Source organism: Cupriavidus numazuensis (assembly GCF_905397435.1).
In the GTDB taxonomy this organism is placed as follows: Bacteria; Pseudomonadota; Gammaproteobacteria; order Burkholderiales; family Burkholderiaceae; genus Cupriavidus; species Cupriavidus numazuensis.
Window position 1 is genome coordinate 1 of sequence record NZ_CAJPVI010000064.1, and the last position, 46,275, is coordinate 46,275.

Below are 46,275 nucleotides of genomic sequence, written 5' to 3' on the forward strand. Positions count from 1 at the left end.
GGCGAACCCGGTGCCAAGACAATCTGGCGCGGACTCGATCGTGTACTCTCCGCTGCTGAAACGCTGCGCGCGCTACGGGATGGGCTCGGCTGACTTATGTATAAAGGTATGTGTTGTGCCAGGTCACCGAGGGAGCAAGCGTTTCGGAATTTTTCGAGGATGGCGTCTATATCTGCTTTAATTCCTGAAAGCCGATTTTCCAGCTGGCGGTTATCGTGAACAGGTCCCTCCCGCTCAAGAAGTTCGCTTTTTACCGCATTCAGTAGCCGTTGAGATTGCTCCAACTCTGATTTTGTCGAGGCAAGTTTCCTTTCGGCTTCCGCCTGCTCAAGTGCAATTCTCGGATCTTTAGACGGTACCTCCACTTCCTTGATGATTGGCCGAACGCTCATCTCGCTCAATTTCCGTTCGAGATCGGCCTTTTCGGTATTCATCCGTTGGATGGCGAACTGGAGGCTGTTTACAGTATTGCTTTGTGAATCCAAAGCTAGTTGTGCCGCTGCGAGAGCACTTCGATGCTCCGCCTCCTTCTGGTCGGCTGCGCTGTTTCGCTCACGCAGATATCTGATATCCCGTTCCAGCTCTGTTCGTTTGGCGGTGCCCGCTGCAAGCTGCTCTTTGGCAGTTTCGAGTTGGGCCAGAAGTGTGTTGACCTCCTCGGTCGTTGCGCGATAGCGCTCAATGAAAGGAATGATCTCCTCGCGAGTGAAGGGCTCTTGCCGCCTTCTCGCGTCGACTATCAACTGCACCTCCTGGTCCGATATATCGGAACGCTTTAAGATCGTCAGTTCACCAAGATTCAAAAACTCCACAGCCTCGCTACTATTAACGAAGCGCTGGTAGACCTGCAGGTACTGGACAACGGTATGTTTGCTAATCTGAAGCGTTCGAGCGGCGAACTCGTTCAGGAGCATTGAAGATTGCGCCTTTGCCTTGGCCTCGTTCTCAAGGCGTTTGTTAAGGGAAATATAGATGGTCTGGTGAATATCGGCGAGGTATGAGCCGATGATCATGTATTCGGTTCGAATTCGTTCGCGTGATTGAGCGATCTGCTCCGCGGCATGCACAATACGGCCGATTGCTGCCGAGTCAATTTCTGACGATAGTAAAAGGCGCGTCAGTTGCAGGATCGATAGAGTCGCGTTTGGTTCGCTGGTAGCAGGTAGTCTATTCTTTTCGTCTTTTTTCATTATGCTTATTTTTACTTAAGAAGGCGATGTGGCATTGCCTACAGGATCGCAGGGAAGCGGTTCTGAGGGGGCAACGTTACTCCACTGGGATGCAGTACCAATTAAAGTGTGCTGAAAAGATTAGCCTAAAACCGGCGTCACGCGGCGGGCGAAAGCTCGCCAATTTCGGCACTCTTTCAAGGAAATATCTGAAAGGCGCATCTGAATCCCACTCTTTCAACGGTAACGCCCAAGTCGAATTTAGGGTAAACCCTCCGATGCGGGGGGTTCTTGTATGTACAGGCGTGTACAGCACGTGCACCCGCATGCTCAAGTGGGTCAATATCGTGATATTGAGTTGCCCGCGGAAAGCTCGGCATTGGAGTGTGTGTTTCAACGAAAAAGGCGCTCGGTTGCGTGCGCATCGCGGATCGTGTAGATTTGGGTTGCGTTCCCACGCATCGAATCGCGGTAAGGGCATTCAGCCCAAACTGTCGCGCACTGCGGCAATCACCGACCGCCCATCTCCTCGTTTTTCCGAAGATTCATAGCGTGCTTCCGCCATGCATTCGGCATGCCGCAAGCGCGTTGTATGCGCTCACCGCAGAGGATTCCTTGCTCTTCGAGCATCGAATAAGCGCCTGGCATCCGCCGGGACATCCCCTTTCACCGTTTTCTCAAGAGAAAGCCATGGAATCCTTTGCTACCAACCTCATCAAGCGTCCGTTCAAGCTGTTTATGTTCTGCATGGTGCTTTACACGGCCTCGCAGTCGCTCATCGTCGGTGCTTTTGTGACCGTCGTAGGCCTGTCTTTCCTGTACCACCGCTTCATCGGGAACAAGGCAATTCCCGCAGCACCGAAGGTTTCGATGCCGGACCAAAGGTCCCAGTCGATGCCCGAAGTGCCGCGGGAGCCTGAGCGTCCGCAGTACGAGCGTTCAGCAGTCGTCACGCAATTCCCTCGCACTGGAACGCACGATCGTTCCTAAGCCGTTGCCGCCCCTCTGGGCGGCCCCTTCCACCTGTTGCGGGTGCTCGTCGCCCGCCGCCAGGTGGGTGTTCGGGCATTCGCCCGGAGACCCACATGGATGCAACTCCATCTGGATGGCAGCTGGACTTCTTCGGTGAAGCGTCTGCCATCGTCGTAACCCCCGCAAAGGTCGACCCGTTGCCCGATCCTTCGCTCTGGAGCGAGGATGTTCGGGAAAAGATGGTCGACGCCCTCATCAGTCTGGCGTGCGACAGCCGTCGCGGCGACAACATGCCCGAGTCGTTGATCGACTGTGCGGAAATGCTGCGTGCGCGTATGCGTAGCCGCTCCCTGGACCTGGAGGAATACTCCATGACCCTTGGTTGGATCTTCGGCTACTGGGACGGCGCACTGCCGTACTCCTACGTCTGTGCTGTCAGCGGTGTGAACCCCGAAACGCTGCAGGACGTCATCCTTAACCATACCCGCCTGCGCGACGACCTCAATGAGGTCCGCCGGATGTGCTGCGGCTCACTGCTCTAATCTGATGAATTGGCTCATCAACACCATTCAGCGCGCGGCAAGCGTGCTTTTCGCACCGAGCGTGTCGCAACGCGCACCGAAGGCGACAGTTGTCGGCGCCGACCCAGCAAAGGAACGGCAAGTCGTCATCGCTGGCATTCCCCATCTCTTCCGCGATGAGGACGATCACGTCGCACACTTCATCGCCGCATTCGATCATCGTGTCGTGGCGACGCCGTACGGCGACAAGCTGCTTCCCGAAGTGGTGCCTCGCTGGCGACCAAATGGCGTGCATGACGGCGCAACAGTGCAGGAGGTTGCGGCAAGGGCGATCCTCGACGCGGCTGTCCCACAAACCTCACGGGTTGCAAAAGCACTGGCTGCAAGCGACGTTTCTGTTGCATCGGTGGGGCGAAAGCCGAGGGCGGTGCCCACGACTTCGCTGCCCCAGCCGGCCTCTGAAGAGCCGGTGTCGCCTTCGAAACGGGCAAGGGCAGAGCGCTCATCGTATGACGTTGGCACGCTGACCTACTGGGGCGAGCTGGAATTCCCGAGGCGCGTCGCGCCAGGCTCCCGAGAGCCCGAGACCTACAAGTCGTTTGCCTTGAAGCTAGATACGCCGCAAGGCGAGAAGACGCTGCAAGGGGAGGGACTCAAGGATGCCATTGCGGAAGCGCGCTGCAAGCTCGGCGACCGGATCGCGGTAAAGCGCCTGCACAAGATCAAAGTCGCTGCCTTCGACCAGATTTCGGGGCAACCCATCATGGACCGCAAGACCGGTGAGCAGAAATATTGGGACAAGTGGGTCTGGAAGATCAATCTCATTCATTAACAGGAATCATCATGGCATCCATCAACAAAGTCATTCTCGTGGGCAACCTCGGGGCTGATCCGGAAACCCGTTATATGCCCAGCGGCGACGCTGTGACCAACATCCGTATCGCAACCACTGACCGCTACAAGGATAAGCAGAGCGGTGAGACCAAGGAGGCCACCGAGTGGCACCGCATCTCGATGTTCGGAAAGCTTGCCGAGATTGCTGGCCAGTATTTGAAGAAGGGCTCGTCGGTCTACATCGAAGGAAAGATCCGCACCCGGAAGTGGCAGGACCAGAGCGGCCAGGATAAGTACAGCACCGAAATCGTTGCCGACCAGATGCAGATGCTGGGCGGCCGATCGTCCGGTGGCGAAGCCGATGATGGTGGCGGTTACGGCCGCTCCGGTGGCGAGCATGGTCAGAGCGACAACCGTCGCCCTCAGGGTTCGGGGCAACGTGCCCAACGTCAGGCGCCGCCGCGTCAGCAGCAGGCGCCTTCGAACGGCTTTGAGGACATGGACGATGACATCCCGTTCTAGGACCTACTATGTTGGTTAGATTGACCGCGTAGCGCAAATTCTTCACTTCACCTCGCTGCGGCCGCCGGATTCTCCGGTGCCGCAGCGCCTCTCTTCTGGCCGTTCGGCCGCACCACCATTCAACGTCCGCAGCGCCATGCTGAAAAGACCTTCTGGCCGAGGGCCGGGATGTCTTTTGAGCAAGCGTTCCTCCGCCTGTCTCAGGCATCGACCCCCACTCCAACCTGGAGACATCCCATGACTAAACTGAGTGATATCGTGAAGAACTGGACGCCCGCTCAATGGGACGCTCTTGTTGCGCAGTTCCTGCCGGCGGACTTCCTGACGGACGCTTTCTGGAGAGGCCGTCCTGGTCCGTGCCCGATCTGTGGCGACGGTCACGACCGGTTTACCTATGACAACAAGCGCGGCCGCGGTGACTGGGTGTGCCGCAAGTGCAATGCCGGCAGTCCCAAGGCTGGCGACGGCATTGAACTCGTTTGCCGCTCGACCGGCATGTCTTACGTCGAGTTGCTGAACTGCCTGACGGGCAAGTCAAGCATGCCGACAGCCCTTCATGCAGCAGTACCGATCCGACAGCCGGGAACGAAGCCGTTGGACACTTCGGCAAAGATGCGCCGTATTGAGAAGCAGTGGGCCGCCGCGTCGAGCTTGTCGCACGGCGATGCCGCGACGCAGTATCTCGCGGCGCGTGTGCCGGGCCTGTGTGCACCGCGCCCGGTAGCCTTACGCTTGGCCTCGCAGGACTATTGGCATGAGGGTGAGCTGATTGGCCGTTATCCGACGATCGTTGCGCAGTTCACGCTGCCCGATGGTCGGATGGCCACGGTTCATCGTACATCCTTGGACCCGCAGCAGCCGGCCAAAGCATGCATTGTGTCGTCAGACGGCGAGGTATTGCCGCCCAAGCGCAATGACGTGTCGGCATTGCCATTGGATGGTGGGGCCGTGCGCCTCATGCCGCCGCGGGACGGCGAATTGGGTGTTGCCGAGGGGCTGGAGAATGGCTTTGCCGCCTACATGCTGTTCGGCGTACCCACCTGGCCTTGCTTGAACCGCGTTCTGTTGAGCAAGTTCGTGGTGCCGCCAGGTCTGGGAATCCACACCGTGCACATCTTTGCGGACTTCGACCAGATCGATCCCAGGACCGGTGTGTCCCCAGGGATGGCCGACGCACTCAAGTTGGCAAAGCGTCTTCGTGCCGAAGGCTTCAAGACGGTGATGCACCGTCCAAAGATCCGCGGTACGGATTTTTGCGACGAGTGGCGGACGGTGTACGAGCTCCGCCAGATGTCTCGACAGGCGGTCGCCGCCTGATTTACCGGCCACCTACCTGGTGGCTTTCTTTCTTCAACCTCTGCCCTGTGGGTCCTCCCCACAGGGCGGATTCCCGCGTGGCAGTCTCTTCCAGGAGAATTTGCAATGCCGCATAAGGGATTCACCGCGATCGTCAACAAACTGCACATTCACGCCATGCGGACTGCCGCGACGCGCGACGTGCAGGCGGGACAGTCCGAAGCCCAGTTCTTCCACGTCTACCGACGGGAGCAATCTGGCGAGCTGGTCTTGCTTGAGCGGACGGGGTCGTTCGATTCGGCCTTCGACTACTGCATTACGACACCAACTCTGCACTGAGTGTCCATCCCATTAACGACAAAGCCCGGCATTGCGCCGGGCTTTTTTCGTTTGTGCGTCGCAAACTTCAACGCTTGCGTGGACGACGACGTAGGCCTTGCAGGAGAACCAGACCAGCTTCCCATACGCACCAGCCGATCAGCACGGCGAAGACGAACACGTTAATGTCGTGGGTGTTCTTGAGGTAGCCGAAGAATTCCATTGCGATGTTTCCTTAACGGTTGGTGGTTGAGACTAAGAATGCCACAGGGAACTGGTGAGTCAAGCTTCGATCACGATGCAAAGAAGCGTGACATTGCCGAATTAATTGCATCGACATCCAGTGAGAAATCCGCTTGGGGCGGCCCGACTCGATCGGTCCGCGCCGCATCATTCTCCACGGGGAGCGATAGCTGCAACGGCGCCTCGTCGGTCGGCTGCGCCGGTGCCATGGGCAACGCGCTACCGCGGTCGCGTAATGCCACCTGCGCGTCGCCAAGGTTGCCGAACGCTGAAAGCGCGGCAATCGAGGGCGGTGGCAATATGAGACGGCCGCCGCTGGATGTCACCGCCTCCGCCCCGATCTCCGCGAGCCGACGGAAGATCTCGGCTCGCAATCGGGGATCTACGATCCCCGAAAGCTGACCGTACAGTCGCGGTGTGGTCACTGGATTCAGGACCACCTTGATTGCGAATTTGTCCATCGGTCAGGTTAAGCGCGGGCCTGCCGGGCGCTGCCAATGTCGAAGAATCCAGTAACGTTGGCAAAGCAGGGCGAATCCATGGAGAAGATCCTCGAGCGCGGGAACGCCGCACGGATCGCGCCGGCATAGAGCGCGCTCCCGCCGCCGGTCAGGACGATGGCCGCAATGTCTTCACTCCGGCCGACGCGAGTCTGCATTTCTTTCACCGCCGTCTGGCACTGCGCCTTGGCGACTTCCAGATATGGCCGAAGGTCGATGAACTTTTCGTAGAACCGCATCGGCTTGCCTTCGCGCAGAGACTTGTCGATACGCTCAATGCCTGTGACCGGTTCACCTTCGTCGGCCGCTAGCAAGGTCGCAACCTGCTGATAGATTCGTGAGGACCCTCCGGGCACACCGCCGCTGCGGGTGTCGTCCATCATGAATCCACGCGCCACCACCCAGTCAGTCGTGAAGTAGCCCACGTCGACGATCAGGCAGGTATCGTCGGTGTCAAGCTCCTTTCCGGACTGGCGCATGAACGTGACCAGGGAGCCTAATGGCTGCGGCAGGGAGACAACGCGCTTGATGTTCACCGGACCATGGCCAAAGTCATGACTGCCGGCGAAGCGTTCCTGCAGGACACCCGCGTACTTTTGCAGGGTATGAACCGGTAAGCCGAGAATCAACTGTCCGACTTCCTTGGCCTGTGCGTAGTGCAAGGCGCCAAAGAGCAACGCGGCGTACTCGGACGTCGTGACATAGTCTTCCGATAGCGTGCGGCCGGTATTGCCATAAGCCGACGTGATGGAAACACCGGGTCCTACCTCATAGTTCGCGCCGTCGATCGTCACATTCACGACGTCGCGTGTCTTGAAGTAACCCGCGCCGTGACTGGTGAGGCTGGAGGCGGACCCTGTAGGAGCCAGCGACGGAAACATCCGAGTGACCACGTCAGCGCCGAGGGGAAACGCGAACTTGGTATTGCCATAGCCAACGTCGACAGCGATGGTGGTGGAACTCATTCTCAAACTCCTTGTAGGTTTAGGCTAAAAATATGTCGGTCACACAAATGTGTGACTTCGCTGATGGACTGCTGACAGCATGGTGTTAGCAGGTGTCAGCAGTGGTCCCGAAAGAAGCGCTGGTGTTAGATGTGTGTTAGCAGCGTGGCACGCTGCTAACAGCTTGCTAACACTTCGGGTCCGAGCACCTTCGAATCTACCGGGAAAACTGCGAAGTCAAGTCGCCAAAAGCTCGCGTGTTTGGGGGCGTTACCGTTGCCAATTCGGGTGGCCCTGGTTTATTCTTCGAGGACTTTCAGCGTCCCCGACGCATCGACACCGCCGCCATTGCGCGGCAAATCTAGAGCCCACGGCGCAGTCAAACAACGACGCTGCTGGGCCTGCTGTCCAAGCCGCACAATGTCGCGGCATTTTTTTCAATCGGCTCAAGTAGATACTGGCCCACACTGAGGACCCCGGACACCGCGATACCAATTGGCTTTGCGGGTGGTTTTGGAGACTTGGTCGCACTGAGGACATGTGTAAGCCGGACACCGGACACATGATTTGTCCTCGCACACATCAATTGCCCAGCTGCGACGAGCGGGGTATGCGAACGCTGGACCCGATACACCGCGGTGCAGATGTCGCTACCTGAAGGGCAGGACGTAGATTGGCTCGGCCCAATCGGACGGTCCAGATTCATTCCGAACGGCGTGCGCGGCCGTAACAAGAACAGCGCAACAAGAGTTACGCGGGCGGCGTATTGAGGTGCGTGCACCGAAGCTACGTTCATGCTGGGAAGCGGTTCCCCCAGCAACCGGGTAGCCGGGCAGGGATCGGCGTGTTTAGCGCTGGGCCTTGTCGGGACGGTCACGCACGTTACTTCCACGTGCCGGCCGACCAGCCAATGGAATCGCTTACGGATCCGGAAGGGCAACACCATGGCCGATGGTTAAACGGCAATTCAGAGCAGCATGGACTTCGCAGGCGTAACGGGGGACGCTGCTTGGGGCGTGTTCTCAGGGCAATATCAGAGGGGTGAAATCGAGATGCGGCAAGCGGCGGTATTCGACATACGTGGCCTGTTGGCCAGGTATGCGCTTCCTACGCGGATGAAGGCGGAACTGGAAGCTGTGTTGATTGACAACTTGAAGCGGATTCTCAGTCAGACCAGGGTGAGTCTGAAGAGCGCGTCGATTAAGACGCAGGAGCGCCGGATGTACACGGTGTGCCGGTCGCTGACGGAGATTAGGCAGCAAGGCTTCATGATTGAGAGCCCCTATGCACTTCGGCACAAGCATGTTGAGGCACTGGTCAAGCGTTGGGTAGCAGAGGGCCAGAGTGGCGGAACAATCGAGAACAAGCTCAGTCACTTGAAGGCGTTCTGCCAGTGGCTGGGCAAGCATGACCTCATCCGATCTCTGGGCGACTACGTCGACAGGGAAGCGCATGGACTGGTGCGGTCGTATGTGACGACGAAGGACAAGTCCTGGGAAGGGAACGGCGTTGACCCTGTGGCTGTGATTGCGGAGATTGCAAAGACGGATGCTCGGGTGGCGGTGCAGTTGAAGCTGCAGGCGGCGTTTGGATTGCGGATCGAGGAGAGCTTCTCGCTAAAGATTGCCACGGCGCTGAAGAATCTGGACACCCTACGGGTAGTCGATGGGACAAAGGGCGGTCGGGCGCGAGAAGTCCCCATCCGGCTCCAGTTGAGCGTTCTTGAAGAGGCGGCGAAACTCATCGACCCGGTCAGCGGATCTACGACGCCGGCGTCGTATTCGATCAAACGGTGGCGTGGCCACTACAACGCGGTCTTGCGCAAGCATGGCATCTTCAAAAAGGGGCTGGGTGTGACGAGCCACGGATTGCGTCATGGATGGGCGCAGCGGATGTATGAAGAGATCGCAGGCGTGCCTGCTCCGGTAAAAGGGGGAGCAGCCCCCGACCTGGAAGCACACCGCCAGGCAATTCAAGCTGTTGTTCTCGGAGCGGGGCATAGCAGGGCATCGAAATCAGGCGCTTACCTCAGCACATTCACTGCTATGGCTGCTGAGGAGAGGCCCGAGGTGACTTGCGAGCAGGCGGAGGCTGCGCTACGGCGGCACGATGGCAATAAGACCAAGGCGGCCGAGGAGCTGGGGATTACCCGCCAAAGCCTGTATCGACGGATTAATCGCAGTGTCTAAATGTGGCGGAGATCCTGTTGGGATGTGCTCGGTCGGAATTGCTTGCCACGCTCGATGGGAGGTATATCCCCGGAAAGCTGGCCAAAAAGGTCTAGCTTTTCACGGAAATGATTGCTGCTGCGTCTGAGAAAATGCGCGTGCCGGCTTCATAGCCGGTTCGCCCGCACCGAGGCGCGGGCACCGTACCAGCCGTTCTCAGCTGGTTTCACGATTAATGAGTTGATAAAAGATGACGAAAGGTGAACTGATCGACGCGATTGCGTCTGGTGTGGACGGTCTGACCAAGACCAAGGCAGAGCAGGCACTGAACGTGATGCTGTCGGCGATCACGGACGCCGTTGCCAGGGGTGAGACGCTGAGCCTGAATGGCTTCGGCACGTTCAGCAAGGGTGAGCGCGGCGAGCGCACGGCCCGTAACCCGCGCACCGGTGAGGAAATCAAGGTGGAAGCGGCCAAGACGGTGAAGTTCAAGGCTGGCCAGAAGTTCAAGGATGCCGTCAACCATTGAGCCAGCCTGCAGTTAGGTTGTATCGGCGCCGACGCGCCCCGCCTCCGGCCGGTAGCCGGCTATCGAGAAAAATGGAAGTGAAGAAGATTGCTCCGCCCGCTGGCGCCAAGGAACGCCAGGAACGCATCGCCGAATTACGCCGGGAGGAGTCCGACCTCAATGCAGCGCTCGCGAAGCTGTCGTCGGGCTCGACTGCCGTAGGACTTGCCATGCGCGATGCCAGATCGCGGGAACTCGCCGCGGTTGTGGCCAAGCTGTCCGCATTCGGCGAAACGCCGATGGCGGCGGTGCGATAGTGTTTGCGTGCAGAGTCTGAATACGAAGCTATGCCACACACTTTCGACCAAAGTCGCCTGTACGCGGATGATGTCGTAGCGCTGCAGTCGCTGGCGAAGCGTCGCTGGGTGAGCGGCGAGAAGATCCTCTGGACGAACCATGGCGCATGGCGGGCTGCGAGCCATGCGGCAGTCCCGGCGCGCGAAGCGGCGAAACGGCTTGTCGCGATGGGATTGGCCGAAGAAACCGTCTGCTGCCGTGCATGCAGCCGCACGGCGATCCAGCTTACCGACCGTGGCGCAGGCGTGGCTCAGCGCCTATCGTGCGAATGCAGCGGCGAGTGCGAGGATCGCTTGCGTGTGTCGGACAAGCGGGGCGCTAGATTCAACGCCTGAGACAGTTCCGATCGCCTCGCCCGAGGCCAGCCGCGCGAAGGCGACGCGGCGCGCGACCTTCTCACCGGGATGGGGCGTCGGGGCTGGCAGGTCGAGGGCGGTGCCCCGCAGCGCCTTGGGCAGCGCCGGGAAAGCGTCCACGCCGGTGAAGTGCGCCAGTTCGTCAATGCTGATCACGCTGTATGCCGGCGTTTCGTCGTTGCGAACGACGTAGGCAGCCGCCCCGGCGCCTGGGACGTAAATAGCCTTCCACACGAAGTCAGGGACACGAATTCGGCTGCGCAGCTCACCGACGTCCCGGAAGGCCGGTCCCGTCACCACATAGGCGGTGCCCACCTTGCGGACGAGGCGCCGCGTCGAGGTCTCGATATGGCTCCAGGTCCTGCGGTTCGAAACCGAATTCTGCGGGATCACGTTGGCGAGGCTGAAGCTCTCGGCCTGGGAGTCCTTGTCGCCAAAGTCTCCACTGGGCGCAAGATGGCCACGATCGTAGCCGGTGCCGTGGCCATAGTCCGCAAGCCGCGCGCGGTCAGCGACCGGCAGGCGCCCTTCTTCATAGAAATCGCTGTCGCGCGGGAGCTGGCGAGCCGCATCCACGGTTTCCCGTGTGAGTCGCTCGGCGGACCAGAGCGCGGTGCGAGTCTGGCTGGAGTACAAGACTGCGTAGGCGCGGTAGCAGAGAAGCTGAGTGCGGCCGGCTGGCTTGGTGAGGACCGGTTGGCCTTGGGCAAGCGTGTAGTCGCAGGCTGCGGCAAGTTCTTTGGCTGACGCGGCAACGGGCGCGAGCGCGATGAGGGCGGCGACGAGAGAGGTGCGGAGCATGGTCGTTCCTGGAGATAAGCACCGTTCTAGCTTGCCAGGCCCCCTGCAAAGTCAAGCGTGGCCGCTGTCCGGCAGATCGTCCACCGCACGGGCCACGAACTCCTCCAGGATCGAGAACGGCCAGGCCCGTTCTTCGTTGGCTTCTTCTGCCACCTCGGCCGACAACGCCGGTACGTGTTCAAAGCGCACCATGGGCGCACCGTCTATATAGATGACCTTCGCACGCCTGACCAGCTTGCGGTATCGCGCGGCATCTTCGAGCACGGGCCCCGGTTCTGGCACTTGGGCGAGAAGGTCGCCGGGCTGAGCCAGGGCGGCGGCCATGGCCGCGAATCGGGGGCCATTCTCCGTCCAGCTGCCGGTGGTCGAGGCGAGCAGGTTGAGGAAGTACGGGATATCGGATGACGTCAGCTCGCGCCGTGCGAGCATCGAGATCGTATGGTGGTCGGCTGGCCGGTGCTCGACACGGGTGTTCCAGATCGCGCTGAGCTGCTGAAACGCGGCGTCGCGGTCGTGGGATGCGAGGTCAACGGGCGGTGTAGAGAGGCCGCATTCCTCGCACACGACAACGGCCTGGATACGGCCGCAAATGAAGAGGGGCGCGCCGTCGCAATGGGCGCAGTCGAGCAAACCGCTTGGCATGAGGGGCTCCGATTGGAAACCCCGAATTATGCCTATGGCGGTAGCTTGTCGGTCTAGTGGTGGCGTTGCACTGGTGGCGGCACCTCCAAATAGCGGGCAGAGGTCCTTAGCACATTGCGCCGGGCGGTTTGCTGCAGCGCCTGCAGCATCTCGGCGTGGTCGCGCAACGCGCGGCCAATCTGCCAGAACTCATTGAGCCAGTGGCCTGGCTCCCCCTTGGGACCACCGAGCCGCCCGGTGGCGATGGCGCCGCGAACGGCTAGCACCGTCTCCGGCTCCGGATACTCCCGTTCTTCGTTGTCGAACTGCTGCATGGCTATCTCGGTTGTGTTGCCCACTGGAGGGCTGGGTGCAGATTGAAGCCATTGGCTTGCCGGAACAGCTCGGCCCCGCCGCGGACGTATTGGAGAATCCATTCCGTCACCAGCCAGCGCCTACCAAGACGCTCTGCGGCAAGGCCGGTTCGGATCGTGCCGCCGAATGGGTCGACCACCAGGTCGCCCGGCTCGGACAGGAAGCGGATGAAAAAATCTGGAATTGCAGTCGGTTGCATGGCACCGTGGGCTGGCAGACCCAACGCGGCGGACTCCCGGCGATAGGCCAGCGTGTCGCGGCACTGGTGGCCTCGCTCGATCACGTTGCGGGGGAGCCGTCCAGCCGTGGGATTGCCAAATGCCTGCGGCCGGATGCGGTAGGCGCCATCGCCGTAGACGGCGGAGCGCTGTTCGCCACCGGAGGCCATCAGCCGTAGTTGCCGCTCGGTGTGAGCCTGCAGGACACGCCGATTGTTTGACCGTACTCGCGCCGGATCGTTCGTGAGCCACAGAACCGGCTCATAGGCCGTGGCCAACTGCACCCGGCTGACGCACGCCCACCGCGTTGGCCCGGGCGGCTTGCTGTAGTTCACCCATGGGATACGGTCCATGAGCGACAGCCCCAGCCGATCATGCAGGGCCAGTACGAGCCGCTCTATATAGAGGGAACGAGCGGGACTGCGGGCTTCGAAAATGTCGTTCGAGATGTTGAGCACGATGCTGCCTCCGGGCAGCAGCGCGGCGACGATGGGTTCGAGTGCCTCACAGAGGAAGTCCACATACTGCGCCTCAGTGGGATTGCCATACGCGCGTGCCTGGCGCAGTGGGTAGGGCGGCGAGGTGACGCAGAGCGCAATGGGCTCGCTGAGGCCTCGGAATACATCTTCGTTCCGCCCCCAAATGGCCACACCCAGCGTGGTGCTGAAGGCGACCAGCTTGACGCCGGCTGCGGCCCGGTCGAGCTTGTCGCCGGCAGGCTCGGTGAGTCGCCAAAAGCCAGCGCGATCCGGGACGCGCTCGACGACCCCCAACTGCTTGAGCGATTGCTGGTGCCATCGCACCGCTCGCTTAAATGGCGAGTGGAGGGCGCCCGCGGCACCGATAGGAACGCGTACCTGTGCCTCTGCCGCTGAGACACTGGCGGCAGCGGCAACCGCTTCGTACAGGGCGCCAGTCGAGATTCCATCGCGCGGCCCCTCAGCAAAGGCCGCGGCAACGTGGGCGAAGAGATCGAGTTGCCGCATTACTCGGGTTCCCGGAGCAGGATGCGGCGGCAAGCCGCCGACACGTCGGCGCTGCTCACGGGGAACGCATCGTGGAGGACGCCGTTGAGCAGGCGCCCGGCGGCCTTCTTACCCACGCGGTGCATCATTGCCCAACTGTCCTCGTTGCTAGCGGCCGCGGGATGGCCGTCGGCATCCCAACCGTCCCCCACCATACGGCCATCCAGAGCGACCGCCGCCATCGGATAGACACAGGCTCGGGTGTCGGTTGTTGCCGGTTCCCACGCGCCGTGCTGCTTGAAGAAGAAGGGGACGCCGGCCGCCATGCACTGGTCACGCAAATCCGTGGCCCACACCGGGTGCATCGGTCGTGCGCGGGTGCCGGATTCACCGCCGACAATCACCCAGTCGATGGCGCCCGGCGCATAGTCGTTGCCGGACGAGTGCAGGAGCTCACCTGTTATCTTGGAGAAGACGTCCACCGTGCCGAGCAGCGGCTCCATCGACAGAAATCGGAGCTTGGCGGGTACCTTCAGGAGTTTGGGGATGTCGCGCTCCGCCTCTGCCTGATTGACGATCGTCGCCCCCAGCCAAATGTCGGGCGGCGGATTGCCGGCGATCCACGTGGCCAGCCATGGCACCAACGGGTTGCTGTCGCTATCCGGCTGCGCAAAGAGGCGATTGAAGGCCTCGGCAAGGCGTTTAGAGACGTTGCCGATGCGCTTCGTGAGTAGGAGCTTGTCCAGGCTTGGCGTCTGCCGGCAAACGTCGAGGAAGTCAATAAACCACCCCAGTGGCACATCGAGGTCGAAGACGTCCGCGAGACTTGCGCAGAAGACCCGCTGGCGGCGGCCGTGAACGGCCATGAAAGCAGCGTGCGCCGCGTTCCAACGCAGCGGCTTACGCCAGTTGCTTTGGGATGTGCGCCGGCGTGGCATGCCCGGACCCCAGTTGACCGGGCTACCACCCGAGAAGCGGGCGTTGCGGGACTCGGCATAGCAGTTATCACATCCCGGGCTGACCTTCTGGCATCCTTCCCAGGGATTCCACGTGTGGTCGCACCACTCGATTGTGCTGTTCTCGCTCATCGTTGCTCCTGCGAAATCAGTTGGCGCAGGCCGCCGACCTGCAAGGGGCTGACGACGCCGTGGGCTTCCATCGCTTCGAGGAGCGCAGCAGCGCGGTTGTAACCGATCCGCAGGCGACGCTGCACCAGCGAGACCGACGGCAGGCGGTGCTCGCGTACGGTGGCCACCGCCGTTTCGTATAGTGGGTCTTCCTCGACTGCGGACTTTGCAGGTGCGGGCGTATGATTCGGGGCGGTGTCGGGCTTCGCAGACGTGTGGGTCGTGCACGGTGTGAAGGCGTGTTTGCCGAGCGCATCCGCGATTCGCTGGGTATCCATCGGCAGCGCCAGAAGGCGCAGGATGGTGAGGTTACGGAACCACATAGAAGTGTCTTGATGAGGTTGTAGGGACCCGGACGCGACGAAAAGCCGGCCGGTGAATTCAGCCTACGGTGATTCGGTCAATGTCAAGCCTGACGCTGGAGGGCGAGGATGGCGTGCGCGAATTGCCGTGCGCGGCGGCGCACCTTGCCTTGCATTTCCGAGAGAAGGCCGTGGGCCTCCATCACGGCGACGATGGCGTTGAGATTGGCGCCGGTCGGCGCCGCCCATGAGTGCTCAGGCGAGGTGTTGGCCAGCTGCTCGAGGATGGTCCCGCTCTGATCGTCGGCGAGCACCCAGGCGGCGGGGGATCCGTGGGGATCGCCAGCGGGAACGATGCGACAGAGCGGAAGCCCGCTCACTGCCGCCGGCGGTTGCATATGCGCTGGGATCTCAACCTGTCGAGGCTCGGCGGCTAGCCGGCGCGGCGAGGAGCTTTGGGTCACGCGCCGCAAGCGCCCTCCCAGTGCGTTGGCGGCATCCAGAAGATCCAAGGCAGCATCGGACGAACGTGCATCGTGGGTGGCGGTGCGCAGAAAGCGGGCGATCGCATCCATGGCGTCTTGGGCGATCCGGGTCGCCGAATCAGGCCCATTGCGGGTGTGGTCAGTCATCGTCACGATCGGGATACTTGTGGTCCAGCCATTCAACCCAGCCGATGAGCAAGATCAGGGCAATGATCGGTGCCGCTGGGGCAAGAGCGAGTAGAACCTCTTCCATTACTTCCCCTCGCTCATTTTTCCGGCATGTCGGGGCCATTCCCGCATCAGCCTGCCTCCTTGCTGGCGGGCAGGGCGAGCGCATCGATGGCGGCATCACACGCGATAGCGGCGCCAAACGGCTCGTAGCGCATCGTCGAATCATCGAACGCGGCGCAGGTCCGGGTGTGGCCCATCGTCGCGCCGCAGGTGCATCGCTTCTGCACGGCCTCTTTCCCGACGCTGGCTGGAGCTGGTTGAGCTAGCATCTCCTGAATAGCGTGTTCGACCCAGGCGCGGTCGTCCTTGCGCGGCTGGCCCAACAGGTAGGCCGCAATAACAGTCGCCGTCGCCTCGATGCTTTCGTTGGTCACCTTGTGGAGCGTTTGTGCGTCGAAAGTGGCCGTGAAAAGGTGGCGAATCGCTGCCGCTGCATCGATCCCGATGGCAATGGGTGCTCCTTGTGCGCGCTCGATTCGTGCCGCCAGGAGCATCATCCCGGCTCGTAGCTCCGCTTTGCATTGGGGCTGCGGGGCCTCGGCCCGCCTACTGGCGTCCATCGTTGTTGTCCTCTGCGCATGGCCTGCGTCGGCAAGCAGCGGCATCAGGTTGGTATCGATCCAGGCCTGAACTTCGCGGCCACTCCACTGTTTGCGAAGCGCAGTTGGGAATCTCGGAATTGTCATGGGCTTGAGAAACAAGTGTCGGTTTCTTCAAGCTACAGCCCTTCCGGCGAAGTCAAGTCTCTGCCGACCGTGGCTAGTCGGCAGGGTGGTCCTCGCCATGGAGATTGCCTGTGTAAAAGTAGAGGCCGCTGCGCAAGCGTCGCACGATCCTTGTTTCGTCGGCCATTCGCCGCAGTAGCGATTCGGCTTCGATCGCGTCGAGTTCAAGGTGGCGCTGGACCAGCACCACGGACGCGGCCCGGTACGTGTGAACCAGATCTACCACCCGGGCGTAAATTGAGTCTGCGTGCATCAGGAGAATTGCTTGAGCAAGCGGTTCGTTGCCACAGAGACGCTTGGGGTACCGACGGACGCGTCTCGAGGTGCGCGTGCGGTGGTTTGGATATTGGTGTTTATGGCGTGTCCAGGCGCATGTGTACCGTGTGCCGCGGACGCGTGCGGTGGTTTGCGACAGCCCTCGCTCACAGCGTCTTCTCCGAAATGGTCGCCGGCATCGGCAGCGTTACGTTGGCAAGCTCCTCGGCGGCTGGTGTCCATTCGATGCACGGTATCCGATTGGCCTGGTAGTGCGCCCGCTTCTCAGCGAGGTGCGTGTCGTACTGCGGATTTCCAGACATGCCGAGTACCTCAATCACGACTTCCGGCGTCACGTCCGTCAGCACGAAGTCCGGGTGCACGGCAGCTTGCCCGATGTGGCGCAACGGCTTGAGGAAGGACCGCTCCAGCGCGACCAGGCGGTCCGCCATGGCGATTTCGTAGGACGAATCACACGGCAGAAACTGGCGGTTGGCGAGCATTGCCGCCGCGTCCACCACCGTCAGGTAGTTCGCTTTCGACTTCTCAACGAGCAGGATGGCAATGCAGCGCTGCTCTGTCTTGCCGATGCCGGCGAGCGCCGTCGCGTGGGAACGCTGGAGTCTCTGGTAGACCGCCCCGGACATGAAGTAACGCAAAAGGCTTTGCCGGAGCACAAGCTTTCCGCCGAACTGCGTGGGCTCGTGCGATTCGATCTCGCCGATCAGAATGCCGCGCGGGCTCGTATCCTTGGTAGGCGTTAGCCGTGCCTGCCACGCATCCAGCTCGGCCAGGATCTCGGTCTTGCGCGCCGGGTCCCATCGCTGCATGACGTGCAACATGCCGTCGGCGGGCTTCCCGTTAATGCGGCAATCCGCAAGCTCTGTGATGAGGTGGGACCAGCAGGCGTTCCAGCTGCGCCCGCCGGTACCGGGCCAGACATTCAGACCAGCTTGTTCCCACGCGAATTCCAGAAATGCCAGGAGGCCGGCTGATCGGCGTGGCGGCTTTGCGCTCTTGCCCGTGGGTCTGGTTCGCGTGGTTGGCGTGCGGGTGCTGACCCACAGGCTGGCGTCGAGTCGGACATCGTGATGACCATCGCGCGTGCGAAACGCGTCCAGCGAATCAGTGGCGCTGGCGCGCTTGCTTCCGGCGCGGCGGTGAAAATGGCAGGTGACCGCGTGCTGATGGACTTGATCCGGCCACAACGCCAGCAAGAAGATTGGGCCATGCCGCCGAATCTGGAGCCTCGGTCTCGGCCGTCGTTGGCTGCAGCCGCACTCGGCCCAGCCTTGGGTGGTCTTGGCGCGCTCGAGCTGGCGAACGTATTGGCCGGGATTGTCAAGCACGTCTTCCAGTGCAAACTCGCTGGCGCCGATGCGTACAGTGGACATGGTGAAAACTCCTCAGACTCCGGCATCCCGGAACATGGTGTAGAGATCACGACGAATTTCGCTGATGTCGAGCACATGCTTGGCGCGGCTCATGGCGACATAGAGCAGGCGCATCTCTTCCGGACTCATCGAGAGGTCGCCCTCGTCGTTGGTCTTGAACTTGAAGTCGCCGGCGAGATGCACGCGGCCCCATTCCAGCCCCTTGGCCCGGTGGACCGTGCTGACGATGTAGTCGGCTTCGGTTTCCGGCGCGACGCGCGAGAGAATCAGCCGCAGGTAGTCCACACCTTCGCTATCGATCAGCGTCACCAGCGGCTTGAGGTCACGTCCGGCGAACGATTCGGCGTATTCCTGAACTTCGTCCCACGTCTCAAACAGGGCGAGGGAGGCTGGATACCCAATGCGCTCGCCACGCATGAGGCGCTCGGCGCCATCGGCGAATGCCTTCAGTTCATCGACGTTTGCCCTTACCGCCACGCGGTCGCCCCGGCCAACCCCTGAGGCCAAATGCGTCAGCACGGTGGCGTTCTTGCGGCAGAGGATGGCGTCGAAGCGGTCATGTCCGGGTGTCGAATCGTGCAGAATTCTCGACTCGATATGGTCCTGCCCACGGACCGGGACCTCCTCGTCCATCAGGCGCAGCACGCGGCTGGCCAACTGGGCGATGGCCGGACCGAACCGGAACGATTCGGTTAGCGCGCGTTCGGGCGCCTTGATGTGTTCCATCGCATTGATGGCCCCGCGCCACTCGTAGATCTGCTGGTAAGGATCGCCGACGTAGATCACCTGCGATGGCTGCGCGCGAAGAACCGAGAGCATGAGGCCGTCAGCATCCTGGGCCTCATCGAACAGGATGAAGTCCGCGCCGATCGTTGGGCGGCTTCGCTGCCAGAGTTTGACGTAGACGTCGTGCGTGATGGCGGAGGCGGCGGCCGGATCGCAGTATTCCTGCCACAAGCGCCGCACGAATGGGAGCAGCGCCTCGCGCAGATGCTCGACCTCGTCCTCTTTGATGATCGGCTCTACGGGAATGTGCCAAGCGAGCGGCTCGGGCTGTGCGGAGCGGCAGAACCGCGCGGCGCCATCCATGACCATGCGTGCGACCTGGCTCCCGCTCAGCTCCAGGTCCTTGCCGATCGACGTGGGCAAACGCATCGGGCCAAGCCCATAGCGTAAGGCGAGCTGGTGAGGCGGCTCAACCGGGCTCTTGAGCTTGCGGGTGATCTCCGGTCGGGTGGCGCCATAGGCGATGGAATGGACCGTGCGGCAGCGCGTGTTGGATGGGAACTTGCGTGCCGCATCGGTGGCAATGTCCTTGTTGAACGCCAGGTAGAGGCCGCGGGCCCGGCCCCGCGCCTCGGCCGCCAGCCGCAGCGTGGACGTCTTGCCCGCGCCGGCGTATGCCTTTACCTTGAGCGCGCCGCCGCCCCGGACCGCGCTGACCACGGCTTCCTGTTCGTCGGTGGGGAGCATCAGGCGATCTCCAGCGAGGTCTGATGCGGCATCGATGCCCATACACGATGGCGGATCGCGGCCGTCTTGGCATCGGCGGCCGCCACCCGGCGTGCGCGGTCGCCGCTCAGCTCGTCGACGATGTAAGTATCCTGCGGTGGTCGGGCCGGGCCACGCCAGCCACTTCGCGCGGATCTCGGCTTTGACCGGCTCGGGCAACGAGAAGAATCGGGTACGCGCCTTACGCCAGAAGCGCGCTTCGAGCGCGCGCCGACTGCACTCGATTCTTTCCGAGCGTTGCTGCCTGCGGCTCAGCTCGTCATCGGCTGAATGCTGCTCGCTGGCCACGTGCTCCGGAAATAACGGGTAGCGGTCGCGCTCACGCTGCTGCTTGCGGGCGAAAGCGGCCTGGCGCCGGGCGTTGAAGTCGATGGGCGTGTGGCGGTCGAAGCGAGTAAATCGCATGGCAGCGAGAAACGGGTTGGTCTAAGGCCAAGATACCGGCGCCACGGTAAAGTCAAGGCAGGCGGCTCGCCTGACTATTGTCGGCGCGAATCCGTACTGCATTTAGCCCGAAAGCTATATGATTTCGGCCATCTTTCCGGGAAATTCCATGTCTTCTAGCCTTCAAACCGGCATCCGCGAGGTATCCCTCGGCACCCGACCGAGGGACGAACGCGAGTTCATTCCCCTTGGCGACCCCTCATACCGAGACGTCGCGACACTGGATGCCTTCACGTTCAAACGCTATCTGGACCGCGTGTTCTGGCGCCCGCGCCCGGAAGTGCTGCGCTTCGAGGTGCGTGCGGTCCCAACCGCCGCAGGCACCATCTATGACGTTGTGGCGCTGGTGGCGCAGGGAGAGGGCGAGGCATGGTTTTCCGAGGCCGCGGTACCGACGCGCTGGGACTATGTCGCAATCAGCGAGACCAGTCACGGGTTGTCAATGCTGCAGACCGCCAAGCTGAAGGAAGAAGGAAAGCTGCCGGCTGACTACAAACCTATCGGGGACGATGGTCCCGTGCTCGATCACTCCAACCTCGAAAATCCGGAAGAGGTCGAACAACGGCGCTGGGCCGTCATCAACCGACTGCGCGCGGCAAGCCGGCAGGCGAGGAAGGCAGGAGTCTTGTCACGCGCGGGTCAAGCGCGATAACATTCGTCCGATTTCCCGCGCTTCTGCGCATCGACACCTGCCGGCGTACCGGCCATTTGCTTTTCATTCACCCATTGGGGCTTTGTCCCCATGGGGCATGGCTCCATTTTTTGGAGCCATCATGCCTGTCATTCACGCCCGTGAAACCGCCATCGCCACTGCTGCGCTGGTCGCCATTCTGTTCGTTGCGCTGTTCTTCACCGTCACCACGGTGAATCTCCCCCTGCTCGCCATGCAACTTGGCTCGTGCGTGACCCTCGGCCTCGCCGTGGTCTGCGCGTGGGTTCTCTCCAGGTTCACACAACTGTCTGATCCAGCCTGAAGGCTGACCACCACTTTTACTTCACCCGTGCGGGATACCCTCCCGCACGGGATGGGCTTTCCGCGCACTCTGTCTGGAGTTTCGCCATGCAAGCCCAATGGACCGCAGTCAATGTTGTGCGCGACATCCTCGGTGACGAGAATCTCATCGTCGAAGCCGTGCGCGCTCGACCAAACGCTGCTCAAAGTGGGGGACTTTCCTTGCTTCGGCAACAGGCAGCCTCAGGCTTGGCAGTATTCCCTTTTGCGTGGAACCGAAAGTCTTCCCGCCAGAGATCGAGCTGCCCAATCTCGACGCAACCGCTGCCTTCCGCATAGCGGCAGCGGCTCATGAAGCGCATCACGCGCTTTTGTGGCAGCGCCATCGCGACGACACGTACCGGAACGAAGGCCTCACGAACGCGCTCGCTGCCGCATGGTTGAGCCGGAACCTTGCCGGCTTCAAGCTTCATGCTGCGAGCGAGCCGATCCTGCTCAGCAATATCTACTACGGTCTGAACTGACCGTCTTCCCCGCGCGAACCACTTCGGTTCGCGCGGTCTTCATTTCACCCTGGCCGGGATGCTCCCCGGTAGGGCGCGTCCTGGCTCTCATTCGCCAGAACATGTCCCAAAAATCCATTCACCCGACCGGTCGGGAAGTCTATGCGTACCCATTTCTGCGTGAGGTGCGTCCATGAGCCGGGCCGCCCAACGCAAGGTGCATGCGCACGCCAGCGAGCCACACAAGGAACTGCTCGCGCTGTTTAAAGAGTTCGGCTATCGCCATTCCACGAACGATGTGTTCTCGGACTTTGTGGAAATGTCGGCGCTCGCCATCAGCAATGCGGTCGACCGTCACAACTTCGACGATCGAGAGAAGCGCTACCTGGAGATCGCGCGCAAGTATGAGCGCGACGACCTGCAGCGCTTCGCCCAAATGCTGGGGGCGTTGACGATGACGTTCGAGGACCGCGTGCAGCAGCTGGTACCGCACGGGGACGGCCTCGCCGACATCCTTGGCCAGACCTACATGATGCTTGAGTTGGGCAACAGCCGGGCTGGTCAGTTCTTCACGCCGTACTGTATCTCCCGCATGATGGCCGCAATCAACGTCGGTGATGGAAATCCCTACGTCGAGCGCGACGGCTTCGTGACGGTGATGGAGCCCGCTTGCGGCGCCGGCGGCATGGTGATCGCGGTAGCCGACGCCCTGCACGACGCCGGGCGAAACTACCAGCAGTCCATGCATGCCACGTGCATCGACATCGATCCGCGGTGCGCCCACATGACGTACCTGCAGCTCTCTATATTGCATATTCCCGCGATCGTCGTGCACGGCAATGGCTTGTCGGGCGAGACGTGGGGAACCTGGTTCACCCCCGCCCATATCCTGGGAGGGTGGGGGGCACGCCTGCGAGCAAAGCGTGCGCGCGAACGCGATACCGACGAGGACGTCTTCGTGCCTTCGGCCGTCCCGGTGGCCACCGCGCCTACCAATGCGGAGGACCAGGACGCACTGTTGCTGCAGCTCCTGATGGAACCCAAAGCGGTTACGCCGTCGTTGCGTGCCTTTGTACCCGACGACCAGCTGGCGTTGTTCTGAGTGCCACCAGTCGATACTTGATCGGACAGCGCTCCGTCAGGTATTCTTGTGTCACATTCCGCGTCGCTGACGCATCGACCCCGCACCGCAAGGTGCCAATTTTTGCAGTTCGGTGGCCACTGGCATAGCTTGCCAGTCTGTCCTTCCATCCCATCGGGAACCACGTTCCCGGTGCGGCTACGGGTTCCCCATTCCGTTTCGGAGAACCCACAATGCAATATCCATCTGCTGTAGCCCTGCGCAAGATCCGTACCGGCCGCAACCCGCGCACGTACTTCGATTCTGTCGAAATGGCGGAAATCACCGAGTCCATCCGGGCCGGCGGTGTTTATCAGCCCATCCTGATCCGTCCCATCGAAGACGAAGAGTTCGAGTTTGAACTCATCGCCGGCGAGCGCCGCTTCCGCGGCGCACAGGACGCCCACGGCGTGGACTGGGAGATCCCGGTGCTCGTCAAGGAAATGACCGACGAGGAGGCCGATCGCGCGGCGCTCATCGAGAACGCCCAGCGTGCCAACATGTCGCCCTCCGAGGAGGCGGCTGCCGCTTCCAAGATCGTCGGCCACTGCAAAGGGGATCGCGACGAGGCCGCCAGGTTGCTTGGCTGGTCGCGCTCCACACTCGACAAGCGCCTCGCGCTCATGAACTGCAGCCCGGACGTTCAGGTTGCACTCAACGAGCGCAAGATCCAGCTCGGCCACGCCGAACTGCTTGCGACGCTCGCCAAGCCCACCCAGGACAAGCTCCTGCCCGTGATCATCAGCGAGAAGAAGGCCGTCTCGGAGTTGAAGAAGACCATCGAGGCCGCCGCGTGCAGCCTGGAACGGGCCATCTTCGACAAGACCGATTGCGCGGCCTGCACGTACAACTCGTCGTTGCAGACGGAGATGTTCGGCGAAGCCATTGCCACCGGCAATTGCACCAACCGCACCTGCTACACCGAGAAGACCGAGAAAAAGCTCGAAGGCATTGCCTACGGGCTCAGGGACGAATACCAAGTCGTCCGCATCGTTCGACCCGGCGATAACCACACCCGCGTACAGCTGGTGGTGGAAGGTCCGACCGGCGTCGGTGAGGAGCAGGCGAAAGCCTGCCATGGCTGCGGGAACTTCGGCGCCGCGGTAAGCGGCCTGCCCGATTCCCTCGGGCGTGTGTTCGGCGGCCAGTGCTTTGACACCGCGTGCAACCAGAAGAAGGTTGCCGCGCGGCTGAAGGCGGAGCGCGACGCGAAAGTGGGCGCGTCGAAGCCATCGGCCAGTGTTAAGCCGGGTTCGACAGACAAGGGCCAGAAGGCAGCCGGTGCCACCGAGAAGCCTGTTACCTCCATCAGCGAGTCTGAGAGGGTGAAGGCCTATCGCACGGGCATTTGGCGACTGGCCCTGCGGCGCGAGGTTGCGCGCGATCCGTTGGTAGCTAACAGCTATCTGGTGGCGATCTCGTTGACAGGGCTGGCCCGTGAGATCAAGGCCGATGCAATGGGCAGGGTGTTTGAGAAGGTCATGATCGACAAGGCATCTTCGTCGGACCTGGCCAAGAACCTCTCACTCGTTGCCGATCTGCCCGACGACAGGCGCCAGAACCTGACCCTTGGGTTGACGGTCGCCGCCATCGAAGGACTGGACGTGAGCCACCTCGTGGCGCTGTGCAAGTTCCACAAGCTCGACCTGCGTCAGCACTGGAATCTCCAGAAGTCCAAGGATTTCCTGGACATGCTGACCAAGTCCGAGATGAAGGTGCTGGCCGATGAACTCGGTATCCGGAAGGCCATGGGCGACAAGTTCGCCAAGCTCTTCAATCAATCCAAGGCCGAAGTGGTGGAGGCGCTCCTGAAGGTGGAGGGCTTCGATTACACCGGCAAGGTCCCCAAGGTCCTTTGCTTCTGATTCACCTTTCATGAGGCGCCGCGTGCGCCTCTTCTATTCATTTCACTCTTTAGGATATCTCCATGTTCTCGGAACTCGTTCCGCTCGTTCGCGCGAGCGAAAAGGTCGTGCTCACCCTCACCATGCAGGGCGACATGATGTCTGTTGTCGTGGTGCCAGTCGTCAAGAACCCGACCGATGGTGCGCTCGCGACGCCTCTGGCGCTGTCCGCATCGCCGGCGGAGCTGGATGCCGGCTTTGCTGACGCCGTTTCCACAGTCACCGACGCGCACCGGTCTCTGGCCGAGCAGGCGGAGGCCACGAAGTCGATTCTGGATGCGGCTAAGTCAACGCAGTCGGCCAAGGCGACGAAGGCGCTGATCAAGGCCTCACCCACGTCCACTTCATCGGAAGCCGATGCCAACGATGAGGATGGCGAGGACGGGGAAGGTGACGCAAAGCCGGGCAATGAGGCGAAAGCCGAGCCTGCGCAGCCCGCCGAGCCGCTTGGCACCAACCTTGCCGATCTGCTTTAAGGAGGGCGCCATGGCTATCGAGGTCAAGAAGCTCACGCGTGAGTTTTCGTACAACGGCATGACGCTCATGGATCCCGGTCCGACGTTCACGCCGGATCAGGTGCGCGACGTCTATTCCGCCCAGTACCCGGAGCTGACCACCGCCGCGGTGGACGGCCCCGAGCACAAGGGCGAAGTGGCGCGCTACACGTTCGTTCGCGCTGCCGGCGCGAAGGGCGCCCATGCGCAAATCTGATCTGATGAAGGCGCTGTCCACGGGACAGTTCCAGACATCCAACATGGAGCCGCCCGAAAGGGCGGTTTTTTTACATTCTGAGGAGACCCAACAATGCTGTTCGATCCTCGGTCGTTTGTTCCTGAGCACGATGCGGGACAACCAGCCTGGGTCCCGTCGCGACAGCATTGCACTGCCCGACGTCGACCTGCCCATGATTTTCTGACGGTTCCCACGGTTCCCGTGGGCATTCCCGCGACCGCGCAACTGAGCTACGGTGACGAAATCGATGTGCAGGAGTTGGTTATCGCACAGTTCCGCGCTGGGCTTCTCGATGCGGAGCATGTGTCGACGCCAACGGGCGCCGGGGATGCTTTTGCCCAGGCGCTCCACGGCTGGCTTGCGCCGCGCATGCCCAAGACGAAGGCACTCAGCTTCGATTTCACATTGATCGATCACGTGGCGGTCGAGCATGAGATTTCCGAGTTTGGCTTCGACATGCAGGAAACGTCGGCGCTCTACCTCGGCATCCGGCTGGAAGAGGAAACCGTCTATACGCTCACGGAGGCACGCGCGGCGGCTTTACGCCACCTGCACCCGTCGTTGGTGTTCATGACGTTCCATCTCATCCGGGCCGCTGCGATGAAGTCCCTGCACATACGGACCCCGGACGATCTGCTCGACATGTTCGCGCGATGGCATTGGGATTTTGAACCGCTAACCGATGACGACGAGGCGCGCGAGCAGCTCAAGGAGCGGTTCGGCGAGGACGATCCAGATATCGACCGATATTTGCCTTCGGTTGTGCGGGCAGAACTGGCGCCGGACGAAGCGTTGCCCAAGTGGCAGTGGGCCCAGAAGGACCAGAAGCTGTCGCTGCTGAGCCGTCGCAAGCTGCGTGAGCTGGCGCGTCTCGGCGCTAACGACTGGCGTGGCAGCCTGTGTGGCGCACTGGCGGATCTCGATCTGGCGCTCAGCCGCATGGGTAAAGCAACGTTGCTCAAGGACGCCCAGTGGGCCGAGCCGGCCTATTCCGCGGCAACCATCGCCTTTGAGCACAGCGACTATGTTGGTGAGGTACTCGACGATCATTTCGAGTGTGCCAACAACGGTGGCTATGCGACGTACTTCCAATGCTTCATCCCGCTCGCCGGGAAGCGAGCATCCATCCTGGCGCAGTACGCCATTCTCGAAGACACGCTCAAGTTGATCGCCGTATTGGATCGGGTGCTTGGGCATTTCATTTGAAAGGAGGCCACATGGCCAGCATCCTGACCGCATCGCGGTCGCATGAGGTGGCCCTCCAGGGGGCCATTTTGTTTTATGGGCAGGGTCCCGGGCAGTTCACCTATGCCACGGCCCATCGTGTCGAGCCAGACCGCGAGGGGAAACCCGTGATCGGTGCCGGTTCGCCACTCAACCGCATGGCGCTGATTCATGCCGTACGTGAAGTGGCCCAGGCCTCGCTCCCCAAGGGCGAGTTCCTCACCCCCAACGTGCTTTCGATCAGTCCCAGCGCGGTCACATGGTGGTGCCCGCCTGCAATGCGCCGCGTGTTCTTCTCCTGCAAGGAGTTGGGTAAGCGCAGCGCTGTGGTACCGCATCCGGGGCTAGTGTTTCAGGCTTCACAGTCGGGCTTCGCTGTCTTTGCGCTGCGAGGCGACGAGCGGCCGGTGCCGGGCACTGCCTTGTTCGAGCCGCCGTACTTCAACACCTGGGACCGCGGAAAGATCTGCATCGGCTCGGCACACGTGCCCAAGCAGATTGATGTGGCCTCGATCGACGGTTGGGAGGCTGGCTTCTTCAATTCGGCCTTCACCCATCCCAACGTAGGCGGCAAGCGCGTGAATGACAAGCGCGGTGCCTATGCCTTCTGGCAGGACATGCTCGACGGGAAATTTCCCGAGTATCCGAAGCACGTCCTCATTCCCATGAAACTCACGCTGGCCGATCTGATCGCCGGCAAACTGGATAAATCCTGATGCATCCGGCTGACGCAGTCCTTCAACAGTCTTTTCCTTCCGTCATGGTGCCCCGTATGTCGAAGGTGATGCCCATGGAGCAGCCGGGTGAGCGACTGCTCATCGCGGCGAATGGTGTGTTCCTCGAGATCCTGCGGCCCTGGCTGCGTGTGGTCCGCTGCCTGGGCTCGTATCAGCATCGCACGGCAGTGCCCTACGGTACCGTCAGCGAAGCCACCGAGCTGCGGTGCGGGCGCATTCCGGCCGATCTGATCGGCCACTTTGCACGGATGGCGCGTGAGGCAATGCCCAAGGAGACGATGGCGTGGATTGTCTGGAATGCCGCTTCTGCGGCGTTCCGGCTGGTCCCGGTCCATCTTATCGAGCACAGTGCCTCGCATTTGCGGTACGACCGGCCGCCGCTGGACGAGGGCGATGTCCTGGTTCTCGACTGCCACTCGCACGGCGCCTTTCAGGCCGGGTTCTCTCGAACCGACGATACGGATGACCGTCACGACGTGAAGTTTGCGTTCGTGATCGGGAACTGTGGCTCGCCGAATCCGACGATGGTGCTGCGGCTCTGTGCAAAGGGCATTATCGACCTTGTGCACAGCGTTCCCGACGCGTGGCACTTCGCTGCGCGTGCCGCGCTTAACGAGACGGAGGCAGCATGACGCTCGAGCATCGCATTCCCGCTGACATGGCCGCCCGGCCATGGCGCGTGGCGGTAGTGGGCGCCGGCGGCACCGGCAGCGCGATCCTTCCAAATCTGGCCCGCCTCCACCACGCAATGGTGGAGCTGGGTCACCCTGGGGGGATCGACTGCACGGTGTACGACGACGACACGGTGAGCCAGACAAACGTCGGGCGCCAGGGGTTCTATCCGGTGGACGTGGGCCAGTACAAGGCCACGCTGTTGGTGAACCGGCTCAACAATTTGATGGGAACGCGCTGGGACGCTAGGACCCGGCGCATCGGAGCAAAGGATCGCTTCGACTGTGACCTGGTCGTCGGCTGTGTCGACACGCGTGCCGCCCGCAAGGCGATCCTTGGGGCGATGCAGCGCGGGACCGGAGGATACTACCTTGACTGCGGCAATGAATCGGATAGTGGTCAGGTCATCCTTGGCCGGGTCCGAGGCAAAGCTGCGGAGCGTTTGCCCCATGTGGGCGACCTCTTCCCGGAATTGTTGGATCCAAAAGGCGATAAGGCTGACACGGCGCCGTCCTGTTCGATGGCTGACGCTCTGCGCAAGCAGTCGTTGGTCATCAATCAGGCGATCGCGGTGCAAGCGTACAACCTGCTGTGGACGCTGTTTCGCACGGGCACGCTTAGGTACCACGGCGTGTTTGTGAACCTCGCGATGGGGCGAACGAATCCTCTGCCCATTGACCCGGCCGCATGGCTACGCTTCGGCTACGACGTGTCGGCAAATCAGTCACGAAACCGAGCCAAGGCGAAGTGAGTGGATCGCCCTCATTCCTGCACCCGCCCTCGACGTTTGTCGGGGGCTTTTTCTTTGCGCTTCGCGCGGAAAGCCTGCTACCATTGCAGCACCTACCGCGTCTCAGACGCATCGACCTCCCGGTTGTATAGCCGGACATCTCTTTCCCCACCTACGGGCCTTCCTGCCCGTAGGCATGTTGGCCCATTTTTATTTGAGGCCATCATGTTCAAGCGTTTCTTCCTGCTGTTTGCTGTTGTTAGCGCGATCACCGGTTGCGCTGCCCAGGCTTCGCCGAACGTCTACCATGGCTCCGATTCCATGCGTATGGGTTCTGCCGAGCAAGTGACCGTTGTGCGTGTACGCAATGTCACCATCGCGGGCGACAGCATCCTTTCCGCCAGCTCCGGCGTGCCGGCCATCCTTAGCACGTTGGTCGGGGCCGTACTGGGCGCCCGTGTCATCGGCAACGGTGACGGCCGCTATATCGCTGGCGCGCTTTCGGGCACGGCAGCGGGCGTGATTGGCCAGGTTGCCGCCACGCAGCTGTCGAAAAGCGACGGCTTCGAAGTCATCGTCCGCACGGACAGTGGCCGACAAGTCGTCGTGACGCAGGGCGCCGATCAGAAGTTTGTCTCTGGCGAGCGTCTGTATTTGGTTTCCAGCGGCAGCGGATACCGCCTGACCCGCTGACTGGTTCCCTCAGGAACCGCATTCCTTCTTCAACTTTCCCCCGCGCGGAGCCCCCGCGTGGGGCTTCCACATTCCGGATTCCCCTCGACGGCCGAGAAGGCTTCCCCAACCCTCGTGGGTTAGGTAAGCCGTTTTCACCCGCGTCACCGACGCATCGACCCACTGTCCGGCATCGCCGGGCCCACCCATTGCGGGACACTCGTCCCGTAGGGAAGGGATGTCCCGTTGCAACTTCGAGACCTCCATGAAACTTCCCAAATCATTTACCAGTCAATCGACCAACGCCGCCGCCTGCCAGACAATTCGCCAGGATGCTTGCCGCATGCTGCGTCGGGTCGCCGGCGACATGGCCCTGCGTCCGCGTGATTTCACCATTCGCGAGCATCGTCAGCGTCGTCGTGACGTCGACGTGTTCGCCTTGCACACCGATTCGCTGCTCGTGGAGATCCAACATCCTGCCGGCGCGGAAGGCGGGGTGCTCATGTCCTACCGGACCTGTCGCGGCCGCAACGACCTCACTGGTGGTCGTGACAATGCTGTTAGCGTTGAGTCGCTGGCCAGCGAGCAAGGCTACGCCAACCTGGTTGCCACGCTTCGCGTGGTGGCTGGGCGACGTGATTGATGGGGCAATACATGAGCCGCCTTATCAAAGTCACCTTCACCTCGACGTCAGGAGAGGAAACGACCGGCTTTGCGACCTTGCACAAGGACGAGATGGTCGAATTGCCCAAGCGGATGACATCGCGTGTTTCGGCTGCCGAGGACGCCGGTGAAGGATATGCCATCGTCGCGCAGTACAAGGGCGAGGCAGTCCCCATGCTCCATATTGAGGCCGCGAGCTATCGATTGGACATGCAACACGCCATCACCGAATCGTGGCTAAAGCGCATTGCCGAAGCATTTCGCGACCCGACGAAAGATCAGCTGCAGGCCTATGGCCGGTACTGTCACACGTTGTCCGCAGCTGCGGTCGTCGGCTTCGTAGGTTACGCGTCTGGCCGGCCAGGTTGGTCCGTCACGACCGTTCTCAACTGTGCGTGCCTTGCGGTCGTGGCTGGGGTACTATTGGCCATCGGCGCCGCATTCTTGAAAGGAGAAAAGTGATGTTTGGTCCATTTGTTTTGGTGTTCGGATTGGGCATTGCAGGCTTTTTCCTTTGGGTTCTGCGCAACGCGGATCGTTCGCGCAGGCTCCGCGATCTGGATCGCAACGGCTGACAGATCCTCGCCGCAGCCAGCCAATCTCAGGAGCCGATTCGTCGGCTCACCGCTTTGAACGCACCTTCGGGTGCGTTTTTTGTTTTCTCTCACCTACTCGGGGCACGTCCCCCGGGTGGGGCGTGCTCCGTCATCGGAGCACACCATGTATGTCATTTCGATTGGCTCCCAGCGGGCCGAAACGCGCACGACCCTCGCTGGCGTGCTCGAACATCTCAATCGGGACCGTGCCGGCCGCGCTGTCCCTCGCGTCGAGGAGATCGCGCTGCGCCACATCGAACGCGGCGCCATCCCGGTACTGCGCCTCAAATCTGGCGCGTTTGCGGTTCGCCCCGTTGGCACGGCGCGCTCCATCCTCACTCTGATTCTCGAAGAGATCGACCGATACATTGTGCGAACAGACGGCAGAATTCTCCGCCCGCAGGACATGAGCCGGTCCGCGTGGGGTGCGGTGATGGCCGCCGGTCGTCTGGCACACTTTCCCGAGGAGGCCATCGACCTGTCCCAAGGCGATGCCGGCCCTCTGTTCCGGACTGCGGACTTGTTCGAGGAGACGGGGCAATTCGGTATCGCCGAGTTTGTGCGTTCGGAATTTCATCGTCGCTTCGGCTACGGCATCAACGGCCCGCTATACGCGCCCAATGCCAGCCCGAATGGCCGACACGAAATCCATGTTGCGTATGCACTCTTGCGGGGTGAGAAGCTTCGCGAATGCGTGGTGAACGCCTACCGCGAGAGTGCCGAGGTCGGGGCAAACGATGTGAGCTGGCTGCAGCCGCTGATCCACGTGCCCGCGCTGCGTGGTGCGTTGGCGCCTGCGCAGCTGCAAGGCCTGTGTGACGCCATGCGCCATGCCAGGCTGGAGATCACCTCGACGAATGCCCCGCGGCTCGTTGCCATCATGCGAGGTCTGCCGGGTGATTGCAGCTACGTCCAGGTTGATGATGCCTTGTTCGAACATGGCATTCTGCCAGCGCTGGCCGAGCCGCTGCGCAAGCAGCCGGAAGGGGAGGCCTCACGACCGGTCTCGGGCCTGGCGGCGCGGATGCATCACTTGATCACGCAGCGGCAGTTCCACGCCACGATGGACAAGGCCAAGGCCGATCGCGAAGCCCTGCTGATTAGCCAGCGTCGTTTCGACGACATCGCTCGCCGTGCGGTGCACACCCGCGTCTCGACGAGTTTCGATTGGCCAAATGAGGTCGCCCTGGCGGTCCTGCAGCGTGACATCGCGAAGCTCCTGAAGGTGTTCGACAACCCCAAGGACTGGAATGCCGATTCCAAGCGCGCCCTGCGCGACGAACTCGACGTCGATCTCCTGCAATGCTCGGCGGCGGTCCGCCGGCGCCGGCTCTTCGAGTTGTGCGGGTTCTCTGCCGACGAGCAGCGCGAGTGGGAACACCAGGCGCTGGCCGAAAAGGCGCAGCGCAATGCCGAGCGAGACCTCGTGGAAGCCTGCCAGCGTGCGGAGGCCGCGAGCTGGCGCATCGAGACTGGCCAGGTCATGAATGGCCGTGAGTACGTCGACTTTTGTATTGCCGAGGGCTTCTCGGAGATCGTCGATCTGCCACGCGGTGGTGCGCGCGAGTACCGTCTCCGCGACCCTCGCAAGGGCTGCTCGCGCCGGTTACGCGCGAAGGACGGCACCCTGTCGTATGCGCGTGCTCGTCTGGCGCAGATTGCCACGCCGCTGGCGCTTGCCGCTTGATCCCTTGTATCTCCCCCAGCCACTGGCTGGGGGCTCTTTTCTTCAAAACGTCCAACGAAATCGCGAGCTTTCGACGGTCCACGACACCTCGTTGCATAGTAGTCTTGCCTTACCGGAAGCGGTGTTCGTACTGAACCGATTCAGTCCCAACACAGTTTCACCCGCGTCTCTGACGCATCGACCCCAACGCCGGTACGCCGGCCATTTCTTGAACCTTCCCACAGGGACCGCTCCCTGTGGGAATGGCCCGTGGGATTCACACGATTCCCACATGCAACGCTTCCCTTTTCCGCTGTAGCAACGGCAGTGCATCGCCATCCCAGCATCAGGCGAGCGCCTGCTGCGACCAACAGTCATTTCCCCTTATCCCCTTGCGACCGGCCGCCTGGCCGCGCTCGCACCATCCCTATTTAGGAGCAATCCATGCATCTCGTAGAAACCATGGCATACGTCGGCGCAACCCCGTGGCACGGACTGGGCAACCAGTTGGCCCCGAACCAGCCGCTTGAAGTCTGGGCAGAACGCGCCGGCATGAACTGGCGCATTGAGGAGACCGATGTGATGTACCGCATTGGTTCGCACGATCTGGACCCCATCCAGTCGTTCCCGGAACAGAAGGTGCTGTACCGCTCGGACACCAAGAAGCCATTGTCGACCGTCTCGAAGCGCTATCAGGTGGTGCAACCCGCTGAAATTCTGGAGTTCTATCGGGATCTCACCGAGGTCGGCGGCTACCAGCTGGAAACCGCCGGCGTGCTGAAGGAGGGCCGTAAGCTCTGGGCGCTCGCGCGCACGGGGCAGGCGACTTCCCTGGCGGGCGGTGACGAAGTTCGCGGCTACCTGCTGCTGGCTACCGCTTGCGATGGCACGCTTGCCACCACAGCGCAGTTCACCTCGGTCCGAGTCGTCTGCAACAACACGCTGCAGATTGCTGTTGGTGCGAACCGGGGTGCCGTCAAGGTTCCGCACCGCAGTCAGTTCGATCCGCGTGCCGTCAAGGACGAGTTGGGCATTGCCATCTCGTCCTGGGACGGCTTCATGGTGCGAATGCATGAGCTGGCGAGCCGAAAGGTCAGCAGCGCTGAGTCTGAGCGCTTCTTCGAGCGCCTGTTTACTTACTCGTGGGCGAAGCCGGAGACGGTGGATGCCAACAAGGTGAACGAGCGCGGATTCAAAGCCGTGATGAATCTGTTCCAGGGTGCGGGCCGCGGCTCGACACTCGAATCGGCCGCAGGCACTGCCTGGGGGCTGGTGAACAGCGTGACCGAGTATGTCGATCACCAGCAACGTGCGCGCAGTGCCGGCAACCGGCTTGACTCGGCATGGTTCGGCGCCGGGGCGTTTCTCAAGCAGCGGGCATGGGACGGGGCGTTGGAGCTCATTGCTTAACATCCGTCTCGGCAGCCACCAGGTTGGTGAGGTCCTTAAAATCAGCCTGATGCGGCCACTTCCCATTCCGTGAGGAGGAAGTGGCCGTGGTAGGCTTTTCTGCCCCGGTCACGACCGGGGCTTTTCATTCTTGTTGCCATGTCTGTTTTCGAGTCAACCGCCAAGGAGGGTACGTTATTGATCGGCTGGTGCATTGCGCGTAGGCGGGCAGTGACCGTTGGACGGCAACGAGTCCTGGAGCATTTATGCAACAGCGGATCGAGATTGCCAGTCTTGAGAAGGAGCGCTTTGTAGAGTTGTTTGATGAGTGGAGGAGAGAGGTTGCAGTCAAGGCGATTCCGCTTGGGTATGACGAATGGATGGACCAGCGTTTCGCGCGTGGCTCAGAGGCGACGGCATCCTTCCGACAGCGCTCTGTGTCCTTCGAGCTTTCACATGGCGGGCACTATGAGGTGCGCGGCGCCGATCGGAAGCGCCGAGTCTTTCGATGCCAGCTATCGGGCCATCTGCCGTACATCTCATTCGTGAACTTAGAGCGGGGCATCTTCTACCCTTGGATCTCGTTTCCGAGCGTGTTCACTCAAGCTGAGTTAGTGAGTCTGAAACGTCTCGGTTAAAGGAAAAGCCCGGCAATGCCGGGCTTTTTTTGTTGAAAGAGAGGGTCCGATACCCTACCTTTCCGCTGACAAGTCAATATCATGATATTGGCGCGGCCTGTGGAGTGGGGGCGGGCTCAGCTGCCGGGGCCTTGTCCGAGTGCGGCAGAAGCGAGGCGCGCGAAAGGGTCACGCCCTCCAGATCGGCACCCCCGCCCAGCCGGATCGTGCCGCCGTAGAGAATGCGGCCCTTGGCACGACCATTGAGAAGCAGGGACGATCGAGCCCTTACGCTCCCTTCCACGGTACCGTCCAACACGATATGTTCGCCTTCGACGTCGCCCCGGACGACACATCCCTTTGCGATGTGAACCAGACCGCTGGTGCTGGAGATGCTCCCGTCAATGAACCCCAGGCAGGTCATGCCTTGATCACTAACGATATCACCATGCACGGTGAAGCCGGCCTGGAGAACACTGAATTGCAGACTCGGGTTCATGGTTGTATCTCAGAAGAGTTTGATGTCGGTGGCAGCAGCCTCGGCCTTGACTGGTTGCGGCGCAGTGGGCCGCGGCGCCATGGCCGCCTTGTGGGTCTCTCTTGGGCTACTCGGCTGTTGTGCTCGTTCGACAGCGCGTGGGTCCTTCTGTGCGGCCACCGGCAGTGGCGCTGCGGCAGCCGAGGCTACGCCGGGCCTTTCTGGCCATTGCACGCGCTCGGTGGCATCTGGCGCGGGAGATTCCTTGGATGCGGCGGCGACGGACTGGGCGGGCGCAGAAGCTGGCGGCGCGAGATCGGGACGTTTCTTTGTGGACGCCAGCATCATGCCGACGGGAAGTGAGACCATCGCGACAAGCGCGATGATCCCGACGATTTTTACATTGTCGTTGACCGCCTTTCTGGCCGAGCGTACCAATGAGCCCGGGCTTGCCGGACTGGAATCGCCCGAGGAAGCGCTTAGGACCTGTACATTTGTCGGATCCATGTCGATGGTGATGGGCGCCTGTGCATACTGTTGGTGCATCTTCTGGATTTCGCGGATGTCCATGTCACTCCTTGGATTCGTTGGCTGATTGGGTCCGATTGCCGTCGCGATCGAAGCGGTCGTTGTCGGGAATGCAGAGCAGGTGGATCTGTGAGAGCTGTTTGGCGGCATTAATAAGAACGTTCTCTCGCTCCTCGCCTGTCACCGATCCGGCGGCGGTGCAAAAAGTCGTCGCCGCAAAGAGCCTGTCATAGAGCCTCACTGTACGAAGAAGGCGACCAGCCAGTTGATGCGTCACCTTCACAGGTACATCAAGGTATGCAAGGGGGAACTCGAACTGCTTCCTTTCTGAGAAATCGGCCAACGCCACTTCAAACCATGCTTCGGCGTCTCGGAACGCCTGATCCAAGGCCTTGACCTTGCCGCCGCGAGCCACGGTGAACTTCGCTGAGCAGAAGTACAGGTTGGCGTCCAGGAAGTCGCGAGCGAACCTTGAACAGTAAGACGCCACTGCGCCGGCATCCGTGTCCGGTACGATCCTGGCGATACGCTCATCGCTATTGAAGCGATCAATCGGACGTAGGCCAGTTGAAGCTTGTGACTGGCCAGATCTCGCATTGCCGCCCTCGCCATTCCGATTGCTCGACTGGGCGATGGTAGCTTCGACCTTCAAATCTTCAGACATTTTCCATGCGTTTTAGCAATCTCTCTCGACGGTGATTGTGTCTCAAATCGAGCACGGAATATTCGGTGAAAGCTATGCGATATTGGCGAGCATTTGAGGTGCAACACGCATTTTTTATGTGGCACAATTCACTCACACCTCGCGTCCCTGACGCATCGACCCTGACTCCAAGCGAGTCCATCTCTTAGTTCCAAGTCGTGCCTCGCGCATGCGCCGACCGGTTGGCTACCGGTGTGGAAATTTCCTTGTAATAAGTGTTTTCGCCGAGCACTTCCCTCATCAGCTCGTAATACGCGTTCTTGCTGTGCCTCTTCTGAGTGCACGCTGGACACCGTTCGAGCCTGGGACCATGTGGCGTCTCTCTCAAAGGCCCCTCCTAGGCAGAACGGCAGTCGTCGAGCCGATCCGTGAACCTGCGGCCGAACCTGTGGGTTCGCGAAATGGGTAGATGTGCAGCGTGATCCTGCTGCACGAGGACGACTTTACGTCCTCCAATTGAGCAACGCGCGATCTCGCGCGGCTCCCTGAGTGCCACGCCCCCGGAAGGGGCGTGGCATTGCAGGTCTTCCGACAAAAGCTCGCTGCCGGCGCATTCCGGAAGCGAGCTTTTTTTGTTGGGCAAGAGACCTCGCATTTCAGGAGACGCTCATGCATCAAGATGCTGAGATTTCCGCCGCGATCGCGGCAACGCTAGCGCGCCGCCGTCCGCAGTACGTGGACCAGGCGCCTGCGTGGCGAAACCTTTGTGAGGCGGCATATGTCGCCAGTCTTCCGGAAGCTGCTCGCGCGGCTTTCCTTTCCCAAGTAACGACCCAGCGCGGGGCCGACACAGCCCAGCGCCTTCGGGAGCAAGCTGCGTCCATCCGGGCGAACGTCGTTCGTTTTCTCGTCAAAAGGAGAAACAACGCATGCATGCACCCGTCACCTACACCGGCTTCGACGGCCCCAGAAGTCTGCTAGAGGAACGGCCCATGCGGCCGCCCATCATCGGCAAGATTCGCCCTGGCATCAAAGTGCTGACGCGCAAGGCCCGCGAGAACGCCGAAGCGGTTCGCATCCACGACACCTTGTTGGCCCAAGGGCACTCCTTCGAAAAGATCCAGGTCGAGATCGAGCGCAAGACGAATCTGCGCAACGCACTCGTGCCGAAGAACGTGCCGTGGTTCACCTGCCGGGCATCGGATTTCACCAACCCTGCGATCGCCAATGAGATTCTGCAGCGCTACGGTGAAGACCGTGGCGATGGCAATGGTCTCAAGCTGTGGCGCTTCCCCGTCAAATTCGCCTTCGACGACTGGCTCCAGAACATGCCGCATCAGCTGGTGGCATGGACGACGACCGGGCGCCAGTTCTTCTCCGACTACGGCTCGGACGGCAAGCGCTATTGCAAGGCGTATGCGCCGGTGCCGAAGAACGAGCGCGCCAATCGAGCCCGGCGGATGTGGGGCGGTCGCACCATCATCCTGCGCCAGGACGACGATATTCCGGACGGCCTTTGCGATCCGCAGGTTTGCCCGCAGTACCAGTTGGGGGCGTGCAACCTCTCGGCCTCGTTCTACTTTGCTGTCCCTTTCGCCCCCGGGCTCGGGCTTGTCGAGTTGCCGACGACGTCAATCTACGTACTGCAGAAGGCACACGCGGCCATGCAGACCGTCTTGATGGCGCGCGGCAAGCTGGTGGGCGTCGAGTTCTGGATCTCCAAACAGGAGATCGAGATCAGTCGCATCGAGGCGGAGTCGGGCAAGCCGGTCAGGCAGATGCAGTGGCTGATCACGCTCGATGCCGATATCGACATTGGCGCACTGCTGGATGGCACCGATCGGAGGCCCCCGGCGCTCGAGCTGGCCACGCACGCGGTGTCTGCGCTGGAGGCGGGTGCGGAAGTGGGCGAGCCGGTCGTTGAGGCGTCCTCCGAGACGCATGCGGCTGCATCTGCCAGCCCCGGCGCAGTCGAGCCTGGTGGCGATGACGGGACTGATTTCGAGAGCCAGTTCCGGGACCTCGTGGCACGCCTGGGTCTGAACAGTGACGATGGCATGGGGCAACTCAAGGTCTACGCCGCGGCCACGTTCGGGCGCGGCTGGTCCAAGCGCGAGCAGGACATTCGTCAGTTGTTGAGCGAGCTCCGAACGGCGCTGGCCCACCCGCTGGCGTTTCGCGAGCAGGTGGCTGCCATCGCTGCCGAAATCTCACCGTAATACCGCCAGCCACGTGCCGGCGCTTCAGGGAAGCCCAAGGGCTTCCCTTTCTTCTTTCCGCCGCGAATCCGCCGGCACATTTCCTGACCTTGGAGGTAGCACTATGCTCAACGACGGCGAAAGCCTGCGCGCGGGCCATTTTTCTGACCTGCACTATTCCCCGTCCAACCAGGCCGAGGCCGACCGCTGTTTCGGCTTTGCGGTGGAAGACGCGATTGCCTTTGGCTGTCATGTCGGCGTGGTCTCGGGCGATTCGACCGATCACCGCCTCGATGCGCACACGCCAGCGCTCTCGGCGCTCGCGCGCCGCGTCCACCAGCTGTCCGCACACATGCCAGTCTTGCTTCTACAGGGCACGTTCAGCCATGAGCCCCCAGGTACGCTGGATCTGTTTCGCCTCATCGGCGCGCGGTATCCGGTCTATGTCGCGGATCGCATCCACCAGGTTGCGCTGTGTGCCGGCCAGTTCCAGCCATCAACGGGTGCAGTTTTTTCGGACTCGGAGATCGACGCGCTGCTCGCGCAGCATGGATTGCCGGATGCGGTGTTCACGTGCGTGCCGACTGTCAACAAGGCGGTGCTGGCCGCTGCGGCTGGGGTATCGAATGCTGCCACGGCGGTAGGCGACCATCTGGCCGACTACCTGGCTGCTGCCGGTGGCGTGAACCGCGACTGGCGGTCACGCGGTGTGCGCACGATCGGCGTCTCGCACGGCACCGTCAACGGGTGTCAGACGGAACACGGTGTGCCCATGGCGGGATTCGATCACGAGTTCAGCATCGGGGCGTTGTTCGACGCCGAATGTGACGCGTTCATGCTCGGTCATATCCACCGCGCCCAGCAATGGGAACAGGCGGGCAGGGTGGTGGCGTATCCCGGTTCCATCGGGCGGTTCCACTACGGTGAAATCGGGCAGAAGGGCTATCTCCAGTGGGAGATTGACCCGGGCCGGTCCTCCGCGACGCTGGTGGAGACCCCGGCGCGCGAGACGGTCTGCATCGACTTTGATGGCCCCCCGGACATGACACAACTCGCGACGGTCGCCGGCGACACCGCCGACAAGTTCGTGCGGATTCGCTGGACGATCAACGAAGAGCACCGGCAGTTGGTCGACCGGGACGCGATTCTTGCTTTGTTCGGAAAGAGCGCCGAGGTGAAGATCGAGGCGCGCGTGATGCCGGCCGTGCGCAGTCGTGCTGAGGGCATCAGCCGCGCCGCGAGCCTGACCGAGAAGCTGGCACGCTGGGGCGAGTTGACCCACGTCGATGCCACGCCCCTGGTTGACCGGCTGCACATGCTGGAGACGCTTGATGCCGAGTCGATTGCCGATGCGGTACTGGCAGGCTTAGCGGATGTCGTCGCCATGACATCGGTCGATTGGATGCCGGCCCGCGATGCGGTTGCCGACTCAAAACCGGTTTCGGTACCGGAGCGGGTCCAAGTGCCGTCCATCGCTGCGCCGGCCTCCGCGCTGGTCTGGCTGACGGACGATCTCTTTGCGGCGGAGCCCGCCTAACCCTTTGAACATGCGAGCCATGTTCCGACAGCCATATGGCTGTCGGAACCCGGTTTCACCCGCGTCCTGGACGCATCGATCCCGCAGTATCCATTTCTTTCTATTGACCCTGACGGGTGCTTTCCCGTCCGGGGCGCACTCCGTCTTACTTTGGAGTGCCCTCATGATTCTTTACCACGCCGGCCCTCAATGGGCCCAAATCTTTGAAGCCGACCTGACCCAGTCGGAGTTGGCGACGCGGCTGTGTACTGACCACGGCTTTGTCCGAGGCGCGTTGTACGAGCCGTTCGGTCCTGGCCGCGGTGCTGTCGTGGCCCAGCGTGACCACATGCTGGTCATGGCCCTCTGTGCTGAAGGCAATCGCACCTGGTTCTCCGTGGCCCCATCCAAGGAGATTCAGGACCTGCTCTGGTCGTTCTCGAACGGCTATGCCAGCCAGTGGAGTCCCCTGGAACTCAAGGCCATCTCAGGCTGCGAGGACTGGGGAGCGCTGCAGCAGCGCGTGCACAAGCAGTTCGCACAAGTGGTGCGCTCGGTAGAGCGCGCCATTCACGGAGCGCCGGAACACGACGCCGCGCCTGAAATGCCATCCTATGACGGCGATGTCCTTGAAGTGCCGTCCGATTACCTGGCGTCCATGACCGGCGAGGAGGTGATCGAATGCGCCCACTGAAACTGACCCTGACAGGTTTCCATGGCGTGCGCGATGGCATGCGCCGCGATAGCGTGTCCCTGGACCTGACCGACCTGCCACCCGGCCTGATCGCCCTGGTCGGCCCTAACGGGGCTGGCAAGACCACGATCATGGACAACCTGCATCCTTATCCGATCATGCCGAGCCACGCCAGCAAGATGTCGGTGGACGCGTTCTCGTACTGGGATCATCTCTGTGCCCCGCGCGCCGAGAAGGATCTGGAATGGGAACATGGCGGCAAGGTGTATCGGTCCGCGTTCGCGTTCGCGTTCCGCAATCCGGGCAAGAGCCGCAAGGCCGAGTATTACTTGTTCGAGAAGGATGCAGGCGGTGACTGGAAGCCGGTGCAACTGGCCGACGGCACGCTGTCGGATGGGAAGGCGGAGACGTACAGCCGCTGCCTCGAATCCGTCCTCGGATCGGCCGAGGCATTCTTCACCAGCGTGTTTTCTGCCCAGAGCCGCCGCCCGCTCGCCAGCTACCAGCCCGGCGAGATCAAGCGGCTGCTCGCCGAGTTGCTCGGCATTGACCATCTGCGTGACCTGTCTGCCAAGGCCGGTGACGTGGCGAAGGTGCTCAGCCGGTCGCTGGACACCCTGCAACGCGACGTGCTGGCCCTCACGGGCAAGCGCGACCGTGCGGCGGTGGTTGCCCGTGAGGCGCGAGAGATCGCCGAAACTCTGAATGCCCAGCGCGAGGCGCGTGACGCCGAAGCGGCCAATGGTGCCAAGCTGCTGCAGGAACGTGCCACGCTGGCGGCAAAGCAAGAGGCCAATGCTGGTGCCGAGGCTAGGCTGCGGGAACTGGGTCAGCGCCAGACGGAGCTGACCCGGCGAACCACCTTGCTGGCCAGCGATGCGCAGGCGGCTGCTGCCCGTTCGACGGCCCGCCGGCAGGACCTGGATCGGATCGTTGCGGGTCACCGCGCGGTGCTCGTCGAGGAGGCTGCCATCCTGTCGGCTGCCGGTGAGCGCGACGCCATGCAGATGGTCATTGGCCAGAAGCAAACGGCGTTGGCGAGCCAACAGGCCATCGTGGATAAGCTCGATGCGGTACAGGTCGAGCACGCGGCGCTCGCGTCCGAGCTCAAGGGCCTGGAGCAGCGCGGCGGTACCGCGGCGCAGTTGGCCAAATCCCTGAAGCAGCAGGCTGACGTTATTGAGACCGTTCCTTGCGCGGAGCATCCGATGCACGCCACCTGCCCATTGCTGGCTCAGGCACGCGAGGCCAGGGCCGGTCTGCGTGAGCAGGTGGTCACGGTGGAGTCGTTACGGGCGAGCTATCGCACGAAGCTGACCCAGGCGCAGGCTCTGCAGGAATCGCTCAACGAGCGTACAGCGGTGCGGAGCACCCTCATCAGCCTGCAGGCCGAGCTAAGCCGCGATCAGCAGTCGCTGCAGCGTCTTACAGCGTTGGCCGCCAGGAAACCCATGCTCGATACGGCGCGTGAAGGCCTCGCTCAGGTTGAGCGCGACCTGTCTGCACTGCAAGAGGAGGATGCCATCCGCACTGATCGCCACAAGCGGGATGTGGCGGATGTGCAGGCTCAACTTGGAGCGGTGCGTCGGGAGTTGGCGACGCTGGCGACCGCGGATGTGGCCGGCATGCTGGCCCAGCTGGACCGCCAGATTGCTGCCAGCCGGGAGGCGATGGCGGCAATTGCCGGCCGGATCGAAGCGTTGATTCGGCAGGAGGGCACATTGGCCGCGGAGCGTGAGCGCCTGGAGCTTGAGCTTGCCGGTTTGCCGGCGGCTGAAGCCAGGGCGCAGGCGCTGTCCGACGAGATCGCGCAATGGAAGCTGCTGGCGAAGGGGCTAGGCAATGACGGTGTCATCGCCTTGTCCATCGACGACGCCGGCCCTGCCATCACGAAGATCGTCAATGATCTGCTGCTCGCCTGCTATGGACCGCGATTCACCATCGCCATCCAGACGCAGACGGCACTGGCCAGTGGCGAGAAGCGCGAGGGCTTTGCCATCAACGTGATCGATGCCGACAACGACAGCGCGAAGGACTTCAGCGTGATGTCAGGCGGCCAGAAGGTCTGGATCAACGAATGCCTGACGCGTGGAATTGCCCTGTATCGGGCGCAGGACGCCCAGCAGCCGTTCCGGACGCTCTTCACCGACGAAGCCGATGGCCCGTTGGATCCGGAGCGCAAGCGCGCCTTCATGCGAATGAAACGCGAGGTGCGCCGGCTCGGTGGTTATGAACGGGAGTTCTTTATTTCTCAGACGCCGGATCTCGTCGACGAGGCGGATGCGGTCATCGACGTGGTGGCGCTGGCTGCTGCGTAGTCATCTCTTTCAACCCTGCGGGGCCATTCTCCGCAGGGGAGGGCCTCGCACATTTCCACGAAATCATGAAGTTCTTCGTTTGGACAGGCGGCGTGGCAACAGGTGGCGACGCCGCAGCACGCATTGTTCTGACGGTTCACCCCATGCAAAAAGCCCCGGAATCTGGCGATTCCGGGGCTTTTTCTTTCGCCGAATTGCGCAAGATTACAGCGCAGCGTCCTTCAGCTTCTTCATCGGGCGGACCTTCACCTTGACGCTGGCCGGCTTGGCGGCAAACCATTGATCCTGGCCGGTGAACGGGTTCTTGCCGAAGCGCTTCTTGGTGGCCGGGATCTGGACGGCCTGCACTTTGAGGAGACCCGGCAGCGTGAATTCGCCGGCGCCCTTCTTGTGGATCGCGCTGACGATGGTGTTCTCCAGGTGGGCAAGCACGGTCTGGACGGTTTTCTTGTCCAACTGCGTCTGCTCGACCAGGTGAGACAGCAGGCTCGACTTGTTGAAGGTGTCCTTGATCGGCTTGGCGACCGGGGCGGCAGCCGCGGCCTTCTTCGCCGGTGCGGCCTTTTTCGCAGGGGCTGCAGCCTTCTTGGCCGCGGTCTTCGTTGCAGTCTTTGCTACGGGTTTAGCTTTCGTTGCCATGTTCTTTCGGATTAAGATGCGCGCACGTCTCGGGATCGAGCGGTAGCGCTGCGGCGAAGCATAGCAAATGCGCTCGCGAGTACAAGCCCGGGATGCTTTTGACATCCTCCCCGCTCTAAAGCACCCTAAAGGACGGGGATTCCTACTGCGCTTAGGCTGACGCCAGGATTGACACCAGTTGGCCGTTGGCATCGTAGAACATCACCCGGTCCTCGCCCCAATTCTGTCGACGAGTCGCCACAACACCCTGGCCACCGCCATCCTCTGGGGTTACCCCGTTTCATCGGACAGATTTGTAATTGAATCAGATCGATCGGTTGTCTCCTTACGAATGGCCGGTAATTACCCCACCGCCATGCTGCACGGACTGGGCCGCTTCGGCCTGCACTGGCTGCGCGCGTGGCTGGATCGCCCGGAGTCCGGCGTGCGGCTCATTGCCATCCAAGACGTTCATCACAGCCTGGCCTCCGCACTGCGGATGCTGCAGGGGGAAGCCAAGCCTTCGTTCGCCGATTGCGCGATCCGCGCGGAAGACAACTGCCTGTGCATCCTCAAACGCGGCCGCAAAGCGCTGCGCATCCCTTACTGGCACGGGCCGGCCATGACGTCTCCGTGGCTGGGGCAGGCAGACTGGTGGCTGGAATGTTCGGGCGCGTTCTCCAACGGTGTAGCGAGCCGGCCGTTCCTGCTTGGCCGTACCCGCCGCGTGATCGTTTCGGCCACATGCCCGGGTGCGGACCAGACGCTGGTGTTCGGCCATAACGACACGACGTTCGACCATGCGGCCGGCGTCCTCTCGTATGGCTCATGCACCGTCAACGCCTTCGTGCCGCTGGCAGCCTGGCTGCATGCGGAGTATGGCGTGGTCGATGCCGAGGTCGGCGTCATCCATAACGTGCCCGCGTACAAGCTGTCCACGCACGCGCACCCGCAGCGGCGCGCCTGCACGCTCGAAGCCGAAGGGCCCAGGCTGCTGCCGTTCCTGTTGCCCGAGCGGTTCCGCGTGGACTACGTGCTGATTCCCTATACAGGGGTCTCGCTGATCGACTTCCGCTTCGACCTGGCGCGCGCCGTGGATGAAGCGCTATTGCTCGACGCGCTGGAACACGCGTGCGTAGCGGGCCCGCTGCAGGGCCTCTATGCGCTGGACGCCCGCGACGCGGCGCCGCCAGCGTATGCCATGCGCGCGGAATCCGCGGTGCTGCTGCGCCAGCGCGCGCGCCTGCGCGCGCGCCTGCGCGGCGGCAGGCTGGTGCTGCCAGCCTGCTTCGACAACGAGAACTCGGCAACGCGCTATCTGGACCTGCTGGAAAGCCTCGTCCTGCAGGGCGCTTAAGCGCTTGCCGCGCCGCCCGGGAGTGCTGCCAGTCCAGCCTGCAATACTTCCTCGACACGGCGCAACAGCGCATCGTCAGGGGTGTGCCGGTCCAACACCAGCTGTGTCAGCCGCAACGCCTTTTCCCAGTAGCCGTTGAGCCACGCGTTGGCAATGCGCGAGCAGGCATACCACTGCGTCAGCGCCGAGAAGCCGGCGAGATTGTGGGCACCGATGATCGTGTCGAAGAACGGATCCGGCGTGCGCCAGGTCTTGCCGTAGAACGCTTCCAGCCACGAATGCGGATCTTCCAGCGCCCACACCGCGCCGGCGGGACTGGCCTGGCTCACCAGCTTCAGCGGGCCGGGAAAGCGGGTCACGCGCTGATGTGCCGCAGGCACGCCACCCCCCGTCCAGAAGCCGCCGAGCAGGCTCGCACCGTCGCGGTCGGCCAGCAAGCCGCAAAGGTCCAGCACCACATCGAGGCGCGGATGGACATAGCTGGCGAGATTGTCGATCCGGAACTGCGGTTGCACAGGCCGCCATCCGTCGCCCGTCAGCAGCGCGTGCGCGGCGGGCAACTCATGCAGCATCAGGCCGAGATCCATGTCCTTGTCGAACGGCAGCAAGCGGCCGTCACGCACGAGTCCAAGCAATGTGCCCGCGTGGGCGAACGCCTGGACGCCCCCCGCGGCAAGTCGCGCAAGCGCCTGCCAGAGCACGACCTCGACCCGCGGATCGGCAAGGTGGCGCATGACCGGCTGTGGGTTGTAGACCTGCGGTGCGTCGCACAATGCCGCCAGCGCCTGCCGCTCGGCCTGCACGCCCGCTTCGACCTGATGCTGGTGCAGCAGCGCGGTGCCGAGAAAAAACAGCCAGTAGGGGCGCAATGCCGGATGCACTTGCGGCGCTGCCAGCAGGCTCTCGCAAACCTGGCGAACCGCCTGCGCGTGCCCGAGCTCCAGCCCCAGATGACACCAGTTGCGGATATCGTCGGGCGGCATCGGGCCGCCCTGTTGCAGGCGCGCGCTCAACGCAGCGAACTGCGCCTGCGCCGGCTGGGATGGAGATGGCGGCATTGCACCGCCTTGTATGGCTGCCATGATCTGCTTTCCACCGCACGGGCCGCCTTGCGACATCGACTCGGCCGAACTACCCGGCGCGGCAGCGCGCGATTGTGACACAGGCAGGCATCCCGCCCCGTAACAATCGCAGGGAAAAAAAGGCGGCGGTCCTCGGAGGAAAACCGCCGCTTCGGGAAGTCGAGAGGGGTCAGGCTCTCGTACGGATGATTCTGGGCGAGACCCCTGAGAGCGCCAATCCCGACTTACTTCGGGGTTGACCGGCGAACGGGCCCGGTTTCGGTATCGAACCGGCAAACGCGCCACGCAAGCCATCATGGCCCGACGGTGTGGTGCCGCCGGGCCGCGCCGTCAACCTCAGAACGGCATGCGCAGCTTGACCGACGCCGTCTGGTTGGTGAAGTGCTCGCGGACTTCCGCGTCGTAGCGCACGCTGAATTCCATCGCCTTGCTGCTGGTCACCACGAAGCCCAGGCCACCGCGCATCAGCCAGCGTGCCGGCGGCATGCCGCGCGTAATGAACT

General features: G+C 62.1%; 52 protein-coding genes. 31 read left to right on the plus strand and 21 right to left on the minus strand.

Going from position 1 to position 46,275, the window contains the following annotated elements; translation table 11 throughout:
• Nucleotides 1-1,190 (minus strand): hypothetical protein (locus KHO41_RS34400; RefSeq protein WP_211957696.1); only part of this gene is annotated, 1,190 nt, incomplete at its 3' end.
• 669 nt (nt 1,191-1,859) lie between these two features.
• Here KHO41_RS34400 and KHO41_RS34405 point away from each other — a divergent pair.
• The 6 genes from KHO41_RS34405 to KHO41_RS34430 all read left to right on the plus strand — a co-directional run bounded on the left by KHO41_RS34405 (nt 1,860) and on the right by KHO41_RS34430 (nt 5,653).
• Nucleotides 1,860-2,159, plus strand: coding sequence for a hypothetical protein (locus KHO41_RS34405; protein ID WP_211957697.1), 300 nt, complete (start codon nt 1,860-1,862; stop codon nt 2,157-2,159).
• A gap of 95 nt (nt 2,160-2,254) precedes the next feature.
• On the plus strand, nt 2,255-2,683 hold the full coding sequence (locus tag KHO41_RS34410; RefSeq protein ID WP_211957698.1) for a hypothetical protein: 429 nt from the start codon (nt 2,255-2,257) through the stop codon (nt 2,681-2,683).
• A gap of 4 nt (nt 2,684-2,687) precedes the next feature.
• Nucleotides 2,688-3,494 carry a hypothetical protein gene (locus KHO41_RS34415; protein WP_244874165.1) on the plus strand — a complete coding sequence of 269 codons (807 nt, stop codon included), beginning with the start codon at nt 2,688-2,690 and terminating at the stop codon, nt 3,492-3,494.
• 11 nt (nt 3,495-3,505) lie between these two features.
• Nucleotides 3,506-4,018 carry a single-stranded DNA-binding protein gene (locus KHO41_RS34420; RefSeq protein WP_211957699.1) on the plus strand — a complete coding sequence of 171 codons (513 nt, stop codon included), beginning with the start codon at nt 3,506-3,508 and terminating at the stop codon, nt 4,016-4,018.
• A 237-nt stretch (nt 4,019-4,255) separates the two neighbouring features.
• Complete coding sequence (locus KHO41_RS34425; RefSeq protein ID WP_211957700.1) at nt 4,256-5,335, plus strand: DUF7146 domain-containing protein; 1,080 nt, start codon at nt 4,256-4,258, stop codon at nt 5,333-5,335.
• 105 nt (nt 5,336-5,440) lie between these two features.
• Nucleotides 5,441-5,653, plus strand: coding sequence for a hypothetical protein (locus KHO41_RS34430; RefSeq protein WP_211957701.1), 213 nt, complete (start codon nt 5,441-5,443; stop codon nt 5,651-5,653).
• 67 nt (nt 5,654-5,720) lie between these two features.
• Here KHO41_RS34430 and KHO41_RS41740 read toward each other — a convergent pair whose 3' ends face one another.
• The 3 genes from KHO41_RS41740 to KHO41_RS34440 all read right to left on the minus strand — a co-directional run bounded on the left by KHO41_RS41740 (nt 5,721) and on the right by KHO41_RS34440 (nt 7,340).
• The gene (locus KHO41_RS41740; protein WP_280519727.1) at nt 5,721-5,855 is read right to left on the minus strand and encodes a hypothetical protein; all 135 of its coding nucleotides are present in this window, start codon (nt 5,853-5,855) and stop codon (nt 5,721-5,723) included.
• 70 nt (nt 5,856-5,925) lie between these two features.
• On the minus strand, nt 5,926-6,336 hold the full coding sequence (locus tag KHO41_RS34435; RefSeq protein ID WP_211957702.1) for a hypothetical protein: 411 nt from the start codon (nt 6,334-6,336) through the stop codon (nt 5,926-5,928).
• Nucleotides 6,337-6,344: 8 nt separating this feature from the next.
• The gene (locus KHO41_RS34440) at nt 6,345-7,340 is read right to left on the minus strand and encodes a PRTRC system protein D (RefSeq protein WP_211957703.1); all 996 of its coding nucleotides are present in this window, start codon (nt 7,338-7,340) and stop codon (nt 6,345-6,347) included.
• A gap of 1,031 nt (nt 7,341-8,371) precedes the next feature.
• Here KHO41_RS34440 and KHO41_RS34445 point away from each other — a divergent pair.
• The 3 genes from KHO41_RS34445 (at nt 8,372) to KHO41_RS34455 (ending at nt 10,312) form a co-directional block, all read left to right on the plus strand.
• The gene (locus KHO41_RS34445; protein ID WP_211957741.1) at nt 8,372-9,508 is read left to right on the plus strand and encodes an integrase domain-containing protein; all 1,137 of its coding nucleotides are present in this window, start codon (nt 8,372-8,374) and stop codon (nt 9,506-9,508) included.
• A 229-nt stretch (nt 9,509-9,737) separates the two neighbouring features.
• Nucleotides 9,738-10,016, plus strand: coding sequence for an HU family DNA-binding protein (locus KHO41_RS34450; protein WP_211957704.1), 279 nt, complete (start codon nt 9,738-9,740; stop codon nt 10,014-10,016).
• Between the two features lie 77 nt (nt 10,017-10,093).
• Entirely contained in the window at nt 10,094-10,312 is a 219-nt protein-coding gene (locus KHO41_RS34455) for a hypothetical protein (protein WP_211957705.1), read from the plus strand.
• 297 nt (nt 10,313-10,609) lie between these two features.
• On the opposite strand, the gene KHO41_RS34460 is transcribed toward KHO41_RS34455, so the two are convergent.
• The 11 genes from KHO41_RS34460 to KHO41_RS34510 all read right to left on the minus strand — a co-directional run bounded on the left by KHO41_RS34460 (nt 10,610) and on the right by KHO41_RS34510 (nt 19,680).
• Nucleotides 10,610-11,509, minus strand: a complete 900-nt coding sequence (locus tag KHO41_RS34460; RefSeq protein ID WP_211957706.1) for a DNA/RNA non-specific endonuclease — start codon at nt 11,507-11,509, stop codon at nt 10,610-10,612.
• A gap of 51 nt (nt 11,510-11,560) precedes the next feature.
• Nucleotides 11,561-12,151 carry a hypothetical protein gene (locus tag KHO41_RS34465; protein ID WP_211957707.1) on the minus strand — a complete coding sequence of 197 codons (591 nt, stop codon included), beginning with the start codon at nt 12,149-12,151 and terminating at the stop codon, nt 11,561-11,563.
• A gap of 53 nt (nt 12,152-12,204) precedes the next feature.
• Nucleotides 12,205-12,465, minus strand: a complete 261-nt coding sequence (locus KHO41_RS34470; RefSeq protein WP_211957708.1) for a hypothetical protein — start codon at nt 12,463-12,465, stop codon at nt 12,205-12,207.
• 2 nt (nt 12,466-12,467) lie between these two features.
• Nucleotides 12,468-13,709: a DNA-methyltransferase gene (locus KHO41_RS34475; RefSeq protein ID WP_211957709.1), complete on the minus strand. Its 1,242-nt coding sequence runs from the start codon at nt 13,707-13,709 to the stop codon at nt 12,468-12,470.
• A complete protein-coding gene (locus KHO41_RS34480; protein ID WP_211957710.1) occupies nt 13,709-14,776 on the minus strand; it encodes a phage Gp37/Gp68 family protein in 1,068 nt (355 codons plus the stop codon). Before KHO41_RS34480 ends, KHO41_RS34475 begins: the two co-directional genes overlap by 1 nt.
• Nucleotides 14,773-15,138 carry a DNA translocase FtsK gene (locus tag KHO41_RS34485; RefSeq protein WP_211957711.1) on the minus strand — a complete coding sequence of 122 codons (366 nt, stop codon included), beginning with the start codon at nt 15,136-15,138 and terminating at the stop codon, nt 14,773-14,775. Before KHO41_RS34485 ends, KHO41_RS34480 begins: the two co-directional genes overlap by 4 nt.
• An 83-nt stretch (nt 15,139-15,221) precedes the next feature.
• Entirely contained in the window at nt 15,222-15,749 is a 528-nt protein-coding gene (locus KHO41_RS34490; RefSeq protein WP_211957712.1) for a hypothetical protein, read from the minus strand.
• Between the two features lie 152 nt (nt 15,750-15,901).
• A complete protein-coding gene (locus KHO41_RS34495) occupies nt 15,902-16,534 on the minus strand; it encodes a hypothetical protein (protein ID WP_211957713.1) in 633 nt (210 codons plus the stop codon).
• Nucleotides 16,535-16,592: 58 nt separating this feature from the next.
• Nucleotides 16,593-16,811: a hypothetical protein gene (locus KHO41_RS34500; protein WP_211957714.1), complete on the minus strand. Its 219-nt coding sequence runs from the start codon at nt 16,809-16,811 to the stop codon at nt 16,593-16,595.
• Between the two features lie 169 nt (nt 16,812-16,980).
• Entirely contained in the window at nt 16,981-18,207 is a 1,227-nt protein-coding gene (locus tag KHO41_RS34505; RefSeq protein WP_211957715.1) for a DUF1173 family protein, read from the minus strand.
• 12 nt (nt 18,208-18,219) lie between these two features.
• Nucleotides 18,220-19,680, minus strand: coding sequence for a 3'-5' exonuclease (locus tag KHO41_RS34510; protein WP_211957742.1), 1,461 nt, complete (start codon nt 19,678-19,680; stop codon nt 18,220-18,222).
• A 562-nt stretch (nt 19,681-20,242) separates the two neighbouring features.
• On the opposite strand from KHO41_RS34510, the gene KHO41_RS34520 reads away from it, so the two are divergent.
• Nucleotides 20,243-20,815 carry a hypothetical protein gene (locus KHO41_RS34520; protein WP_244874166.1) on the plus strand — a complete coding sequence of 191 codons (573 nt, stop codon included), beginning with the start codon at nt 20,243-20,245 and terminating at the stop codon, nt 20,813-20,815.
• 121 nt (nt 20,816-20,936) lie between these two features.
• Nucleotides 20,937-21,137 (plus strand): hypothetical protein, encoded by a 201-nt coding sequence (locus KHO41_RS34525; protein WP_244874167.1) that lies wholly within the window; start codon nt 20,937-20,939, stop codon nt 21,135-21,137.
• Nucleotides 21,138-21,318: 181 nt separating this feature from the next.
• Here the strand turns inward: KHO41_RS34525 and KHO41_RS34530 are convergent, their stop codons facing one another.
• A complete protein-coding gene (locus tag KHO41_RS34530; protein ID WP_211957716.1) occupies nt 21,319-21,588 on the minus strand; it encodes a hypothetical protein in 270 nt (89 codons plus the stop codon).
• Between the two features lie 223 nt (nt 21,589-21,811).
• Here KHO41_RS34530 and KHO41_RS34535 point away from each other — a divergent pair, with 223 nt between their 5' ends.
• From KHO41_RS34535 to KHO41_RS34600, 14 genes are all read left to right on the plus strand, one after another.
• Nucleotides 21,812-22,720, plus strand: a complete 909-nt coding sequence (locus KHO41_RS34535; protein WP_211957717.1) for an N-6 DNA methylase — start codon at nt 21,812-21,814, stop codon at nt 22,718-22,720.
• A gap of 212 nt (nt 22,721-22,932) precedes the next feature.
• Complete coding sequence (locus KHO41_RS34540; RefSeq protein ID WP_211957718.1) at nt 22,933-24,603, plus strand: PRTRC system ParB family protein; 1,671 nt, start codon at nt 22,933-22,935, stop codon at nt 24,601-24,603.
• A gap of 62 nt (nt 24,604-24,665) precedes the next feature.
• On the plus strand, nt 24,666-25,118 hold the full coding sequence (locus KHO41_RS34545) for a PRTRC system protein E (protein ID WP_211957719.1): 453 nt from the start codon (nt 24,666-24,668) through the stop codon (nt 25,116-25,118).
• Between the two features lie 10 nt (nt 25,119-25,128).
• On the plus strand, nt 25,129-25,353 hold the full coding sequence (locus KHO41_RS34550; RefSeq protein WP_211957720.1) for a PRTRC system protein C: 225 nt from the start codon (nt 25,129-25,131) through the stop codon (nt 25,351-25,353).
• 93 nt (nt 25,354-25,446) lie between these two features.
• A complete protein-coding gene (locus tag KHO41_RS34555) occupies nt 25,447-26,580 on the plus strand; it encodes a PRTRC system protein F (protein ID WP_211957721.1) in 1,134 nt (377 codons plus the stop codon).
• An 11-nt stretch (nt 26,581-26,591) separates the two neighbouring features.
• On the plus strand, nt 26,592-27,314 hold the full coding sequence (locus KHO41_RS34560; RefSeq protein WP_211957722.1) for a PRTRC system protein B: 723 nt from the start codon (nt 26,592-26,594) through the stop codon (nt 27,312-27,314).
• Complete coding sequence (locus KHO41_RS34565) at nt 27,314-27,967, plus strand: PRTRC system protein A (protein ID WP_211957723.1); 654 nt, start codon at nt 27,314-27,316, stop codon at nt 27,965-27,967. Before KHO41_RS34560 ends, KHO41_RS34565 begins: the two co-directional genes overlap by 1 nt.
• Entirely contained in the window at nt 27,964-28,758 is a 795-nt protein-coding gene (locus KHO41_RS34570) for a PRTRC system ThiF family protein (RefSeq protein ID WP_211957724.1), read from the plus strand. The genes KHO41_RS34565 and KHO41_RS34570 overlap by 4 nt, the downstream gene beginning before the upstream one ends.
• Before the next feature lie 204 nt (nt 28,759-28,962).
• Complete coding sequence (locus tag KHO41_RS34575; protein ID WP_211957725.1) at nt 28,963-29,430, plus strand: outer membrane lipoprotein; 468 nt, start codon at nt 28,963-28,965, stop codon at nt 29,428-29,430.
• Nucleotides 29,431-29,674: 244 nt separating this feature from the next.
• Entirely contained in the window at nt 29,675-30,052 is a 378-nt protein-coding gene (locus KHO41_RS34580; protein WP_211957726.1) for a hypothetical protein, read from the plus strand.
• 11 nt (nt 30,053-30,063) lie between these two features.
• Nucleotides 30,064-30,534 carry a hypothetical protein gene (locus tag KHO41_RS34585; RefSeq protein WP_211957727.1) on the plus strand — a complete coding sequence of 157 codons (471 nt, stop codon included), beginning with the start codon at nt 30,064-30,066 and terminating at the stop codon, nt 30,532-30,534.
• Between the two features lie 258 nt (nt 30,535-30,792).
• The gene (locus KHO41_RS34590) at nt 30,793-32,355 is read left to right on the plus strand and encodes a hypothetical protein (protein WP_211957728.1); all 1,563 of its coding nucleotides are present in this window, start codon (nt 30,793-30,795) and stop codon (nt 32,353-32,355) included.
• A 423-nt stretch (nt 32,356-32,778) separates the two neighbouring features.
• Nucleotides 32,779-33,744 carry a DUF932 domain-containing protein gene (locus tag KHO41_RS34595; RefSeq protein WP_211957729.1) on the plus strand — a complete coding sequence of 322 codons (966 nt, stop codon included), beginning with the start codon at nt 32,779-32,781 and terminating at the stop codon, nt 33,742-33,744.
• Between the two features lie 245 nt (nt 33,745-33,989).
• Nucleotides 33,990-34,361, plus strand: a complete 372-nt coding sequence (locus KHO41_RS34600) for a hypothetical protein (protein ID WP_211957730.1) — start codon at nt 33,990-33,992, stop codon at nt 34,359-34,361.
• Between the two features lie 79 nt (nt 34,362-34,440).
• Here KHO41_RS34600 and KHO41_RS34605 read toward each other — a convergent pair whose 3' ends face one another.
• Genes KHO41_RS34605 through KHO41_RS34615 form a run of 3 tightly spaced genes read right to left on the minus strand, consistent with a single transcriptional unit; the run spans nt 34,441 to nt 36,010 of the window.
• Complete coding sequence (locus KHO41_RS34605) at nt 34,441-34,839, minus strand: bactofilin family protein (RefSeq protein WP_211957731.1); 399 nt, start codon at nt 34,837-34,839, stop codon at nt 34,441-34,443.
• A gap of 9 nt (nt 34,840-34,848) precedes the next feature.
• Complete coding sequence (locus KHO41_RS34610; protein ID WP_211957732.1) at nt 34,849-35,388, minus strand: flagellar biosynthesis protein FlhF; 540 nt, start codon at nt 35,386-35,388, stop codon at nt 34,849-34,851.
• Between the two features lies 1 nt (nt 35,389).
• On the minus strand, nt 35,390-36,010 hold the full coding sequence (locus KHO41_RS34615) for a hypothetical protein (RefSeq protein ID WP_244874168.1): 621 nt from the start codon (nt 36,008-36,010) through the stop codon (nt 35,390-35,392).
• A gap of 648 nt (nt 36,011-36,658) precedes the next feature.
• Here KHO41_RS34615 and KHO41_RS42095 point away from each other — a divergent pair.
• From KHO41_RS42095 to KHO41_RS34635, 5 genes are all read left to right on the plus strand, one after another.
• Complete coding sequence (locus KHO41_RS42095) at nt 36,659-36,970, plus strand: DUF7696 family protein (protein ID WP_455363899.1); 312 nt, start codon at nt 36,659-36,661, stop codon at nt 36,968-36,970.
• The gene (locus KHO41_RS34620; protein ID WP_211957733.1) at nt 36,919-38,208 is read left to right on the plus strand and encodes a recombination directionality factor; all 1,290 of its coding nucleotides are present in this window, start codon (nt 36,919-36,921) and stop codon (nt 38,206-38,208) included. Before KHO41_RS42095 ends, KHO41_RS34620 begins: the two co-directional genes overlap by 52 nt.
• 103 nt (nt 38,209-38,311) lie before the next feature.
• Entirely contained in the window at nt 38,312-39,724 is a 1,413-nt protein-coding gene (locus KHO41_RS34625) for a metallophosphoesterase family protein (RefSeq protein WP_211957734.1), read from the plus strand.
• A gap of 163 nt (nt 39,725-39,887) precedes the next feature.
• Nucleotides 39,888-40,397, plus strand: a complete 510-nt coding sequence (locus KHO41_RS34630; protein ID WP_211957735.1) for a hypothetical protein — start codon at nt 39,888-39,890, stop codon at nt 40,395-40,397.
• Entirely contained in the window at nt 40,385-42,715 is a 2,331-nt protein-coding gene (locus KHO41_RS34635; protein WP_211957736.1) for an SMC family ATPase, read from the plus strand. The genes KHO41_RS34630 and KHO41_RS34635 overlap by 13 nt, the downstream gene beginning before the upstream one ends.
• A gap of 204 nt (nt 42,716-42,919) precedes the next feature.
• On the opposite strand, the gene KHO41_RS34640 is transcribed toward KHO41_RS34635, so the two are convergent.
• Nucleotides 42,920-43,354: an HU family DNA-binding protein gene (locus KHO41_RS34640; protein ID WP_211957737.1), complete on the minus strand. Its 435-nt coding sequence runs from the start codon at nt 43,352-43,354 to the stop codon at nt 42,920-42,922.
• A gap of 355 nt (nt 43,355-43,709) precedes the next feature.
• Between KHO41_RS34640 and KHO41_RS34650 the strand changes: the two genes are divergently transcribed.
• On the plus strand, nt 43,710-44,690 hold the full coding sequence (locus KHO41_RS34650; protein ID WP_211957739.1) for a hypothetical protein: 981 nt from the start codon (nt 43,710-43,712) through the stop codon (nt 44,688-44,690).
• On the opposite strand, the gene KHO41_RS34655 is transcribed toward KHO41_RS34650, so the two are convergent.
• A complete protein-coding gene (locus tag KHO41_RS34655; RefSeq protein ID WP_244874169.1) occupies nt 44,687-45,772 on the minus strand; it encodes a hypothetical protein in 1,086 nt (361 codons plus the stop codon). The genes KHO41_RS34650 and KHO41_RS34655 overlap by 4 nt on opposite strands.
• Nucleotides 45,773-46,275: the final 503 nt, after the last annotated feature.

Bases quoted from the DNA above. Each gene is read 5' to 3' on its own strand.
- KHO41_RS34405 (WP_211957697.1), top strand. From the start codon at position 1,860: ATGGAATCCTTTGCTACCAACCTCATCAAGCGTCCGTTCAAGCTGTTT.
- KHO41_RS34410 (WP_211957698.1), top strand. From the start codon at position 2,255: ATGGATGCAACTCCATCTGGATGGCAGCTGGACTTCTTCGGTGAAGCG.
- KHO41_RS34415 (WP_244874165.1), top strand. From the start codon at position 2,688: ATGAATTGGCTCATCAACACCATTCAGCGCGCGGCAAGCGTGCTTTTC.
- KHO41_RS34420 (WP_211957699.1), top strand. From the start codon at position 3,506: ATGGCATCCATCAACAAAGTCATTCTCGTGGGCAACCTCGGGGCTGAT.
- KHO41_RS34425 (WP_211957700.1), top strand. From the start codon at position 4,256: ATGACTAAACTGAGTGATATCGTGAAGAACTGGACGCCCGCTCAATGG.
- KHO41_RS34430 (WP_211957701.1), top strand. From the start codon at position 5,441: ATGCCGCATAAGGGATTCACCGCGATCGTCAACAAACTGCACATTCAC.
- KHO41_RS41740 (WP_280519727.1), bottom strand. From the start codon at position 5,855: ATGGAATTCTTCGGCTACCTCAAGAACACCCACGACATTAACGTGTTC.
- KHO41_RS34435 (WP_211957702.1), bottom strand. From the start codon at position 6,336: ATGGACAAATTCGCAATCAAGGTGGTCCTGAATCCAGTGACCACACCG.
- KHO41_RS34440 (WP_211957703.1), bottom strand. From the start codon at position 7,340: ATGAGTTCCACCACCATCGCTGTCGACGTTGGCTATGGCAATACCAAG.
- KHO41_RS34445 (WP_211957741.1), top strand. From the start codon at position 8,372: ATGCGGCAAGCGGCGGTATTCGACATACGTGGCCTGTTGGCCAGGTAT.
- KHO41_RS34450 (WP_211957704.1), top strand. From the start codon at position 9,738: ATGACGAAAGGTGAACTGATCGACGCGATTGCGTCTGGTGTGGACGGT.
- KHO41_RS34460 (WP_211957706.1), bottom strand. From the start codon at position 11,509: ATGCTCCGCACCTCTCTCGTCGCCGCCCTCATCGCGCTCGCGCCCGTT.
- KHO41_RS34465 (WP_211957707.1), bottom strand. From the start codon at position 12,151: ATGCCAAGCGGTTTGCTCGACTGCGCCCATTGCGACGGCGCGCCCCTC.
- KHO41_RS34470 (WP_211957708.1), bottom strand. From the start codon at position 12,465: ATGCAGCAGTTCGACAACGAAGAACGGGAGTATCCGGAGCCGGAGACG.
- KHO41_RS34475 (WP_211957709.1), bottom strand. From the start codon at position 13,709: ATGCGGCAACTCGATCTCTTCGCCCACGTTGCCGCGGCCTTTGCTGAG.
- KHO41_RS34480 (WP_211957710.1), bottom strand. From the start codon at position 14,776: ATGAGCGAGAACAGCACAATCGAGTGGTGCGACCACACGTGGAATCCC.
- KHO41_RS34485 (WP_211957711.1), bottom strand. From the start codon at position 15,138: ATGTGGTTCCGTAACCTCACCATCCTGCGCCTTCTGGCGCTGCCGATG.
- KHO41_RS34490 (WP_211957712.1), bottom strand. From the start codon at position 15,749: ATGACTGACCACACCCGCAATGGGCCTGATTCGGCGACCCGGATCGCC.
- KHO41_RS34500 (WP_211957714.1), bottom strand. From the start codon at position 16,811: ATGCACGCAGACTCAATTTACGCCCGGGTGGTAGATCTGGTTCACACG.
- KHO41_RS34505 (WP_211957715.1), bottom strand. From the start codon at position 18,207: ATGTCCACTGTACGCATCGGCGCCAGCGAGTTTGCACTGGAAGACGTG.
- KHO41_RS34510 (WP_211957742.1), bottom strand. From the start codon at position 19,680: ATGCTCCCCACCGACGAACAGGAAGCCGTGGTCAGCGCGGTCCGGGGC.
- KHO41_RS34520 (WP_244874166.1), top strand. From the start codon at position 20,243: ATGATTTCGGCCATCTTTCCGGGAAATTCCATGTCTTCTAGCCTTCAA.
- KHO41_RS34525 (WP_244874167.1), top strand. From the start codon at position 20,937: ATGCCTGTCATTCACGCCCGTGAAACCGCCATCGCCACTGCTGCGCTG.
- KHO41_RS34530 (WP_211957716.1), bottom strand. From the start codon at position 21,588: ATGAAGCTTGAAGCCGGCAAGGTTCCGGCTCAACCATGCGGCAGCGAG.
- KHO41_RS34535 (WP_211957717.1), top strand. From the start codon at position 21,812: ATGAGCCGGGCCGCCCAACGCAAGGTGCATGCGCACGCCAGCGAGCCA.
- KHO41_RS34540 (WP_211957718.1), top strand. From the start codon at position 22,933: ATGCAATATCCATCTGCTGTAGCCCTGCGCAAGATCCGTACCGGCCGC.
- KHO41_RS34545 (WP_211957719.1), top strand. From the start codon at position 24,666: ATGTTCTCGGAACTCGTTCCGCTCGTTCGCGCGAGCGAAAAGGTCGTG.
- KHO41_RS34550 (WP_211957720.1), top strand. From the start codon at position 25,129: ATGGCTATCGAGGTCAAGAAGCTCACGCGTGAGTTTTCGTACAACGGC.
- KHO41_RS34555 (WP_211957721.1), top strand. From the start codon at position 25,447: ATGCTGTTCGATCCTCGGTCGTTTGTTCCTGAGCACGATGCGGGACAA.
- KHO41_RS34560 (WP_211957722.1), top strand. From the start codon at position 26,592: ATGGCCAGCATCCTGACCGCATCGCGGTCGCATGAGGTGGCCCTCCAG.
- KHO41_RS34565 (WP_211957723.1), top strand. From the start codon at position 27,314: ATGCATCCGGCTGACGCAGTCCTTCAACAGTCTTTTCCTTCCGTCATG.
- KHO41_RS34570 (WP_211957724.1), top strand. From the start codon at position 27,964: ATGACGCTCGAGCATCGCATTCCCGCTGACATGGCCGCCCGGCCATGG.
- KHO41_RS34575 (WP_211957725.1), top strand. From the start codon at position 28,963: ATGTTCAAGCGTTTCTTCCTGCTGTTTGCTGTTGTTAGCGCGATCACC.
- KHO41_RS34580 (WP_211957726.1), top strand. From the start codon at position 29,675: ATGAAACTTCCCAAATCATTTACCAGTCAATCGACCAACGCCGCCGCC.
- KHO41_RS34585 (WP_211957727.1), top strand. From the start codon at position 30,064: ATGAGCCGCCTTATCAAAGTCACCTTCACCTCGACGTCAGGAGAGGAA.
- KHO41_RS34590 (WP_211957728.1), top strand. From the start codon at position 30,793: ATGTATGTCATTTCGATTGGCTCCCAGCGGGCCGAAACGCGCACGACC.
- KHO41_RS34595 (WP_211957729.1), top strand. From the start codon at position 32,779: ATGCATCTCGTAGAAACCATGGCATACGTCGGCGCAACCCCGTGGCAC.
- KHO41_RS34600 (WP_211957730.1), top strand. From the start codon at position 33,990: ATGCAACAGCGGATCGAGATTGCCAGTCTTGAGAAGGAGCGCTTTGTA.
- KHO41_RS34605 (WP_211957731.1), bottom strand. From the start codon at position 34,839: ATGAACCCGAGTCTGCAATTCAGTGTTCTCCAGGCCGGCTTCACCGTG.
- KHO41_RS34610 (WP_211957732.1), bottom strand. From the start codon at position 35,388: ATGGACATCCGCGAAATCCAGAAGATGCACCAACAGTATGCACAGGCG.
- KHO41_RS34615 (WP_244874168.1), bottom strand. From the start codon at position 36,010: ATGTCTGAAGATTTGAAGGTCGAAGCTACCATCGCCCAGTCGAGCAAT.
- KHO41_RS42095 (WP_455363899.1), top strand. From the start codon at position 36,659: ATGCATCAAGATGCTGAGATTTCCGCCGCGATCGCGGCAACGCTAGCG.
- KHO41_RS34620 (WP_211957733.1), top strand. From the start codon at position 36,919: ATGCATGCACCCGTCACCTACACCGGCTTCGACGGCCCCAGAAGTCTG.
- KHO41_RS34625 (WP_211957734.1), top strand. From the start codon at position 38,312: ATGCTCAACGACGGCGAAAGCCTGCGCGCGGGCCATTTTTCTGACCTG.
- KHO41_RS34630 (WP_211957735.1), top strand. From the start codon at position 39,888: ATGATTCTTTACCACGCCGGCCCTCAATGGGCCCAAATCTTTGAAGCC.
- KHO41_RS34635 (WP_211957736.1), top strand. From the start codon at position 40,385: ATGCGCCCACTGAAACTGACCCTGACAGGTTTCCATGGCGTGCGCGAT.
- KHO41_RS34640 (WP_211957737.1), bottom strand. From the start codon at position 43,354: ATGGCAACGAAAGCTAAACCCGTAGCAAAGACTGCAACGAAGACCGCG.
- KHO41_RS34650 (WP_211957739.1), top strand. From the start codon at position 43,710: ATGCTGCACGGACTGGGCCGCTTCGGCCTGCACTGGCTGCGCGCGTGG.
- KHO41_RS34655 (WP_244874169.1), bottom strand. From the start codon at position 45,772: ATGGCAGCCATACAAGGCGGTGCAATGCCGCCATCTCCATCCCAGCCG.